Source organism: Flexivirga sp. (genome assembly GCF_035551235.1).
Taxonomy (GTDB): Bacteria; Actinomycetota; Actinomycetes; order Actinomycetales; family Dermatophilaceae; genus Flexivirga.
Map to the genome: position 1 here is coordinate 1 of NZ_DASZNO010000054.1, position 54,806 is coordinate 54,806.

58 protein-coding genes and 1 tRNA gene (1 of these 59 running past the window's edge) are annotated in these 54,806 nt (G+C 69.1%); 36 read left to right on the forward strand and 23 right to left on the reverse strand.

Features of this window, described 5'->3' with window-relative positions:
• Positions 1-35: 35 nt before the first annotated feature.
• Positions 36-2,402 (reverse strand): transglycosylase domain-containing protein, encoded by a 2,367-nt coding sequence (locus VG502_RS21065; protein WP_325552267.1) that lies wholly within the window; start codon positions 2,400-2,402, stop codon positions 36-38.
• A gap of 223 nt (positions 2,403-2,625) precedes the next feature.
• Between VG502_RS21065 and VG502_RS21070 the strand changes: the two genes are divergently transcribed.
• Positions 2,626-2,934, forward strand: a complete 309-nt coding sequence (locus VG502_RS21070; protein WP_325552268.1) for a WhiB family transcriptional regulator — start codon at positions 2,626-2,628, stop codon at positions 2,932-2,934.
• Positions 2,935-2,990: 56 nt separating this feature from the next.
• Here the strand turns inward: VG502_RS21070 and bagB are convergent, their stop codons facing one another.
• Both bagB and bagA read right to left on the reverse strand, forming a co-directional pair.
• Positions 2,991-4,157: an ArsA family ATPase gene (gene bagB, locus VG502_RS21075; protein WP_325552270.1), complete on the reverse strand. Its 1,167-nt coding sequence runs from the start codon at positions 4,155-4,157 to the stop codon at positions 2,991-2,993.
• A 67-nt stretch (positions 4,158-4,224) separates the two neighbouring features.
• A complete protein-coding gene (bagA, locus tag VG502_RS21080; protein WP_325552272.1) occupies positions 4,225-5,226 on the reverse strand; it encodes an ATPase BagA in 1,002 nt (333 codons plus the stop codon).
• Between the two features lie 113 nt (positions 5,227-5,339).
• On the opposite strand from bagA, the gene VG502_RS21085 reads away from it, so the two are divergent.
• The 6 genes from VG502_RS21085 to VG502_RS21110 all read left to right on the forward strand — a co-directional run bounded on the left by VG502_RS21085 (position 5,340) and on the right by VG502_RS21110 (position 10,413).
• Positions 5,340-6,557: a sensor histidine kinase gene (locus VG502_RS21085; protein WP_325552273.1), complete on the forward strand. Its 1,218-nt coding sequence runs from the start codon at positions 5,340-5,342 to the stop codon at positions 6,555-6,557.
• A complete protein-coding gene (locus VG502_RS21090) occupies positions 6,554-7,228 on the forward strand; it encodes a response regulator transcription factor (RefSeq protein ID WP_325552274.1) in 675 nt (224 codons plus the stop codon). Before VG502_RS21085 ends, VG502_RS21090 begins: the two co-directional genes overlap by 4 nt.
• Positions 7,229-7,302: 74 nt before the next feature.
• Positions 7,303-8,118, forward strand: a complete 816-nt coding sequence (locus VG502_RS21095; RefSeq protein WP_325552275.1) for an alpha/beta hydrolase — start codon at positions 7,303-7,305, stop codon at positions 8,116-8,118.
• Complete coding sequence (locus VG502_RS21100) at positions 8,115-8,879, forward strand: ABC transporter ATP-binding protein (RefSeq protein WP_325552277.1); 765 nt, start codon at positions 8,115-8,117, stop codon at positions 8,877-8,879. The genes VG502_RS21095 and VG502_RS21100 overlap by 4 nt, the downstream gene beginning before the upstream one ends.
• On the forward strand, positions 8,879-9,712 hold the full coding sequence (locus tag VG502_RS21105; protein ID WP_325552279.1) for an ABC transporter permease: 834 nt from the start codon (positions 8,879-8,881) through the stop codon (positions 9,710-9,712). The genes VG502_RS21100 and VG502_RS21105 overlap by 1 nt, the downstream gene beginning before the upstream one ends.
• Positions 9,709-10,413: a DedA family protein gene (locus VG502_RS21110; RefSeq protein ID WP_325552281.1), complete on the forward strand. Its 705-nt coding sequence runs from the start codon at positions 9,709-9,711 to the stop codon at positions 10,411-10,413. The genes VG502_RS21105 and VG502_RS21110 overlap by 4 nt, the downstream gene beginning before the upstream one ends.
• Here VG502_RS21110 and VG502_RS21115 read toward each other — a convergent pair.
• Together VG502_RS21115 and VG502_RS21120 are read right to left on the reverse strand one after the other, a co-directional pair.
• The gene (locus tag VG502_RS21115) at positions 10,312-11,037 is read right to left on the reverse strand and encodes an alpha/beta hydrolase family protein (RefSeq protein WP_325552283.1); all 726 of its coding nucleotides are present in this window, start codon (positions 11,035-11,037) and stop codon (positions 10,312-10,314) included. The genes VG502_RS21110 and VG502_RS21115 overlap by 102 nt on opposite strands.
• Positions 11,038-11,076: 39 nt before the next feature.
• Complete coding sequence (locus tag VG502_RS21120) at positions 11,077-11,565, reverse strand: Lrp/AsnC family transcriptional regulator (protein WP_325552285.1); 489 nt, start codon at positions 11,563-11,565, stop codon at positions 11,077-11,079.
• 140 nt (positions 11,566-11,705) lie between these two features.
• Here VG502_RS21120 and VG502_RS21125 point away from each other — a divergent pair, with 140 nt between their 5' ends.
• From VG502_RS21125 to VG502_RS21140, 4 genes are all read left to right on the forward strand, one after another.
• Positions 11,706-12,989, forward strand: coding sequence for an NAD(P)/FAD-dependent oxidoreductase (locus VG502_RS21125; protein ID WP_325552286.1), 1,284 nt, complete (start codon positions 11,706-11,708; stop codon positions 12,987-12,989).
• 179 nt (positions 12,990-13,168) lie between these two features.
• A complete protein-coding gene (locus VG502_RS21130) occupies positions 13,169-13,327 on the forward strand; it encodes a Sp36 family protein (protein ID WP_325552288.1) in 159 nt (52 codons plus the stop codon).
• A 3-nt stretch (positions 13,328-13,330) separates the two neighbouring features.
• Positions 13,331-13,792, forward strand: coding sequence for a RidA family protein (locus VG502_RS21135; RefSeq protein ID WP_325552289.1), 462 nt, complete (start codon positions 13,331-13,333; stop codon positions 13,790-13,792).
• Between the two features lie 6 nt (positions 13,793-13,798).
• Positions 13,799-14,638, forward strand: a complete 840-nt coding sequence (locus tag VG502_RS21140) for an NUDIX hydrolase (protein WP_325552290.1) — start codon at positions 13,799-13,801, stop codon at positions 14,636-14,638.
• Positions 14,639-14,747: 109 nt separating this feature from the next.
• On the opposite strand, the gene VG502_RS21145 is transcribed toward VG502_RS21140, so the two are convergent.
• Both VG502_RS21145 and VG502_RS21150 read right to left on the reverse strand, forming a co-directional pair.
• The gene (locus VG502_RS21145) at positions 14,748-15,584 is read right to left on the reverse strand and encodes a lysozyme (RefSeq protein WP_325552291.1); all 837 of its coding nucleotides are present in this window, start codon (positions 15,582-15,584) and stop codon (positions 14,748-14,750) included.
• Positions 15,585-15,870: 286 nt separating this feature from the next.
• A complete protein-coding gene (locus VG502_RS21150; protein ID WP_325552292.1) occupies positions 15,871-16,725 on the reverse strand; it encodes a lysozyme in 855 nt (284 codons plus the stop codon).
• A 243-nt stretch (positions 16,726-16,968) separates the two neighbouring features.
• On the opposite strand from VG502_RS21150, the gene VG502_RS21155 reads away from it, so the two are divergent.
• Positions 16,969-17,757 carry an MBL fold metallo-hydrolase gene (locus VG502_RS21155; RefSeq protein ID WP_325552293.1) on the forward strand — a complete coding sequence of 263 codons (789 nt, stop codon included), beginning with the start codon at positions 16,969-16,971 and terminating at the stop codon, positions 17,755-17,757.
• On the opposite strand, the gene VG502_RS21160 is transcribed toward VG502_RS21155, so the two are convergent.
• Both VG502_RS21160 and VG502_RS21165 read right to left on the reverse strand, forming a co-directional pair.
• On the reverse strand, positions 17,746-18,612 hold the full coding sequence (locus tag VG502_RS21160; RefSeq protein WP_325552295.1) for a PP2C family protein-serine/threonine phosphatase: 867 nt from the start codon (positions 18,610-18,612) through the stop codon (positions 17,746-17,748). The genes VG502_RS21155 and VG502_RS21160 overlap by 12 nt on opposite strands.
• 124 nt (positions 18,613-18,736) lie before the next feature.
• Entirely contained in the window at positions 18,737-19,414 is a 678-nt protein-coding gene (locus VG502_RS21165; protein WP_325552296.1) for a Crp/Fnr family transcriptional regulator, read from the reverse strand.
• Between the two features lie 198 nt (positions 19,415-19,612).
• Here VG502_RS21165 and nth point away from each other — a divergent pair, with 198 nt between their 5' ends.
• Both nth and VG502_RS21175 read left to right on the forward strand, forming a co-directional pair.
• Positions 19,613-20,374, forward strand: a complete 762-nt coding sequence (nth, locus tag VG502_RS21170) for an endonuclease III (RefSeq protein WP_325552298.1) — start codon at positions 19,613-19,615, stop codon at positions 20,372-20,374.
• Complete coding sequence (locus VG502_RS21175) at positions 20,371-21,024, forward strand: NUDIX hydrolase (RefSeq protein WP_325552299.1); 654 nt, start codon at positions 20,371-20,373, stop codon at positions 21,022-21,024. Before nth ends, VG502_RS21175 begins: the two co-directional genes overlap by 4 nt.
• Before the next feature lie 104 nt (positions 21,025-21,128).
• On the opposite strand, the gene VG502_RS21180 is transcribed toward VG502_RS21175, so the two are convergent.
• The 4 genes from VG502_RS21180 to VG502_RS21195 form a co-directional block, all read right to left on the reverse strand.
• Entirely contained in the window at positions 21,129-21,530 is a 402-nt protein-coding gene (locus VG502_RS21180; RefSeq protein ID WP_325552301.1) for a phage holin family protein, read from the reverse strand.
• A 118-nt stretch (positions 21,531-21,648) separates the two neighbouring features.
• The gene (gene nhaA, locus VG502_RS21185; RefSeq protein ID WP_325552302.1) at positions 21,649-22,947 is read right to left on the reverse strand and encodes a Na+/H+ antiporter NhaA; all 1,299 of its coding nucleotides are present in this window, start codon (positions 22,945-22,947) and stop codon (positions 21,649-21,651) included.
• A gap of 175 nt (positions 22,948-23,122) precedes the next feature.
• Positions 23,123-24,091 (reverse strand): hypothetical protein, encoded by a 969-nt coding sequence (locus VG502_RS21190; protein WP_325552303.1) that lies wholly within the window; start codon positions 24,089-24,091, stop codon positions 23,123-23,125.
• A gap of 219 nt (positions 24,092-24,310) precedes the next feature.
• Positions 24,311-25,000 carry a TetR/AcrR family transcriptional regulator gene (locus VG502_RS21195; protein ID WP_325552304.1) on the reverse strand — a complete coding sequence of 230 codons (690 nt, stop codon included), beginning with the start codon at positions 24,998-25,000 and terminating at the stop codon, positions 24,311-24,313.
• 127 nt (positions 25,001-25,127) lie between these two features.
• Between VG502_RS21195 and VG502_RS21200 the strand changes: the two genes are divergently transcribed.
• From VG502_RS21200 to VG502_RS21255, 12 genes are all read left to right on the forward strand, one after another.
• Complete coding sequence (locus VG502_RS21200; RefSeq protein WP_325552306.1) at positions 25,128-25,568, forward strand: nitroreductase family deazaflavin-dependent oxidoreductase; 441 nt, start codon at positions 25,128-25,130, stop codon at positions 25,566-25,568.
• 71 nt (positions 25,569-25,639) lie between these two features.
• Positions 25,640-26,239 carry a hypothetical protein gene (locus VG502_RS21205; protein ID WP_325552307.1) on the forward strand — a complete coding sequence of 200 codons (600 nt, stop codon included), beginning with the start codon at positions 25,640-25,642 and terminating at the stop codon, positions 26,237-26,239.
• Between the two features lie 32 nt (positions 26,240-26,271).
• Positions 26,272-26,589 (forward strand): ArsR/SmtB family transcription factor, encoded by a 318-nt coding sequence (locus VG502_RS21210; protein ID WP_325552308.1) that lies wholly within the window; start codon positions 26,272-26,274, stop codon positions 26,587-26,589.
• Positions 26,586-27,068: an SRPBCC family protein gene (locus VG502_RS21215; RefSeq protein ID WP_325552309.1), complete on the forward strand. Its 483-nt coding sequence runs from the start codon at positions 26,586-26,588 to the stop codon at positions 27,066-27,068. The genes VG502_RS21210 and VG502_RS21215 overlap by 4 nt, the downstream gene beginning before the upstream one ends.
• Before the next feature lie 81 nt (positions 27,069-27,149).
• Complete coding sequence (locus tag VG502_RS21220; RefSeq protein ID WP_325552310.1) at positions 27,150-27,986, forward strand: Fic family protein; 837 nt, start codon at positions 27,150-27,152, stop codon at positions 27,984-27,986.
• 773 nt (positions 27,987-28,759) lie between these two features.
• Positions 28,760-29,464: a CpaE-like family protein gene (locus VG502_RS21225; protein ID WP_325552311.1), complete on the forward strand. Its 705-nt coding sequence runs from the start codon at positions 28,760-28,762 to the stop codon at positions 29,462-29,464.
• Positions 29,461-30,657, forward strand: a complete 1,197-nt coding sequence (locus VG502_RS21230) for a TadA family conjugal transfer-associated ATPase (RefSeq protein ID WP_325552313.1) — start codon at positions 29,461-29,463, stop codon at positions 30,655-30,657. Before VG502_RS21225 ends, VG502_RS21230 begins: the two co-directional genes overlap by 4 nt.
• Positions 30,654-31,349, forward strand: a complete 696-nt coding sequence (locus VG502_RS21235; protein WP_325552314.1) for a type II secretion system F family protein — start codon at positions 30,654-30,656, stop codon at positions 31,347-31,349. Before VG502_RS21230 ends, VG502_RS21235 begins: the two co-directional genes overlap by 4 nt.
• Positions 31,346-31,912 (forward strand): type II secretion system F family protein, encoded by a 567-nt coding sequence (locus VG502_RS21240; RefSeq protein WP_325552315.1) that lies wholly within the window; start codon positions 31,346-31,348, stop codon positions 31,910-31,912. The genes VG502_RS21235 and VG502_RS21240 overlap by 4 nt, the downstream gene beginning before the upstream one ends.
• Positions 31,913-31,991: 79 nt before the next feature.
• Positions 31,992-32,219: a DUF4244 domain-containing protein gene (locus VG502_RS21245; RefSeq protein ID WP_325552316.1), complete on the forward strand. Its 228-nt coding sequence runs from the start codon at positions 31,992-31,994 to the stop codon at positions 32,217-32,219.
• Between the two features lie 68 nt (positions 32,220-32,287).
• A complete protein-coding gene (locus VG502_RS21250) occupies positions 32,288-32,626 on the forward strand; it encodes a TadE family type IV pilus minor pilin (protein ID WP_325552317.1) in 339 nt (112 codons plus the stop codon).
• Positions 32,623-33,033 carry an Rv3654c family TadE-like protein gene (locus VG502_RS21255; protein WP_325552318.1) on the forward strand — a complete coding sequence of 137 codons (411 nt, stop codon included), beginning with the start codon at positions 32,623-32,625 and terminating at the stop codon, positions 33,031-33,033. The genes VG502_RS21250 and VG502_RS21255 overlap by 4 nt, the downstream gene beginning before the upstream one ends.
• A gap of 6 nt (positions 33,034-33,039) precedes the next feature.
• Here VG502_RS21255 and VG502_RS21260 read toward each other — a convergent pair whose 3' ends face one another.
• The 3 genes from VG502_RS21260 to VG502_RS21270 all read right to left on the reverse strand — a co-directional run bounded on the left by VG502_RS21260 (position 33,040) and on the right by VG502_RS21270 (position 37,934).
• On the reverse strand, positions 33,040-34,494 hold the full coding sequence (locus VG502_RS21260) for a hypothetical protein (protein ID WP_325552319.1): 1,455 nt from the start codon (positions 34,492-34,494) through the stop codon (positions 33,040-33,042).
• Positions 34,495-34,725: 231 nt separating this feature from the next.
• Positions 34,726-35,520: a GNAT family N-acetyltransferase gene (locus VG502_RS21265; RefSeq protein WP_325552459.1), complete on the reverse strand. Its 795-nt coding sequence runs from the start codon at positions 35,518-35,520 to the stop codon at positions 34,726-34,728.
• 65 nt (positions 35,521-35,585) lie between these two features.
• Positions 35,586-37,934, reverse strand: a complete 2,349-nt coding sequence (locus VG502_RS21270; protein WP_325552320.1) for a DEAD/DEAH box helicase — start codon at positions 37,932-37,934, stop codon at positions 35,586-35,588.
• 104 nt (positions 37,935-38,038) lie between these two features.
• Between VG502_RS21270 and VG502_RS21275 the strand changes: the two genes are divergently transcribed.
• The 3 genes from VG502_RS21275 (at position 38,039) to VG502_RS21285 (ending at position 40,986) form a co-directional block, all read left to right on the forward strand.
• Entirely contained in the window at positions 38,039-38,383 is a 345-nt protein-coding gene (locus VG502_RS21275) for an STAS domain-containing protein (protein ID WP_414655767.1), read from the forward strand.
• Positions 38,384-38,519: 136 nt separating this feature from the next.
• Positions 38,520-40,022 carry a class I SAM-dependent methyltransferase gene (locus VG502_RS21280; protein ID WP_325552321.1) on the forward strand — a complete coding sequence of 501 codons (1,503 nt, stop codon included), beginning with the start codon at positions 38,520-38,522 and terminating at the stop codon, positions 40,020-40,022.
• A 19-nt stretch (positions 40,023-40,041) separates the two neighbouring features.
• Positions 40,042-40,986 (forward strand): LLM class F420-dependent oxidoreductase, encoded by a 945-nt coding sequence (locus VG502_RS21285; protein ID WP_325552322.1) that lies wholly within the window; start codon positions 40,042-40,044, stop codon positions 40,984-40,986.
• A gap of 94 nt (positions 40,987-41,080) precedes the next feature.
• Here the strand turns inward: VG502_RS21285 and VG502_RS21290 are convergent, their stop codons facing one another.
• Positions 41,081-41,872, reverse strand: a complete 792-nt coding sequence (locus VG502_RS21290; protein ID WP_325552323.1) for a dioxygenase family protein — start codon at positions 41,870-41,872, stop codon at positions 41,081-41,083.
• Positions 41,873-42,043: 171 nt separating this feature from the next.
• On the opposite strand from VG502_RS21290, the gene topA reads away from it, so the two are divergent.
• Positions 42,044-44,899, forward strand: coding sequence for a type I DNA topoisomerase (topA, locus tag VG502_RS21295; protein WP_325552324.1), 2,856 nt, complete (start codon positions 42,044-42,046; stop codon positions 44,897-44,899).
• A 125-nt stretch (positions 44,900-45,024) separates the two neighbouring features.
• The gene (locus VG502_RS21300; protein WP_325552325.1) at positions 45,025-45,744 is read left to right on the forward strand and encodes a hypothetical protein; all 720 of its coding nucleotides are present in this window, start codon (positions 45,025-45,027) and stop codon (positions 45,742-45,744) included.
• Positions 45,745-45,918: 174 nt separating this feature from the next.
• On the opposite strand, the gene VG502_RS21305 is transcribed toward VG502_RS21300, so the two are convergent.
• Entirely contained in the window at positions 45,919-47,274 is a 1,356-nt protein-coding gene (locus VG502_RS21305) for a serine hydrolase domain-containing protein (protein ID WP_325552326.1), read from the reverse strand.
• Between the two features lie 51 nt (positions 47,275-47,325).
• On the opposite strand from VG502_RS21305, the gene tmk reads away from it, so the two are divergent.
• Positions 47,326-47,955, forward strand: a complete 630-nt coding sequence (tmk, locus tag VG502_RS21310) for a dTMP kinase (RefSeq protein ID WP_325552328.1) — start codon at positions 47,326-47,328, stop codon at positions 47,953-47,955.
• The gene (locus VG502_RS21315) at positions 47,952-49,115 is read left to right on the forward strand and encodes a DNA polymerase III subunit delta' (RefSeq protein WP_325552329.1); all 1,164 of its coding nucleotides are present in this window, start codon (positions 47,952-47,954) and stop codon (positions 49,113-49,115) included. The genes tmk and VG502_RS21315 overlap by 4 nt, the downstream gene beginning before the upstream one ends.
• A 32-nt stretch (positions 49,116-49,147) precedes the next feature.
• Here the strand turns inward: VG502_RS21315 and VG502_RS21320 are convergent, their stop codons facing one another.
• A complete protein-coding gene (locus VG502_RS21320; protein WP_325552331.1) occupies positions 49,148-49,654 on the reverse strand; it encodes a GNAT family N-acetyltransferase in 507 nt (168 codons plus the stop codon).
• A 99-nt stretch (positions 49,655-49,753) separates the two neighbouring features.
• Here VG502_RS21320 and VG502_RS21325 point away from each other — a divergent pair, with 99 nt between their 5' ends.
• Positions 49,754-51,343 carry an alpha/beta hydrolase gene (locus VG502_RS21325; protein WP_325552333.1) on the forward strand — a complete coding sequence of 530 codons (1,590 nt, stop codon included), beginning with the start codon at positions 49,754-49,756 and terminating at the stop codon, positions 51,341-51,343.
• A gap of 216 nt (positions 51,344-51,559) precedes the next feature.
• Positions 51,560-51,635, forward strand: a tRNA-Thr gene (locus VG502_RS21330).
• A 74-nt stretch (positions 51,636-51,709) separates the two neighbouring features.
• Here the strand turns inward: VG502_RS21330 and VG502_RS21335 are convergent.
• Positions 51,710-52,315, reverse strand: a complete 606-nt coding sequence (locus VG502_RS21335) for a TetR/AcrR family transcriptional regulator (protein ID WP_325552462.1) — start codon at positions 52,313-52,315, stop codon at positions 51,710-51,712.
• Positions 52,316-52,392: 77 nt separating this feature from the next.
• Between VG502_RS21335 and VG502_RS21340 the strand changes: the two genes are divergently transcribed.
• Complete coding sequence (locus VG502_RS21340) at positions 52,393-53,346, forward strand: zinc-binding dehydrogenase (protein WP_325552335.1); 954 nt, start codon at positions 52,393-52,395, stop codon at positions 53,344-53,346.
• A gap of 246 nt (positions 53,347-53,592) precedes the next feature.
• Here VG502_RS21340 and VG502_RS21345 read toward each other — a convergent pair whose 3' ends face one another.
• The 3 genes from VG502_RS21345 to VG502_RS21355 all read right to left on the reverse strand — a co-directional run.
• Positions 53,593-53,940, reverse strand: coding sequence for a hypothetical protein (locus VG502_RS21345; protein WP_325552337.1), 348 nt, complete (start codon positions 53,938-53,940; stop codon positions 53,593-53,595).
• A 42-nt stretch (positions 53,941-53,982) separates the two neighbouring features.
• Complete coding sequence (locus VG502_RS21350; RefSeq protein ID WP_325552338.1) at positions 53,983-54,429, reverse strand: OsmC family protein; 447 nt, start codon at positions 54,427-54,429, stop codon at positions 53,983-53,985.
• Between the two features lie 156 nt (positions 54,430-54,585).
• On the reverse strand, positions 54,586-54,806 hold the end of the coding sequence (locus VG502_RS21355; RefSeq protein WP_325552340.1) for a GntR family transcriptional regulator. The gene runs 454 nt beyond the window's last position; only the last 221 of its 675 coding nucleotides appear in the window; its start codon lies beyond the right edge, outside the window; the stop codon is at positions 54,586-54,588.

Sequence of the window (54,806 nt, forward strand, 5' to 3'; positions counted from 1 at the left end):
GCCACATGGGCGGGGGCCTTCTTTCGCGAGGGCCGCTACTTCGTCTTCGGCGGCGGGCCGGTCTGCTTGGGCGGAGCCGTCTTGGTCGGTGGCGGCTGCGTCGTCACGGGCGGCTGTGTCGTCTTCGGCGGCTGCGTCGTCGTCGTCGTTGTGGGCGGCGGGACGTAGGCGCGCGTCGTTGCCGGCGGTGGGACGTAGGCCTGTGTTGTCGAGGTGGCCGGCGGCGGGTAGAACGTCGGCGGATTCGAGGTCGTGGTCTTGTCGCTCGTCTTGGGCGACGGCGAGTCCTTCGGCGTCGTGCCATCCGGCTTCATGAAGTGCTTGATGGGCTGGCCCTTGAGGGCCTGATCCATGATGCCCTTCCAGATCGGTGCGGCCAGGTCACCGGCGAAGACGTAGCCCTTGTAGAAGTGGCCCGCCAGCGTGATGTCCTTCATGTACTTCGGGGCCTCGTGATGACCCACCCACACCGCGGTCGCGATCTGCGGCGTGTAGCCGACGAACCAGATGTTGGCGGAGCCGTCCTCGGTACCGGTCTTGCCGGCTGCTTGCCGGTCACCCGCCAGCAGGATGTCGCCATGCGTCGTACCCTTCGGATCGGTGAGCACCGATTCGAAGATCTTGGAGGTCTCTGCAGCGACCTTCTTGCTGATGAGGCGCTTGCACTTGGTGCCGGACAGCTTGAGCTTCTTGCCGCTGCCGTCCTTGATCGCCACCACCGGATGCGGCGGGCAGTACATGCCGCCCGACGCCACGGTCGCGTAGGCATTGGCCAGGTCGACCGGCGTGACGTTCGAGGTGCCGAGTGTGATCGACGCCGGGCTGGCCGAGATGGTGCTGCCCACCCCGTCCTTGACGCCGAACTTCGTCGTCGTCTTCATGACGTTGCAGGCACCGAGCTTGCTCACCATGGTCGCGAAGATGGTGTTGACCGACTGGGCGGTGGCGTCGGTGATCGACCAGTCCTGGCCCGCCTGCGGGTAGGGCTTGTCGTTCGGGAGCACCCACTTCTCGCCGCGGCCGAGACCGCACTGGCCCGGGAAGTCTTCGTGGGTGAACGCGTGCGCCGGCGCACCCGCCTTCGACTGGGCGTTGTAGACCGGCACCTGGATCTTCTTCTCCGGGGACCAGCCGTGCTCGAGCGCGGTGATGACGGCGAAGATCTTCGCGGTCGAACCGTAGGCGTAACCGCGACCGGACACGGTGAAGTCCGAAGCGCTCTTGCCGTTGCCGCCGGCGTTGGAGTACGTGGTGTTCTGACCACTGGCGAGCACCAGGCCGGTGCCGGGCTGAACGATGACGCCCGCGGAGTCGATCCCCTCCTTGTTCCCCTGCGGCACCTTCTGACGGACCTGCTTGTCGATGATGTTCGCCATCTTGGGGCTGAAACTGGTCTGGATCGTCAGGCCACCGCTCTCCAGGGTCGCCATCCGCTCCTTCGGGTTCTTCCCGAGCGAGGGCTGGGTCTGCAGCCAGTCGATGACGTAGTAGCAGAAGTAGGCGTACTTGGAGTTGGCGCAGCTGTTGGACTGCAGCGGGTGCGGGTTGAGCTTGAGCTTGGTGTTCTGGGCCGAGATCATCTGCGCCCGGGTGATCATCTTCTGCTGGTACATCTTCGACAGCACGACGTTGCGGCGCGCGGTCGCGCCCGCCGCGTTGGTGAACGGGTCCAGGTTGCCCGGCTCGTTGACGATGCCCGCGAGCAGCGCCGACTGCGGCAGGTTCAGCTGCGAGGCGTGGACGCCGAAGTACTGCCGCGCAGCGGCCTCCACGCCATACGCCTGACCGCCGTAGTAGACGAGGTTGAGGTAGCCGTCGAGGATCTGGTCCTTGGTGTACTTCTGCTCCAGCGACACGGCGTACTTGAGTTGCTGGATCTTGCGGACGTAGCCCTCCATGCCGGTACGGCTGACGGCCTTCTGCGCCTGGGCGGTGTTGCCGCTGTTGATCGCTTCGTTCTGTATGGCGATCTTGACGTACTGCTGCGTGAGCGTCGACGCGCCCTGCGTGCCGTTGCTGAAGACGTTGGAGCCGATGGCGCGGAAGAGTCCCCTGGAGTCGAGTGCACCGTGGTGGTAGAAGCGTTCGTCCTCGATCGCGACCTGCGCGTGCTTCATGCTCTTGGAGATCTTGCTGAACGGCACGACGATGCGGTTCTGGTTGAACGGGGTCGCGAGGACCGAACCGTCGGAGGCAAGGATGCGCGACTGCTGCGCCAGCGGGTTCATCGCGAACGAGCCGGGCATGTCGTTGAAGAGCTTCACACCACCGTTCGTCGCCTGGCCGGCAGCACCGATCGCCGGCAGGAAGAGGCACGCGACGATCAGCCCCATCGCGACGGCTGTGGCGACGAAGGCGCCGAGCAGACTGAAGACAGTGCCGAGGCGGGACGCAACACGCATGGTGGGCAGCGTAACCGGCGAAACTGTCATCGGCCGCATCCGGCGGCTCGGCATGATAGACGAATCGGCAAAGTCGCACGTATAGTGCGAAAGGACTATTTGGAAATAGTTCCCCGAGGATCTGGCGGTCGACGCCAAGGGTCAATACCGTGACCCAAGACACCCGCGGGGGGCGTGCACCAAAGATTTCCAAACCGGGGCGGGGAAGGCCGAGAGCGAGAACATGACTGCTGTGATGCCTGAGAAGGCGACCTGGGATGAGAATTGGGCGGCGCGCGCCGTGTGCCGGACGGGGTCAGCTCCGGACGAGCTCTTCGCCAAGGGGGCTGCGCAGCAGTCCGCCAAGGTGATCTGCCAGCGGTGCCCGGTCGTTGCCGAGTGTTTGGCCGACGCCCTCGACAACCGCACCGAGTACGGCGTGTGGGGTGGTATGACGGAGCGCGAGCGTCGCGCCCTGTTGCGTCGCCGGCCGGACGTGCCGTCGTGGGCGCAGCTTTTCAAGCAGGCCCGCGCCGACGAAGCCAACCAGTAGGGATCGGCGGGGTTTCCAGACGCTCGTTCCTCGCTCCTCGACCACCTTGGTAGGGGTCAGTCGGCCAGCTGTTCGCCGATGGCGCGCAGTTGTTCGACGTCGTTGACGTCCTCGGCAGAGGCTGCGACGACAACCTGCGGGATCGTCGGGTGTGCCGCGGTGAAGCGGCCGATGGCTGCTTCCTGGCGCCCCGCTTGTGCAGCCCGCTCGGCGTGCAGGCGCAACAATCCCGCGGTGTCCTCCGGCTGCCAACCGGATCCCGTGCGTGTTTCCAGGCCGTCCGCTTCGTCCGCGGCCGCTTCGGCGCGGCCCTCCCGCAGCGACGGCACATGGGTCTGCTCCACCCGATTGACGACGAGACCGGCGAGCGGCATACGTTCCGACGCCAGCCGGCCGGCGAAGAACGACGCCTCGCGCAGCGCGTCCCGCTCCGGTGTCGCGACCACGACGAACGCCGTCGCCGCGTCGCTGAGCAGCGCATAGGTTTCGTCGGCACGCTCGCGGAAACCGCCGAACATCGAGTCGAGCGCCGCGACGAAGGTCTGCGCATCGCGCAGCAGCTGCCCACCCAACACCTTGGACATCACCGCGGTCATCGTGTTGACGCCGACCGACATGACCTTCAGGTAGGCGCGGCCGCCGGCCTTGGCCGGTGACATCAGCAGCCGGATGAACTTGCCGTCCAGGAACGACCCGAGCCGCTTCGGTGCGTCGAGGAAGTCCAGCGCCGAACGCGACGGCGGGGTGTCCACCACGATCAGATCCCAGCGCGCATCATCGCCGGACTGCTCGGCGTGCAGCTGACCCAGGCGCTCCATCGCCATGTATTCCTGCGTGCCCGCGAACGAGCTCGAAACCGCCTGGTAGAAGGGGTTTTCCAGGATCTGCTGCGCCTTGTCCGGCGTGGAGTGCCGCAGCACCAGCTCGTCGAAGGTGCGCTTCATGTCCAGCATCATCGCGTCCAGCGAGCCGCCCGCGGATGTGTCGATCGCCTCCACCGGCGCCGGCTCGTTGTCCAGGTGCTCCAGCCCGAGCGCCTGCGCGAGCCGCTTGGCCGGATCGATCGTCAGCACCGCGACCGTGCGCCCCTGCTCCGCAGCCCGGATGGCGATCGCCGCCGCCGTCGTGGTCTTGCCGACGCCGCCGGACCCGCAGCACACGATGGTGCGGACGGTCTCGTCCTTCAGCAGCGCGTCGATGTCGAGGGTGGGTGTCTGCGTCATGACTTTGTCGCGCCTCTTTCCCTCACTCCGGGCCTCACTTCGTTCGTGTCCTCGTTCGGGTCGGAGCTCATACCGGAGCCACCTGCTCGGTGAGCGCCGCGGTCAGCTCGAGCAGTCCGCCGGCGTCCATGCCGCCGGGCACCAGCGGCAGGTGGTAGGTCGGCAGGTCGAGGTCCTGCAGGGTATGGCGCTCGCGCTCCTGCAGGGCCAGCCGCTGGGTCAGGTCGAGGCCCGTCTGGGTCAGGCCGCGCACCATACGCGGCCCGACCCGCAGGCCGAGGGCGGTGAGGTCGGCGGACAACGGTTCGTCATCGAAGTCGTCGGCGGCGAGCAACTCGAGCGTGTGATCGCTGACAGGGGGAGCGACCTCCTGATTGATCACGACCGCACCGAGCGGCAACGACAGGGAACGCAGCTCGGCCACTGCTTCGACGGTCTCCTGCACCGGCATCTCCTCCAGTAGCGCTACAACGTGCACCGCAGTCTGCGACGACTGCAACATCGCGGTGATCGCGTCGGCCTGGTTCTTCACCGGGCCCATCTTGGCCAGCCCGGACATCGCACTGTTGACGCCCAGGAACTGGCCCACCCGGCCGGTCGGAGGAGCGTCGAGGACGACTGCGTCATACAGCTGATCGCTGCGGGTGCCGCGGCGATGTGGCCGGCGGCGGACGGCCTCGTAGACCTTGCCGATCAGCAGCACGTCCCGCAGGCCGGGCGCGACGGTCGTGGCGAAGTCGATCACGCCGAAGCGTTCGAGCATGCCGCCGGCCATGCCGAGTTTGTAGAACATCTGCAGGTATTCGAGCAGCGCGGCCTTCGGGTCGACCGACAGACCCATCACCTCGCCGCCGCCGGGGCCGGTGGCGACCTGCACCTCGTCGTCCCCCAGGCGTGGCACGTCGAAAACGCCGCTGATGCCCTGGCGGCCCTCGACCTCGACCAGCAGCACGCGCTTGCCGTCGGTCGCCAGCGCCATCGCCAGCGCGGCGGCCACGGTCGTCTTGCCGGTGCCGCCCTTGCCCGTCACCACGTGCAGCCGCACGCCCTCCCAGTCACTGCTGCTCATGCGCTCACGGTAGCGGGGCGCCTCGGGGAGGCGCGTCGTCATACCCCGGAGTGATGCCGGAGGTGATACTCCAGCGGGACGCCGGGCGACGCCTGCTCACCTACGCTGCTCGTATGTCGTTGGTCGAGCCGTGGCGCCAGGACGCCCTGCTCGCCGGGGCGTCGCGTCGGTGGGTGCGCTGGCTGCCGTGGGTCGTGGCGTTCGTTTACTGCGCCGCTTTGATGCCGGTCACGCTCGGCGTGCTGAACGCCGACTACAACCTCAACGCCGGGATCGCCGGCACGCTCGCCGTCATACAGACGGTGCCGTTGCTGTATGCCGTGATCCGCCCGCTGCAGGCCTGGTGCATCGTCTTCGCGGCCGACGTCGTGGGTGCGCTCGCGCTGCTGACCGCCGACACGGCCGGCTACGCGTGGCCGTTCCCTGCGATGGAGATCGTCGGCCTCGTCCTGCTCTGCCTGGCCGTCGGCCTGCGCGAGTCACGCCGGACGCTGGTGCTGGTCTGGGCGACGACGATCGTCGCGGGTGTCGGTCTCACCTTCCTGGCTCCGGACAGCACCAGCAACACGGCCGCGACCGTGATCGTGCTGAGTGCGGTCGCCCTGATCCTGGGCGCCGCGCTCCGCGAGCGGTATGACGCACAGCGCCGCCTCGCCGAGCAGGAGACCATCAGCGAGGCGGAGCGGAGCCGGCGCACCCTGCTGGAGGAACGCGCCCGGATCGCCCGCGAGCTGCACGATGTGGTGGCGCACCACATGTCGATGATCACCGTGCAGGCCGACACGGCCACCTACCGGCTCGAGGGGCTGTCGCCGGAGGTGCAGGAGGAGTTCACGTCCATCGCGACCACCGCCCGCGCGTCGCTGGGGGAGATGCGGCGGCTGCTCGGGGTGCTGCGCAGTGAGGACGCCGACGGCGAGCTCACGCCGCAGCCGGGCCTGGCCGACATCGGCCGGCTCGCGGAGGCCACGACCCGCGCCGGCGTCCCGGTCGACGTCACGACCTGTGAAATCGAGGTGCCGGAGACGGTGGGCCTGTCGGCATACCGGATCGTGCAGGAGGCGCTCGCCAATGTGGTGCGGCACGCACCGGGCGCCCCGACCCGGGTGACGGTGTCGGCGGGCGACGAGAAGGTGCTCGTGCTGGTGGTCAACGGGCCGTCCCCCGAGCCACCCGAGTCACCGCTCGAGGACACGGGCACCGGTCAGGGCCTGGTCGGCATGCGCGAGCGGGTGCGGCTGGTCGGTGGATCCCTCGAGACCGGACCACTGCCGGACGGCGGCTTCCGTGTGGCTGCCGAACTCCCAACGACTGCAAAGGATTTCACGTGACGACGCGCGTCATCATCGTCGACGACCAGGCGATGGTGCGCGCCGGGTTCGCCGCACTGCTCGCTGCCCAGGACGGGATCGAGGTGGTTGGCCAGGCGGCCGACGGCGAGGAGGGCGTCGCGCTGGCGATGCGAACCCACCCCGACGTCGTGCTGATGGATGTCCGGATGCCGAAGCTGGACGGACTCGAGGCGACCCGCCGGATCCTGTCGTCGCCCGCGGTCGCGGACCGGACGAAGGTGCTGATGCTGACCACCTTCGACCTCGACGACTACGTCTACGAGGCGCTGCGGGCGGGCGCCAGCGGGTTCCTGCTGAAGGACGCCCCGCCCGCCGACCTGATCGCAGCGGTCCACGTGATCGCCGCGGGCGACGCGCTGCTCGCGCCGTCGGTGACCCGCCGGCTGATCGCCGACTTCGCCCAGCGTCAGCCCCCGCTCGGTCGGGGCAAGCCCGCACTGCGGCTGAATGCGCTCACCGAGCGCGAGACAGAGGTGCTCACGCTGGTCGCCCGGGGCAGCTCCAACGCCGAGATCGCGCAGGCGCTCTTTGTCGCCGAGCAGACCGTGAAGACCCACGTCAGTCGGGTCTTCACCAAACTCGACCTGCGTGACCGCGCGCAGGCCGTGGTGTTCGCCTACGAGTCGGGACTCGTGACACCGGGCGAGTAGTACTCGGGTAGGGGTCGGCTTTTGGCTCTCCGGTGTGACGCGACGCGCGGAACCTGCTCCATAGCTTTCGGGGCATGACCACTTCACAGACGCTCCACTACCGACTCCACCACGTCGACGAACACACCCTGCTGGCCTGTGACCCGCCCGGCGGCCGGCGCGTGGTCGAGGCGTTCGGCGACGTGGCGCTCGCCGATCACATCGCCGTCATCGTGCCGGGCAACGGCCATCACCTGGGCAACTACTTCACCGACCGTGGTCCGGTCAGCCCGCGCGCACGCGGTGTGCAGGTGCTGCGCGCGATGTCTGCGGCTGCACCCGGCGAGCGGGTCGCCGTCGTGGTCTGGGTGGGCTACCGCACCCCGGCCGGTATGGCGTCAGCATTCTCCAACAGCTACGCCCGGGAGGGAGCCGACGATCTGGCCCGCCTCACCCACTACCTGCCGCGTTCGGCACACCTGACGCTGATCGGGCACAGCTACGGCAGCGCGGTCTGCGGTCTCGCGCTCCCCACGGCACGCGTCGATGACTGCGTCGCATTGGGCAGTGCCGGCATGGGTGCGCGGCGGCGCGACGAACTCGGCGGCTCCGCTCGGCTGTGGGCCGCACAGACCGAGTCCGACTGGATCCGCTTCTTCCCGCACGGCCGGATCGGGCGGCTCGGCCTGGGTCGCCCGCCGCTGCACCCCGCCATACGGGCGACGCGGTTCGGCACCGGCGACATCACCGGGCACTGCGGTTACTACACCGAGGGCAGCGAGTCGTTGCGGAACATCGCGCGCATCGCCACCGGTCGGTATGACGACGTGACTCCGGCTGGCGCGGCTCCGGTGCAGCGTTCGTGCGAAACCGACTCCACCGCAACGACTTCCATGGGGGTGGCGGCATGAGCGCCACCGTGCCCGCGATCCTGTGCGAGGCGGTACGCAAGGGCTTCCGCGGCCGCGGCTCGGCCTCCGGCCCGGCGCTGGACGGCCTCGACCTCGCGGTGGAACCCGGCACGATCCACGGGCTGCTCGGCCCGAACGGAGCGGGCAAGACGACCACCGTACGCATCCTGTCGACACTGCAGCGGCTCGACTCCGGACGCGCCGTCGTCGCCGGCCGTGACGTGACGCGCGACCCCGCCGGGGTGCGTGCCCGGATCGGGGTGGTCGGGCAGTACGCCGCCGTCGACGAGGTGCTGACCGGCCGGCAGAACCTGGTGATGTTCGGTCGCCTGCACCACCTGCGCGCTCGCGCTGCGAAGGCTCGCGCCGACGAGCTGCTCGAGCGCTTCGACCTGCTGGCCGCCGCCGACCGCCCGGTGCGGCACTATTCCGGCGGCATGCGCCGGCGGCTCGACCTGGCGGTCAGCCTGATCCGCAGTGCGCGCGTGCTGTTCCTCGACGAGCCGAGCACGGGTCTCGACCCGCGCAGTCGCGGCGAGGTCTGGGGCGCGGTGCGTGAGCTGGCCGCGTCGGGCACGACCGTGCTGCTCACCACGCAGTACCTCGAGGAGGCCGACCGGCTCTGCTCGCGGATCTCTGTGATGAACCGTGGGCAGGTTGTCGCGGAGGGTTCGCCGGGCGAGCTGAAGGCGCGCGTGGGAGGAACACTCGACGACGCCTTCCTCCACCTCACCGGCCGTGCACTCAGGAGCGTGGCGTGATGACCGCGGTCTCTGCCGAATTGCAGCCAGTGCCAACCCGATTGAGGTGGTTCGCGGCCGACACGTGGGTCGTCGCGCGCCGCCACCTGCAGCGCCTGCTGCACCGGCCGGACGAGTTGCTCGGCACGCTGCTGATCCCCGTGATGGCGGTGCTGATGTTCGGGTTCGTCTTCGGCAACGCGCTCGGTGCGGCGATGACCCTTCCGGGCGCCGAATACCGCGAGTTCCTGCTGCCCGGGCTCTTCGCCCTGACGATGGCGTTCGGGATCGGCAACACGACCATCTCGGTGGCATCCGACATACGAGGCGGCGTCCTGGACCGGATGCGGTCCCTACCGATGTCACCGGCGGCGGTGCTGGCCGGTCGCTCGCTGGCCGACTTGCTCACTGCCGCAGCCGAACTCGCCATCGTGATGGGGCTGGGGACGCTCTTCGGCTGGCAGTGGCACGGCGGGATCGGCGCGGTGCTCGCGGCCTTCGGCCTGCTGGCGTTGCTGCGACTGGCGTTCTCCTGGATCGGCATCCTGCTCGGGCTGCTGGTCAGTGGCCCGGAGGCGGCGATGAAGTACTTCGCGCTGCTCTTCCCGCTGGCGATGGTCGCCGACACCGTCATACCGACCGAGCTGATGCCGGGTTGGCTGTCCGGTGTTGCGCAGTGGAATCCGTTGTCCGCCGCCGTGATTGCGACACGAGGACTCTTCGGCAACCCGGCTGGTCCGGCGACGTCGTGGGTCGCGGAACACGCCGCGGTGCTTGCCGTCGCGTGGCCCGTGGTGATCACGGCAGCCTGTATGCCGCTCGCCCTCACCCGGCTGAGGAGGATCGCGCGATGAGCCTCGCCGTGCTGTTCCTGTTGATCGTGGCGGACGGCGTCATACCCCCTGTGCCGAGTGAGGCGGTGCTGCTCGCACACGTGCCGGCGGCCGCTGCCGGCGGCTGGCCGGCGCTGCTCGGACTGGGTGTGCTCGCTGCGGTGGCCGCCATGCTCGGTGACGCGATCACCTACCTGTTGGGCCGCCGGATCGGCACGAATCGCTTTGCGTGGCAGCGTCGTCCGTGGATCGCCCGCCTGCTCGAGCGGACCGGCGCCGCGCTCGATCGGCAAGGTGTGCCGCTCATCGTGTCGGCCCGCATGTTGCCCGGCTGGCGGGTGGCGATCACCTTCCTGGCGGGCGCGAGCAGGTTGCCGATGCGCCGCTTCCTGGTGGCGAGTGCGCTCGGCTCGACGCTGTGGGCGGCATACCTGATCGGCATCGGGGCGACGGTCGGAGCGCTGACCGGTGCCGGCCCGCTCGTCGTCGCGGCGATCTCGCTGGTGACGATGGTGGTGCTGGGTCAGGTCGTGCGGTGGGTGCGCACGCGTCTTCCGGCCGACCGTCGTCCGAAAAGTACGGGGAAGGCGGCAGATCCGGTCATTTCGGGACGACGGTTGTCAGGAAAGGAGCGCCTCGACCGCAGCCACCGTGTGCCGGAAGTACGCCGAGGCGGGGTCGATCAGCTCGTGATGACCGCAGCCGGCCAGCACCTGCAATGAGACACCCCCACCCGCGGCGGACTGGTAGCTCTCGGACACCTCCACCGGCACGCGGTCGTCGGCCGTTCCGTGCACCAGCCGGACCTCCGTCGGCGGCTGCCCGAGCATCGCGGGGTCGGCGCTGCGCCATACAGCCTCTGGGGCGGAGCCCATCAACGCCGCGGCCGCTCCGTCGCCGAGGCCCATGTCCCGCGTCAGGTGCAGGTCGACGCAACCGGCCAATGACACGACACCGGTGACGGCAACCTCCGGCTGGTAGGAGGCCCAGGTCGCGAGGTGACCGCCCGCGGAATGCCCCACCAGCACGATGTCGTCCGGCAGGTCCGGGTCCGCGGCGACGGCACCGATCGCGGCGAGCAGGTCCGCCGCCATCGTCGGCCAGTCACCCGGGACGCGACGGTATTCGATCGTGGCCACGTGAAAGCCGTGTGCTGCCAATGCATTCGACTGCTGACCGGCATGTGCCCGGTCGTATGCCGGCCGCCAGAACCCGCCATGTATGACGAGCACCGTCGCGCCCCGCGCTTCGCCGGTCGGGTCGCGCACGTCATACAGCTGATCGGGGGAGGCTCCGTAGGAGACGGTGCGGTCTGGTGGCGGCTGCTCGGCGTCGAGGATGGACATCCAGGCGAGCCTACTTGTATGGCGCCCGTGGGCACGGGCTCAGACGATCCCGGCGGACCCGACGGTGTGCTCGAAGATCAGGCTGGTCTCGGTGCTTGCGACCTCTCGCGACTTGCTCAGGCTCTCGACGAAGTTGCGCAGATCCTCGGTCGACGCGGCGGCCACGTGTACCTGAAAGTCATCGACCCCTGCGACGAAGTAGACGTTCAGGACACCCGGGAGCCGCACCAGGCCGGCCGCGTAACGAGGAATCTGCCCACGAGCCGTCGGCTGGAGTCGCACGGCGACGATCGCCTGTATGCCGTAGCCCAGCGCTTCGGGTGCGATGTCGAGCCGGAAACCGCGAATGACACCACGGTCGATCAGCCGCCGCACCCGGAAGTGACACGTCGAAGCGGCGATCCCCACCCGCTTGGCAAGGGCACTGTTCGACAGCCGGGCATCCTCGGACAGCGCTCTGAGCAGCCGACGGTCGATGTCGTCGATTGCTGTGTCGCGCGTCACCTTTCGCGGTCGCACATCCTCCATGACAGGCACGCTATCCGATCGTCGGGTTGGAGGAAATGTGCTCGTTCAGCCTAGTTCTTGAATATCTGAAGTGAGGAGCCCACCTCAGACGTGAGAAGTGCTGAAATGGCCTGCCGTCAGTTGAAAGAAAGAGGTTGGCAATGGTGCTCGAACCCCTTCGGCCTGCCAAGGGCCAGGGCACTCCGCATGTTGTGGTGATCGGTGCTGGGATGGTCGGTCTTGCGACCGCCTGGCATCTGCAGGAGCGCGGCGTGGAGGTGACAGTCGTCGAGCGGTCCGGCGTCGCGGCCGGTAGCTCGTGGGGGAACGCCGGCTGGGTGTCGCCCGGGCTGTGCGTGCCGTTGTCGGATCCGTCGGTGATCAAGTACGGCCTGAAGGCGCTGCTCGACCCCGACTCGCCGCTCTACATCCCGATGAAGCCGGATCCCAAGCTGGCGGCGTTCCTGCTCGGTTTCGCGCGGCGCTGCACACCGGGGCAGTGGAAGCGCACCATGGACAAGTTCGTGCCGGTCAACCGGCAGGCGATCGAAGCGTTCCAGTACCTCGAGGACCACGGGGTGGCGGCGAAGTCGCACGACGCGCCGATCATGGCGGCGTTCCGCCGTGCCGAGGATGCGGCCGGCCTGGAGCACGAGATCAAGCTGATCCGTGAGGCCGGTCTGGAGCTGGAGGCCACCGAGGTCGACAACGCGACCTTGCGCTCCGAGCTGCCGATCGTCAGCCCCGATGTGGAGAAGGCCATCCGGCTGGGCGGGCAGCGCTTCATCGACCCCCCGGCATACGTCAACGCACTCGCCGACGCCGTCGCGCAGCGTGGCGGTCACATGGTCATCGGGTCCAACGCACGTGCGCTGCGGCACGGTCCCGGTGGCGTCACCGTCGAAATGGTCAGCGGAGAGCCGATCTCCGGGGACGCGGTGGTGATCGCCACAGGTGCGTGGCTGCCGGAGCTGGCGAAGGTGTGCGGGGTGAAGGTCCCGGTGCGCGCCGGCCGCGGCTACAGCTTCTCGGTCGGAGTCACCGATCCGGCGAACCGTCCGGTGCCGTGTCCGGTCTACTTCCCGTTCGAGCGGATCGCGTGCACGCCGCTGGGCGACCGGCTGCGGATCGGCGGGACGATGGAGTTCGCCGGCACCGAGGAGCCGCTGCATGTGGAGCGGGTCAACGCGATCGTCAAGAACGGCAAGCCATTGCTGTCCGGTGTCGACTGGGACGACCAGCAGGACACCTGGGTCGGCGGCCGCCCGGTCTCCGTGGACGGCCTGCCGCTGGTCGGACCCACCCGGGTGCCGCGGGTGTTCTCCAACGGGGGACACGGCATGTGGGGCATCACGTTGGGTCCGCTGTCGGGTCAGTTGCTGGCCGAGCAGATGGTCACCGGCGTCACCCCGCCCGAGCTGCTGCCCTTCAGCCCGACGCGTTGAACCATGACGCCATGCCGGCCCGTCCCACGATCGAGCGGCATACAACGGCATTGAGTGGCGTAACGGATGGCCGCATTTCGGTATGCCGCTCGATACGGCAGTACGCCGGTCAATCCGCGGGCGGGCAGATCGTTCCGGCCTGCCGCCATACGCGTGCGGCCTGGGAATAGGGTGACGGCATGACTGCCTGGGAATACGCAACCGTGCCGCTGATCGTCCACGCCACCAAGCAGATCCTCGACCAGTGGGGCGAGGACGGCTGGGAGCTGGTGCAAGTGGTGCCCGGCCCCGACGGCAACAGCCTCGTTGCCTACCTGAAGCGTCCGAAGGAGCAGTGACAGATGTCCGCAGTTGAAGACCGCCTCGCCGAGCTGGGTCTCGAAGTCCCCGAGGTGGCCGCGCCCGTGGCGGCATACGTCCCGGTCGTCCAGGACGGCAACCTCGTCTACACCTCCGGCCAGCTGCCCCTCGTGGGCGGCAAGCTCACAGCCACCGGCAAGGTCGGTGCCGAGGTCACCCCTGAGGATGCCGCCCAGCTCGCCCAGACCTGTGCGCTCAACGCGATCGCCGCCGTGAAGTCGCAGGTCGGCGATCTCGACAAGGTGGTCCGCGTGGTCAAGGTCGTCGGCTTCGTCGCGAGCGACCCGTCGTTCACCGGACAACCGGCTGTCATCAACGGCGCGAGCGAACTGCTGGCCAAGGCATTCGGCGAGCGCGGTGCGCACGCCCGCTCGGCCGTCGGCGTCGCCGCGCTGCCGCTGGACGCACCCGTCGAGGTCGAGATCACCGTCTCCGTCGAGTAGGACGCGATGACCTCGACGCACGAGCTCGAGCTGCCACCCGCGCTGCACGAGCACGCGCGCGAGTGGCTGGCGACGCCCGCCCAGGACCGAACCGTCGCGCCGGCGCGACTCGCGTCAACCGTGCTGTTGGTGCGCGAATCCGGTTCCGGCGTCGAGGTGTTCATGCAGCGACGTGTCTCGTCGATGAAGTTCGCGCCGTCGATGTGGGTCTTCCCCGGCGGTGGGGTCGACGCCCGTGACGAGTCGCCCGGCGTCCCGTGGGCCGGCCCGTCGCCGGCCGAGTGGGCGAGTCTGCTCGGCATACCCGAACCGACCGCGCAGGCGATCGTCAGCGCGGCGGTTCGCGAGGTCTTCGAGGAGTGCGGTGTCCTGCTGGCCGGCACGTCGAGCGACGATGTGGTGCTCGACGTCACCGGCGACGACTGGCAGGCCGACCGGGCCGCGGTGCTCGAACGCCGGCTGCCGTTCGCGTCGCTGCTGGAGCGTCGTGGTCTGGTGCTGCGCTCGGATCTGCTTGCGTTGCAAGACCATTGGATCACCCCCGAGATGCAGCCACGGCGCTACGACACGTGGTTCTTCTCGGCCCGGCTGCCGGAGCGACAGGTCGCCGACGACCGCACCACCGAGGTGGACACTGCTGTATGGCGCCGCCCGTCCGACGTGATCGCGGAGGAGGCATCCGGCCGGGCCCGGATGTTCGCTCCCACGCTCGTGCAACTGCACCGGCTCGCCGGCTGGGCCGACCTCACGCCCGCGACGATCAACCGTGACGGCCTGCGCGCGGTCATGCCCGAGCCGGTCGAGGACGGCGACCGGGTGCTGATCCGGGCCGAGCTGAACGACTGACCCCCTCGCCGAGAGGACACGAAAGCACTGACAGGACACGATAATCGCCCCGAATCGGGGCGATTAGCGTGTCCTGTCAGTGCGGAGGGTGTCCTCTCGGCTGGCTGGGTCACCCGACGGCGAGCGCCTTCACCCGGGTGATGTCGCCGTTGAACCAGTCCTTGTCGATCGGCGACGAGGTGTACTGCCAGATCGTGTAGTAGGGCCAGCCGCCGGGCAGCGTGCCGGGCGAGGTGGCGTAGCGAGCCACCCACAGCGGGTTCGTGCTGGTGAACGCCCCGGAGTTGCCGGTGCACTGGCTCCACCAGCTGGTGCTGGTGTAGATCACGGCGTCGCGGCCGGTCTTGGCTTTGTACTCGGTCAGGAAGGACTTGATCCAGCTGACCATCCCCGAGGCGGACTTGCCGTAGCAGGTCGAACCGTAGGGGTTGTACTCCATGTCGAGCATGCCGGGCAGGGTCTTGCCGTCCTTGGACCAGCCGCCGCCGTGGCTGACGAAGTGGTCGGCCTGTGCCGCGCCCGAGGAGGCGTCGGGCAGTGCGAAGTGGTAGGCGCCGCGAATCATGCCGACGTTGTAGGAGCCCGAATACTGCTGGGAGAAATACGGATTCGTGTAGCTCGTGCCCTCCGTCGCCTTGGTGTAGGCCCACTTCACCCCGGCGCTCCACTGCGAGGCCCAGTCGACGTTGCCCTGGTGGCTCGAGACGTCGATGCCGAGCGTCTGTCCCGATGCGAGTGCCGGGGCGACCGATCGGGTCAGCGGCTGCGTGCCGGCGGTTTTCCACCCGGCATACGCCTCACCGGGTGCATGTATGTCGGCGCGGGCGGCCGCAGCCGTCGGGCTGTGGTCGGCGGCCGGCGTGGCATGTGCGGGTCCGGCCGAGGCCGCGGCGGCCAGCGCCACCGCGCCCGTCATACAGACAGCGGTGACCAGGGATTTCTTCATGGGTGTTCCTTCACTGGGGTGTGCGCGATGTCGTCCAGCGGAGGGCAGCACGACGCTCGGTAAGGAGTGCCCACGCTATTGAGTTCGCGTAAATTGGTTACCTCGCCGCGGTAAAGACTTCGCAGGTTCTGGCGAACTCCTCGCGGCGACAGGACACCGAATTGCTGACAGGACACGAAACACGGGCCGTTCGGGCCCGTGTTTTGTGTCCTGTCGATGTGTTTCGTGTCCTGTCGGCGCAGGGGCCGGTGGGTGAGCGGGTGGCGGTGAAAGGGTCGGCTGCGGCTCAGCCGTAGGCGAGCGCCTTGACCCGGCTGAGGTCGCCGTTGAAGAGGTTCTTGTCGATCGGGGACGAGGTGTACTGCCACATCGTGTAGTAGAGCCAGCCGCCCGGGAGAGTGCCCGGGGATGAGGCGTAGCGCGCGATCCACAGCGGATTCGTCTGGTTGAACGCGGTGGAGTTGCCGGTGCAGGTGCTCCACCAGCCGGCGGTCGTGTAGATGACCGCATCACGGCTCGTCAGCGCCTTGTAGCGCGCGAGCCATGTCTTGATCCAGGTCACCATCGCCGACTTGGACAGGCCGTAACAGGTCGAGCCGTAGGGGTTGTACTCGATGTCGAGCATGCCGGGCATGGTCTTGCCGTCCCGGGACCAGCCGCCGCCGTGGTTGACGAAGTAGTCCGCCTGGGCGGACGCGGAGCGGCCGGCCGGGTTCGCGAAGTGGTAGGCGCCGCGGATGATGCCGGCGTTGTAGCTGCCGTTGTACTGCTGGGCGAAGTAGGCGTTCGTGTAGTAATCGCCCTCGGTTGCCTTGGTGTAGGCCCACCGGACGCCCGAGCTGTACTGCGCGCTCCAGTCGACGTTTCCCTGGTATGCCGAGACGTCGATGCCCAGGGTCTTGGTCGCGGTCATCGCCGGAGATACGGCACGCGTCAATCCGGCGGCCATGGGTCCCGCGCTCTTGGGCTGATGCCAGCCGGCGTACGCGTCACCCATCTTGTGGATGCCGGCGTTCTGGGCGGCCCGGGTCGGTTTCTCGGGCGAGTTCGGCGTGGCCTGGGCGGGGAGGGCGGTGGCTGCGAGGGCGACAGCGGCGACCGTGGCGGTCGCGGCAGTCGCGATGGGCAGGGATTTCTTCATGGGTCGGGGTCCTTTGCACGAAGTGGTCGATCAACGGCGAAGCTGGAGCCAGGGGAAACCTCAACTTCATCACCAATCACGGTATTCACACAATGTAAACTCCGATTCAGCACTCGGTAAACTTTTGACAAGTCGGCGAGTCGGTCCGCCGCGGCTGCTGCGGATAGGTGCATTGCAGGTGATCTTGCGCACATTCGTGCCTGCCCCGGGTCCTTTCCCGTGCGCTGGCTAACGTTGCACACCGTGACGAATGATTCGGTATGGCGCGGCGGCTCGCTCGGTGACCACGCGCACGCGGTGCTGGCTCCCAATCCCGGGCCGATGACGCTCGACGGAACGAACACCTGGGTGCTGCACGCGCCCGGTGACGACGTCGCGGTCGTGGTGGACCCGGGCCCCTTGGACGAGGGCCACCTGCAGGCGGTGCTGGCGTATGTCGCCAAGCTCGACGCGCGCGTCGCGCTGACCCTGATCACGCACTGGCACCACGACCACACCGAGTCGCTCGGGCGCTGGGCGGAGCTGGTCGATGCGCCGATCCGCGGCGGTGGGCACGGCGAGATGCTCGCTGACGACGAGCCGATCACGGTGGGAACACTGCAGATTCGAGCGATATCGACACCGGGGCACACTGCGGACTCGGTGTCGTTCCACCTGCCCGACGCCGGCGTGCTCGTCACGGGTGACACCGTGCTGGGCCGTGGTACGACGGTCGTGGCGCATCCCGACGGCGCGCTCGGTCCCTACCTCGCCTCACTCGACAAGCTGCATACGATCGCCGCACGGCGCCCGACGGCACTGGCGCCCGCGCATGGGCCGACGCACCCCGATGCGGCGGGCGTGATCACGTCATACAAGAAACATCGGCTGGAGCGCCTGGAGCAGGTGCGGGCCGCGCTCGCGGCCGGTGATGCGGACGCGCCCGACGTCGCGCAGGCAGTCGTCGAGCGGGTGTATGCCGACGTGCCCCGCGAGGTGTGGCCCGCGGCCAAGCTGAGTGTGCAGGCGCAGCTGGACTACCTACGCGGGTGAGACCGGCTGCAACGCCGCCAGCACCACGCTGATGTTGTCGTGGCCACCGGAGTCGTTGGCGAATTCGACCAGCCCGGCGGCGATCTCGGTGGGTGACTCGCCGTGCGAGGAGCGGATCCGGTGCACGAGATCCCAGAGGTCGGCGGGTGCGGAGCAGTAGTTCCAGAGCCCGTCGGTGCACACGATCACCCAGCCGGCTTCCTCGGCCATCAGGTGCGCGAGGCGGGGCGTGAGATCGTCCGGCGCGGTGCGGCCGAGCCAGCGCGTGATCGCGTGGGCGTTGGGGGCGTTCTCGGCGTTGTCGCGCGGCACGCCGTGGCGGATCAGCTCGTTGGCCATCGAGTCGTCCTGGCCCAGTTGCACGGCGCGCTCGGGGGTCGCCGCCGGGATCCAGTAGACGCGACTGTCACCGACATTGCCGCCGACGATGAGGTTGTCCTCGATGACGGCGGCCGCGAGGGTGCACGACGGGGGAGTCGGGTCCTCGTCGTCCGTGCCGGTCGCCGCAGCGGCGGCACTACCGGCCTCGGCGGCCTCGGTGAAGGCCTGCGCGGCTGTCTCCAGCCAGGCTTCGGCAGGCACGCCGGCGCGCGGCATCGGCTGCGAGAGTCGCTCCATCGCCGCGATCGCGGCGGCCTGCGAGGCCAGGTGGGAGTCGGTCGAGGTGGACACGCCGTCGGACGCCACGAGCACCGCGCGGGCGCCGGGCTCGCTTGAGGCGGCGAGCGCTATGGAGTCCTCGTTGCGGTGGTGACGCCGGCCGATGTCGGACGTGCCGGCAACCCACGGATGTGGTGACAGCACAACGTGATTGCGCGGGTCTTCCGTCGCCTCCGGTGCCTCACTCGTGTCCACTCCCGCGCCTCTCCTCCGTCAGCCAACTGCCGTCGTGCCGTCATCCGTCATCCAGACGTCAGCGGCAAGTGCGTGGTTCCGCAGCGGGGACAGTATGTCGGGTCGCTGCAGGATGTGCGGGGCTTCAGCGGGCCCGGCGCTGCAACCGCTCGGAGTCCATCAGGGTCACGGCGCGTGCCTCGAGCTTGATCCAGCCACGCGAGGAGAAGTCGGCCAACGCCTTGTTGACCGTCTCGCGGGAGGCGCCGACCAGCTGGGCGAGTTCTTCCTGGGTCAGGTCATGGGCGACGAGGATGCCGTCGCCGGAGGGCTGCCCGAAGCGACGGGATAGGTCGAGGAGCGCCTTCGCGACGCGGCCCGGCACGTCCGTGAAGACCAGGTCGCCGAGCGCTTCGTTGGTGCGGCGCAGCCGGGCGGCGAGCGCGGACAGCATCGTCATCGCGATCTCGGGACGGGTGCCCAGGTAGGCGGTCATGTCCGGGTGTGACAGCCCGACCAGCTCGGTGTCGGCGATGGCGCTCGCGGTCGCGGTGCGCGGGCCGGGGTCGAAGAGGCTCAGCTCACCGAGCATCTCGCCCTCGCCCAGGATGGCGAGCAGGTTCTCCCGCCCGTCCGCCGAACGGCGACCCAGCTTCACCTTGCCGGCGGTGATCACGTAGAGCGAGTCACCTTGCTCGCCTTCGTGGAACAGCTCTTGTCCACGGGCGATCTTGGTGCGGGTCATCGTCGACAACAACGCTTCTGCGGCGTCGTCGTCCAGAGCGGCGAACAATGGCGCTTTGCGCACGGCCTCGGTATCCACGGTGTGCAGTCTGCCACGAGCAGGCCGCTCTGTTGCACAGCTCACACGCCATGGCGCCGGATTCCCGTGGTCCTACTGCCTTTCGGGGATCGGCAGCGACCGCTCGTCGCGCCGCACCGACCGCCCGTCGTAGGGGGACCGATTGCGCAGCTGCCTTCCCCGATCGGCTGTCGGCGCGCTCCCCTAAGGTCGTATGTCGTGAAGCCCATCGACGTGTCGGCGGAGTCCGACCTCGCCCGCACCCGTCGAGCCCGCAAGATGTTCCGCGCGCTGCAGGAGCAATTCCCGCATGCGCACTGCGAGCTCGACTTCACCACGCCGCTGGAGTTGCTGGTCGCCACGATCCTGTCCGCGCAGACCACCGACGTGGGGGTCAACAAGGTCACGCCGACCCTGTTCGCCCGCTACCCGGACGCCGCCGCGTATGCCGGCGCCGACCGCGAGGAGCTGGAGGAGCTGTTGCGCCCGACCGGGTTCTTCCGGGCGAAGGCGAAGTCGGTGATGACCCTCGGGCAGGCGCTGGTCGAGCGGTTCGACGGACAGGTGCCGCCCCGGCTGGAGGATCTCGTCACGCTCCCAGGTGTCGGCCGCAAGACGGCTTTCGTGGTGCTGGGTGACGCGTTCGGCCAGCCCGGGCTGACCGTCGACACCCACTTCGGCCGGGTCGTGCGCCGGGCCGGCTGGACCGACCTGGAGGACCCGGTCAAGGTCGAGCACGCCATCGGCGAGATGTTCCCTCGCAAGGAGTGGACGCAGCTCAGCCACACACTGATCTTCGAGGGCCGCCGCATCTGCCACGCCAAGCGTCCCGCCTGCGGGGTGTGTCCGATAGCGCGGTGGTGCCCGTCGTACGGCGCGGGGGAGACCGACCCCGACAAGGCACGCAAGCTGCTGAAGTTCGAGCTGGCGCCCGGTGCGACCCGGCCCGAGGGTGTGCCCGAGCCGGTCGCGGTGCTGTGACCGGGTTCGTTCCCGCGCCGGAACCGGACTGGCTGCGTGACCTGGAGCAGCGCGCCCACGAGACGCCGATGGTCACCGGCCTGCCCGAGGCGGCCGGAAGCGCGTCGGCCGTGCTGATGCTCTTCGGCCAGGACGAGCTGGGCGGCCAGGACGTCGTGCTCACCGAGCGGTCGGCGACCCTGCGCAAGCACGCCGGGCAGGTGTCGTTCCCGGGCGGTCGCGCCGACCCCGGCGACGTGTCGGCGGCGGACACCGCGCTGCGCGAGGCGCACGAGGAGATCGGCCTGGACCGCGAGGGCGTGCGTGTCGTCGGCGTGCTGCCCGCATTGCCGCTGAGTGTGACGGGTTTCCGCGTCACCCCGATCGCCGCCTGGTGGGAGCGACCCTCACCGATCGGAGTCGTCGACACCGCGGAGGTCGCGCGCGTGGAGCGGGTGCCGCTCGCCCAGCTGGTCGATCCGGCCAACCGCTTCAGCGCGGTCGTGCCGGGACGGGAGTACGTCGCCCCGGCGTTCGAGGTGAACGGTCTCTACGTGTGGGGGTTCACCGCGATTCTGCTCGACGCGACGTTGCGACTGGCCGGCATGGAGTTGCCCTGGGACCGGTCCGACCGGCGACCGGTGCCGAGCCGCTATCTGCAGGGCGGCTGAGGCCGCGCCATACCGAGCCGCCATACCGAACGCCATACCGAGGCGCCATACATGACGAAAGCCCCGGCGGACCGGGGCTTTCGGCAGCGTGTGTGGTGACGAGCTCAGACCTTCGGCGGCTTGACCGCGGCGACCGTGCGCTGGGCGTTGTCGATGGTGCGCGCCGGCTTGCCCTTGATCTTCTTCAGGGCGCTGATGCCCAGCAGTGCGAGGATCAGGGTGATCACGAGGAGTACGCCCGCGGTGATCAGCATGCCGAGCCAGACCGACAGGCCGGCGGCATGCAGCCCCCAGGCGAGGGCCATCAGCAGGAAGCCGAGCATGTAGAGCGCAAAGAGCCCGGCGCCGGCCAGCAGGCCCGCACCCTTGCCGCCCTTGGAGACGTCCGCCTTGACCTCCACCTTCGCCAGCGCGATCTCGTCCTTGACGATCGCCTTCAGGTCGGTGGAGGCATCCGCGACCAACTGGCCGAGACTGCGCTCTGTGCCTTTGGTGGTCTGGGCCATCGATTACTCCTCGTAGTGGTTGTCGGCTCGCTCTGTCTTGCCAGAATAAGCGCATCGAACTCACCGGTACCTTAGCGACTTCAGGGTTCTTCGCACCAAGCCCGGGCGACCGGCGGGCCTACGGGCTCGTCTGGGGCCCGTCATCGCGGGCGTAGCAGTCGGGCACGCCGTCGCCGTCCGCGTCGAGGGTCTCCACCAGCTGGATGCGTCGGTATGTCGCATTGCGGGACCGCAGCACCACCGTCGCGAGCAGGGCCGCGAGCAGCGAGCCGGCCAGTATGCCGAGCTTGACGTGCTCGTCGGCGATCGAGCCGTCGCCGAAGGCCAGCTCGCCGATGAGCAGCGACACGGTGAAGCCGACGCCGGCCAGCAGGCTCAGGCCGAAGAGGTCGGACCAGGCGAGGTCGTCGTCCAGTTCGGCGCGGGTCAGCCGCACGGTCAGCGCGGTGCCGCCGAAGACGCCGATCGTCTTGCCGAGCACGAGACCGATGACCACGCCCACGGTGACCGGGTCGCGCACCGCCCCGCCGAGGCCGCCGCCGACGACGGTCACACCGGCGGAGCAGAAGGCGAACGCGGGCACGCAGAACGCCGCGGACACGGGCCGCAGGCGGCTGTCGATGCGCTCGCCGGCCGAGGTGTCCTCGCCCCGTCGTGCGGTGACGGGCACCAGGAGGCCGAGTGCGACACCTGCGACGGTTGCGTGCACCCCCGAGTTGAGCACGGCCAGCCAGGTGACGAGCCCGAAAGCGATGAGCAGCAACACGTTTCGGCCTCGCCGGATGGTCACCCCGAACGCGACGAGCCCGAGGGCGGCGACGACGAGCCAGATCAGGCTGATGCTCGAGGTGTAGAAGAACGCGATGATCGTGATCGCGATCAGGTCGTCCACCACGGCGAGCGTGAGCAGGAACGACCGCAGTGCTGCCGGCAGGTGCGTGCCGATGACCGCCAGCACTGCCAGGGCGAAGGCGATGTCGGTCGCGGTCGGGATCGCCCAGCCCTTGAGCGCGCCTCCGCCATACAGCTGCCAGGCGGCATAGAGGACGGCAGGCACGGCGACACCGCAACATGCGGCGATGATCGGGACCGCTGCCTTGCCGGGGTCGCGCAGTGCGCCATGGGTGAACTCGTGCTTCAGCTCCAGTCCGGCCAGGAAGAAGAAGATCGCCAGCAGCCCGTCAGAGGTCCAGTGGGCCAGGCTCAGCTGCAGGTGCAGGACGTCGGGGCCGACCGCGAAGGCGACGAGGTCGTGATAGCCGTCGCGCCACGGGCTGTTGGCCCAGGCGAGAGCGAGCAGCGCGGCGATGAGCAGCAGTGCGCCGCCGACGGTCTCCTGTCGCAGCAACCCGGCGACACGGCGGGCCTCGGGCCAGTCGCCGCGAGTGAACACACGGGTGATGGGCCGGATCGTCATACGGGGCCTTTCGGGGCTTGGGGTCGCGTATTGCCAACGCCGACCAGACTTCCCGGCACACCAAGTGTTCCTACCCTAGCGTGCACGGGCGCCCGTCATTGACGGCCGAAACGGTCGTTGACGGCGCAGCAAGAGGGTCAATCGCGGTTTCGAGCGTCAATGGCGGTTTGAGCCGTCAGTGGAAGTTGGTATCAGTCCGGATCGGTTGCCGGACTGGGTCCCAGCGGCGCCACTGCGCCCTCGATCGCGGCATGCCGGCGGTGGTGAGGATGGCGCGCAGTTCCGTTCCGCGGTAGGCGTCCCGCCACACCCATCGGGTCGATGGTTCCCCGGCGCGGCGGGCTCGGTCCTCGCGCTGCTTCTCCTGCCACAGGACGTCGGGGTCGTCATACTTCACCTCGCCGTCGAACTCGCCGCGCTGGTGCTCCCAGCCGAAGTCGGAGTATCCGAAGAGGCCGCGACCGTCGACAAGTGGGACTTGGAGGTCCGGCTGGGCGAAGCCGAGCTCGAAGATCCGGGCCCTGCTCAACGATTCCCCGGGCGACTCGGAGCGCCCATCCGCCAGTCGTATGGCGAGCGCTGCGCGCCGCCTGCCCGACGCGCCGGCCGGAATCGCGGCGACCTCGGCGTCCAGTTCCTCCAGGGTGCACTTGTGCGCGTGCAACGCCGCGTCGGCGGTCACCAGGCCCGTCGCCAGATCGCCGCTGCGTGCGAGGTCGACGACGGTTCGAGGGACCGCCGTGGCGGGTATGCCGCGCACATCCACTGGCGCGGGGACGGCGGCGACACGGTGTCTGCGGATCAGCCGGCTGCCACCGGAGGCGTTCGAATCGGTCACGACATCAACGTGATTCGGCCAGCTCCCGAGGATCGGCAGCTCCCACAGGACTGCTGCTGCATAGAGGCAGGCAGGGGGTCTCGGTGTGCTGCGCATCGACTCGTAGGTGCAGACCACCAGCGCGCGGAAGCGGTTCTCGTCGCCCAGCTCCGCCCAGCGGGACTCCTCGACATACGACCCGCGGCGGACGCGGCGGAGCGTCGAGGTGTTGCGTCGCGCTTCGTCCCATGGGACGACACCGCGCCTCAGCAGATCCTGGGTGTGCAGCAAGTCGTCGGGGTGCAAGGTGCGTTCCGGCTTCCGCATCGCTTCATGATGTGACCTCCGCGCATGCCGAAACCGTTGTCCACGGGGGTGGAATCGCACGCCGGTGCTCCGAGATCAACGCTCATGGATGCTCACGGATGCATCATGGATGCCCATTGACGGCCGAAACGGTCGTTGACGGCGCAGCAAGAGGGTCAATCGCGGTTTCGAGCGTCAATGGCGGTCTGCGTCGTCAGCGGGCGCACCCGCGTCAAGCGGTCACTCGGGGAAGCCGATCGCCCGTGCCGCGGTGCGGAAGGTGAAGGTGCAGATCTGGTCGCCTGGCTCGAAGCTGCCGACGAACTGGCCGAAGAGCTCGAAGCTGATGACGCCGAAGACCTGCGTCCACGCGGCGGCAAAGCGCAACAGCACCGGCTCGGGCAGCTCGGTCTCGAGCGCTGCGGCCAGTTCCTTGGCCTGCCGGCGCAGGACGGGTCCGGCGGCCGGCATCGGGGCGCCCTCGGCCAGGTCGCCGGCCGACCACGCCGCAGCCACCAGTTGTATGGCGGCAGCCGGCGCGCGCGCGGCGTCCGCGATGGTGTCGGCGGGAGCGCGATAGCCGGGCACGGGCGATCCGTAGAGCAGCGCGTACTGGTGCGGGTTCTCCCGTGCCCACCCGTGGATCGCCTCACAGAGCGCGACGAACCGGCGGCCCGGTGCGGCACGTCCGGCGGCTGCGGCTTCCGCGACATCGGCGAGATCCCGGTAGCCCTCGATGATCAGTGCGGTGAGCAGGTCGTCGCGGCTGGCGACGTAGCGGTAGACCGCGGAGGACACCATCCCCAGGTCGCGCGCGACGGCTCGCAGTGACAGGGCTGCGGCTCCGTGTTCGGCCAGTTGCGTGCGACCGGACTCCAGGATCCGCTGCATGGTGTCGATGCGGGCGCGTTCGCGCGGGGTCGGGCTCATCGGGTCATGGTGGCAAGTGTGAGCGGGGAACACAAGAGAGAGCAGTGCTCTTGTTATCCGGGGGCAGCAGCGGTAATCTCATGTTCGAGAGCGGTGCTCTCGCACATCCCAGGAGAGGTAGAACGCCATGTCTGTTCAGCAACTCGACCGCGGCACTCGGGTCTTCAACGTGATCGTGAAGCGGCTGTCCCGCCTCGGGATCAGCGCCTTCGGTGCGAAGGAGCTCGTGGTGACCGGCCGCAAGTCGGGGAAGCCGCACAGCACCCCGGTCAACCCGGTGCGTGTCGATGGGCAGCTCTACCTGGTCGCGCCGCGTGGCCAGACGCAGTGGGTGCGAAACGTCCGCCACGATCCTCGAATCACGTTGCGCAGCGGGCGGTCCGAGGCGTCATACACCGCGCACGAAGTGCTGGGTGACAGTGCCGTCCCGGTGATGCGGCGCTACATGGAGCGCTGGGCCTGGGAGGTCGGCCGGTTCTTCCCCGAGGGTGTCAGTGCGAAGTCGACCGACGCCGAGCTCGCCGCGGTCACCGCGGATCACCCGGTCTTCCGGCTGGCCGAGGCCTGACGGGCGCCCCGTGGGCCCCGCTTGTCGGCGTTTGCCCGGTGGCGGTCCCTGCGATGCGGTTGACTTGAGGTATGCCGCTGACGGATGACGAGATCGATCGTCTCGACCCTGCGGCGCGTCGCGAGTTGATCCGCCGGCTGCGGCGCGTCGTCGTGATCGATGCCGCGGTGGCCGCGGCCGAGCGTCGCATGCGGCGTCGACGAGCGATCGCGCTGACGGTGTCCGCGGTCGCTGCCGGCTTGCTGGTCCCGTGGACGGCGTACCTCGCGGTGAGCCTGCCCGACCGCTACGTCGCCAGGGCGTGGGCGCTGACCTGGTCGGGGTTCGACGTACTGCTGATCGTGCTGCTCGGGCTGACGGCGTTCTTCGCCTGGAAGCGCCGGATGCTCGTGGTGCTCACGTCGTTCGCGACCGGCGTGCTGCTGCTGGCCGACGTCTGGTTCGACGTCACCACGTCCGACGCCGACGACCTGCACCTGTCGGTCGCATCCGCGATCCTGATCGAGATCCCGCTCGCGATCTTCCTGATGGGTATGGCGGTCGGCATCTCCTGGCGCGTTGCGGGCCTGCTCAATGCGGTCACCGGCCACGGAGGCGCCGGTCGTTGGCGGATGCCGATCAACGCCGAGGTCCTGGAGGACGAGGCGAAGCGGCATACCAACCCCTCTTGACACCGGCAATGGTAAGTGGCAACTTACCGTTCGTGGCGACTTACCAAGATGAGTGGAACCTGCTGGCGGATCCCCGCCGCCGGGCGATCGTCGAGTTGCTCGCGGAGCGACCACTGGCGGTGGTCGACCTCGCGGCCGGCCTGCCGATCAGCCGGCCGGCCGTCTCCCAACACCTGAAAGTGCTCAAGGATGCGGGTCTGGTCGACGAGGAGCCCTCCGGCACCCGTCGGGTCTACCGGCTGAATCCCGTTGCGGTGGAAGCATTGCGCGACCAACTCGACGCCTTCTGGGCACGCACGCTCACCAGATTCAGTGAGCAGGGAACGCACGAGAAGGACCCGAAGAAATGACGAACACAACCCCAGAAGTCCGCAGGTCGGTCAGCGTGCCGTTGCCTGTCGCCGACGCTTTCCGCGTCTTCACCGAGCAGTTCGATCTGATCAAACCCCGCGAGCACAACCTCATGTCGCGTCCGGTCGAGAGCACGGTCATGGAGGTGCGGCCGGGAGGTCGCATCTTCGATCGGGCCGACGACGGTTCGGAGTGTGTCTGGGGCGAGGTGCTGGAGGTCCAGCCGCCCAACCTGCTGCGTTTCGCGTGGCTGATCGGTAGCGACTGGCAGGTGCACGCCAAGGAGAATGCCAGCGAGGTGGAGGTGCGTTTCACCGCCGACGGGCCGGACCGCACGGACGTCGACCTGCGTCACCACCACCTGGACCGGCACGGGCCCGGATGGCCCGGGCAGCTCGCGGCGCTCGACGGCGACAACGGCTGGCCGGTCTACCTGCAGCGGTATGCCGCGCTGGCAGTCTCCGCGGCCGCACACTGACCCGGTCGCCGGATGCCCCGGCCGCGTCGCCACCTATCCTCGACGGGTCCATGACGAGCGGGCCGAGGAGAACGACACGCGATGACCGCAACGCTGAGCGGCCTGACCGCACTGCCCGGGGTCGCGGACGCCATCGACGCCGCACGCGAGGCGTGCACCCAGCTGCGCTGGCACGGTGCGCTGCGCCGCCGCGTGCCGGAGGTGGCGGCCGAGTCGCGGGTGCGTGGGGCGCGGGCGAGTGCGTTCCTGGACGGCGCGGAGTTCCCGGTCGACCTGGTGCGTGACGTCATACGCGGTGCGGCGCCGCTGGGGCATGACGGTCCCGAGGAGCGGGTGCTGCACGGGGCGATCCAGGTGACCAGTGCCACGGAGCAGCTGGCGTCGGTGGTTCTGACCGCGCCGGCCCAGGCGCTCGCCCGGCTGCACACCGCAGCGGCCGCCGACCTGGCGGATGCCGACCAGCTCGGGCGGCCCCGGAGGGCCGGCGAGTCCGCGGCGGAGTTGCGTGATCTCGGCGAGCCCCCGGACGCAGCAACCGCGGGATCCCGGCTGCGAGGAGTCATCGAGCTGATCGCGAACTCGAAGGACGAGCCGGGCATCCTGGTCGCGGCGATCGCACACGCCGAGATCGCCTCGGCGCGTCCGTTCGTGCACGGAAACGCAATGGTGGCAAGGGCTTTGGAGCGTCTGCTGCTGCAGGTGCTCGGCGTCGAACCCACCGGTGCCGTGGTGAGCGAGGCCGGCTACTCGCGCCAGGGCGCGGTCGCATACCAGGGCGCCCTTGCGGCATACACCGCGGGCAGCCCGGACGGTGTGGCGCTGTGGTTGCGGCATTACGCGGAGTCCGTCGTCGCCGGCGTCGCGGAGGCGACCTCCATCGCCGACGCCGTGCTCGCCGGTCGCCTGACCGCACCCTGAGGCGCCCCTGCCCGGGCGCGGATTGTCCGCCCCGGGCGGCGCAGATACAAGTCTTGTATGACGGCGCCGATCGGAGTAGACCTTAGGTCAACAACGACGGATGGGAATCCGACGACCACCGCTATCGAAACCGGCACCCACGCGGAGACAGTCCACGTTATGGACGGCTCGTTCGGGGCCTTGTGCCCTGGCGACAAACCTTGAGGATGCACGCCTGGTAACTGGAGGTAGACAGCGGTTGATGGCCCCGCCACTTCTCGGAGTTGGCGGGGCCATCGCCCTTTTCAGCCGGGTTTGCGGCAGACGTCCGGTCCGCCCCGGATGTAGCAGGAAAATGAACGCCCCGATTGCGCTCATGGACCGATTCTTCTCGGCGTCACCGCGGTCCCGGATCGCCGCCGATTTCCTTACTCAAACCCTGCAGTTCTGCGGAAGGTAAGGATTTCTTATGGGAACGCCCGGGGCCATTGTGTTGCGCTCGTCGCCCGCCCACACTTGAACACGAAGCGCTCCCTTCCAGGTCGAAGCGCCGCAACGGGTTCCTAACCCCCCCCGGGGACACGTTGCAACTGAAGACCCCCGCCACCCCCCCGGCGGGGGTCTTCATATGTCCGGGGGCCGGTGCTTCCCCCGCAGCGTGAGGCGCTGGAGAGGAATGCCGACCGACCGCCTTCCGGTCCCCTCATCCACACCCCGTCTGGCAGTCGGCCGGCATCCACAAGTAGCGACGTCGACACTTCGATCCTGGTTCCGGCGATCGCACCATCAGTTGCATGAACAACGTGAGAACGGTCGCGGTCCTCGGCGGTGGCACCGGCGCGGGTGCGACCAGCCTGCTGGTGGCGCTCGCAGTGCGGGCACACGCCGCGGGGCGTCGGGTGAGCGCCGTGGACGCCGATCCGTGCGGCGGCGGCCTCGATGTCGGCTTCGGCATCGAGACCGAGCCGGGCGTGCGTTGGGAGGACCTGCTCGGTTCGGACGGACCGCTGGACGGCGAGCGGCTCGCCGAACGCCTGCCGTCCGGCGATGACGGGCCGAGGGTCCTGTCGTTCGGTCGGCAGTGGTGCACCGTCGCCGACGAGCTGCTGGACCGCACGCTCAGTGGACTGCGCGCGGTGCACGACGTGCTGCTCATCGACATCGGAAGGCATCTGGCGACACCGGATTCGGTCGCCCGGTATGACGAGCTCATCCTCGTCGCCCGCGGCACCGCCGCCGGACTCGCGGCCGCCGGCGCGACGGCCCAGCGCATCGAGCGCGTCCCCCAGCTGGTGGTGCGCGGTGCAGGGCGTGCTGCGGCGCGCGAGGCCGCCGATGCTTTGGGGATGGAGCTCGCGGCGGTCCTGCCGACCGACCGCCGGCTCGCGGTGGACGCCGAGAGGGGCGTGCCCGCCGGCTCCCGCTCCCGGTCGGCGTATGTCGCCGAGTGCGACCGCCTGCTGCGCGACCTGTTGCTGCCCGGTGCAGCCGCGGCATGAGCACCCCACGCGGCGACGCGGCCGTCGGGGAGGCGATGTGGGCCCAGATCCGCGACGGCAGGTCGCCGACGAGCGAGAGCGTCGAGCAACTTGCCGAGCTCGATGCCGCTGTTCTGGGACAGCGCAGCGTGCAGACCCTGGCCGGAAGACTGCGTGCAGACGTCTTCGGTGCCGGCCCACTCGAGCCATTGCTCACCGTGCCCGGAGTGACCGATGTGCTGGTCAACGGGGTGACGGGGGTGTGGATCGACCGAGGCCTCGGCCTGGAGCGTGCGCCGGTCGAGCTCGGGGACGCGGCGGCGGTCCGCCGGCTTGCGGCCCGCCTGGCCACCCATGCCGGGCGTCGACTGGACGAGACCTCGCCATACGTGGACGGCTTGTTGCCCGGCGGCGTGCGGTTGCACGCATTGTTGCCACCGCTGGTGGAGGGCGCCGCGCACATCAGCCTGCGCGTGCCGAGGCGGGAGCCTCCGGCGCTGAGCCAGCTCGCCGAGTCCGGCACCTGTTGCCCTGAGGGCCTGGCAGTGTTGCGCCGGATCGTCGAAGCACGAGTGGCTTTCGTCATCAGCGGCGGCACCGGATCGGGCAAGACCACCTTGCTGGCTTCGATGCTCGCCGAGGTGGAGGCGGCCGAGCGCATCGTCGTGGTCGAGGACGTCCGTGAGTTGCAGATCGATCACCCGCACGTCGTCCGCCTGGAGAGCCGTGCCCCGAATGTCGAGGGCCAGGGCGAGATCACCCTGTCGACCCTGGTCCGGCAGTCGCTGCGGATGCGTCCCGACCGGCTGGTCGTCGGTGAGGTCCGCGGCGCCGAAGTGCGTGAGCTGCTGAGTGCGCTCAACACCGGGCACGAAGGTGGTTGTGGCACGGTGCACGCCAACACCAGCAGCGACGTGTTGAGCAGATTCGAAGCCCTTGGCGCGCTCGCGGCGATGTCCGGTGGCGCTGTGCGCTCGCAGCTGGCATCGGCGGTCAAGATCGTCATCCACGTCCGCCGCGACGCAGTGGCCCGGGTCGTTGCCGAGATCGGTGTCATCAGCCGGAACGGAGACCGGCTGCAGGTGGTTCCCGCGATGCGACGTCAGGGCGACCGGCTGTGCCCGGTCGAGGGCTGGAGTCAGTTGGTCGCGCTGCTCGACCGGGACGGGTCCGATCGAGCAGCGGCATCACGCGCGGCGGGTGGGTCGTCGTGACGGTGCTGGCTGCCGCGTGCGTGATGTTCGCCGTGCTGTGCTGGCCGGGCCGGCCGGGTCCCTTGCCGTCCCGCCTGGAAGGGCGGCGGTCGATCCGATGGCGACCACGTGGCCGGACAACGCAGAGCGCGGACCTGGATGCGCTGACCACGATGGTCGAGGGCATCGCGCCGGCGATCGCGGCCGGCGTGACACCGGCGACCGCGGTGGCGACGTCCGCCCTGCTGACCTCCGCCACCGTGTCGGCGCCGGCATTGCGCGAGGACCTACGGTTGCTCGCGCGGCAGTCCGCAGCAGGTGCAGAGCTGGCGCCCCTTTGGGCAGGGCTGCAGGCCCGGCACGGTGTCTCCGCGCTCGGCGAGGTCGCCCGGGCATGGGCACTGTCGGAGCAGCTGGGCTGCGCGATCGGCGACGCACTGGCCGCCGCGACCGCGATGATGCGCGAACAACTCGACCTCGAGCGCCGGATCGCCGGCGCGACCGCCGGCCCGCGGGCGACCATGCAACTGCTGACCGTGTTGCCGGTGCTCGGCATCGGCATCGCGATGGTGATCGGTGTGCCGCCCTGGCGGCTGTATGCCGGGCCGCTCGGCCTCACCGTGCTCGTCCTCGGCGGCGGCTTCGTGCTGGCGGGGAGACTGCTGACGCGGCGGATGATCCGACGGGCGAGTGCGCCCACGGTGCTGACATGACGATCCTGCTGGCTGCACTGATCGTCGCTGTCGTTCCGCTGGTGTGGCCGTCGCGCGCGGCGCCGGGCCCGCAGGTGAGAGCCGGCGCGACGCACGCACGGTCGGTTGAGCGGCTCGACCCGGAGGACGTGCTCAGCGTTGCCGGGGCACTCGATCTGATGGCGCTCGCCCTCGGCAGTGGAGTGCCGCTGGTGACGGCGGTCGAGGTGGTCGCCGAGCGCAGCGGCCCGGTCGTGGCGGCACATCTGCGTCAGGTCGTGGCCGCCTTGCGGTGGGGCGTGGCCGAGGCCCGGGCCTGGGACGGTCTGCCGAGCATCTGGCGGCCCGCCGGGCAGGCCGTCGCCCTCGCGGGAATGGCCGGTGTCCCGCCGGCCGGTCTCCTCAAGCGGGCCGCCTCGGACATGCGTCGGGCGGAGCAACGTCGCATCGAGGAGGCAACCGGGCGGCTGTCGGTGCTGGTCGTCATACCACTCGGGCTGTGCTTCCTGCCGGCATTCGCGCTGTTGACCGTCGTGCCGGTGATCGCCGCGCTCGCCGGAGACCTGTTGGCCGGGACGGGCTGAGCGACTTCATGACCCGCGCCGCTCATGGCGTGGACAACGCTCTCGCAGAGGGCGATTCATCGAGAGAAGGAGAGATCACATGTCACGAAGGACAGTCCGGCTGGGCGCGCGCCTGCACTCGCGCTGGCTTCAGCTGGCGACCACACGGGCAGAGCGCCGTGAGGCGGGGATGACCACCGCGGAGTATGCCGTCGGCACGCTCGCGGCGGTGGCGTTCGCGGTCGTGCTGATGGCGGTGGTGAAGTCGGGTGCTGTGAAGACCGCGCTGACCGGCATCATCCAATCGGCGCTCAGCGTCGCGTCCTGATGCCGGGGTGGTGGCCGCGACGGGTGCGGGCGGGAGAGGCGTCACGGGCTCGGCACACGGACAGCGGCATGGTCACCGCTGAGCTCGCGGCCACCATCCCCGCGCTCATCTTCGTGCTGCTGATAGCGGTCAACGCGGTGATGATCGGCATCAACCAGGTGCGGTGCGTCGATGCCGCCCGAGTGGCGGCGCGCGCAGCCGCGAGGGGTGACAGTGCATCTGCGGTGCAGCAGGTCGGCGCACGCGCCGGTCCGGCTGAGAGCACGGTGGCCGTCGCCACGGGCGGCACCGAAGTCACCGTGACCGTGACGGCCCCGGTGCCGGGACCGTTCGGCTGGCTGGTCGGCGGGAAGCCGCTGCAGTCGGTGATCACGACGCCGGTGGAAAGTTCCGAGCCGGTCTCATGAGGCGGCGTGCAAGCAGCGAGCGTGGTTCGGCGACGGTCCTGGTGGTGATGGCGATCGGAGTGGTGCTGCTCTGCCTGGCAGGTGCGCTGGCGTTGCTGTCCGCGGTGCAGGCGAGTCACCGGGCTCGTGCGGCGGCCGATCTGGCCGCGCTCGCCGGTGCACAGGTGCTGGTCGGAGGCGGGGTAGGCGGGGCAGGCTCGCCGTGTGACGTGGCAGCGGGCGTCGCCGCGCGCAATGGAGCGGCGCTGATCGAGTGTTCGATCGCCGGCGACGACCTCACGGTCCGGGTCGCGACCCGGGCGGGTTGGCCGGGGCTGGGTCGGGCGCAGGCTCGAGCCCGAGCCGGGCCGGAGCCGGCGCCGAGCAGGCCTCCCGACCCCGTCCCCAGCAAGGTGGCGGGGCACTGATCGGGGTCACTCCCAGATGCCGCCGCGTTTCTCACGCCACCAGGCGGCGGCGTCGCCGTCGGCCGCCTTGCTGTAGAGGTCCGGGTGGTGGGTGATGCCGGCCGCGTAGACACCGATGTAGTGGTAGTCCCGGTGCGCCAGGAAGGGCTGTAGGTCGTCCTGATCGGTGAGGATGCCGGCGTGCGCCATCGCGGTGAGGGTGTTGTTGACCAGCCCACGGCTGAGGCCCTGCTTGAGCAACAGCCGGAGCCGTTCGTCGTTGTCCGGCGTCGCGAGGCGTGAGACGAGGTAGGTCGCCAGCTGGCGGGTCAACGGCCGCTCGTCGGGTGTGCACAGGTCGGCGGCGGCGTCGCAGATCGACGCCGCGAACGGGCTGCAGTAGATCAGCGTCGTCGCGTGATGGCGAAAACCTGCGTGCTCGCTGGTGAGGGCCAGCCGGAGCAGTTCGGGCAGCACGCTGCCATGGGGATGGCTCGGCCACGTCGTGGCCATGGCCGCACGGGTGTAGGTCGTGATCTCGCGAGTGGCGTCCCGGTCGGCGCGGTGCCCGGTCAGGCGTGACAGCGGGTGGACGTTGTCGATGCGACGCAGGATCGGCTCGCCGATCGATGATGGCAGCTCGGCGGCCAGGACCGCGATCGGTTCGTACGACCCCAGCGACCAGGTCGCCAGGCGTCGCTCCAGCTCGGTCGCGATCGCCTGTGCCTGTTCCGTGCTGAAGGAGTTGCGATAGGCCGGCATGGACAAGGTGGGCGCGTAGTCCATGAGCCGGTGATCCGGCACCGACGGCAGCTCGGCGATCAGCGTGTCGATGACCTCGGGGTTGCGGATGTCGCCGACGACGCTCCAGGCATCCGGGGCTCCCGACACGCCCCGCACCGCCGTCAGCTCACGCGTGGCCACCAGTAGGTGCATGGCATACCGGTCACACTCGGCGATGGTGGACAGTGCTTCGACACGGGGGTAGTAGGCACTGTTGACCGATCGCATCGTCTCGTCCAGCAGGATTCGAATCCACTGGGCCACCAACGCATCCGGTAGGAGCGAGTTGTCGCGGTAGGTGATGGCGTCGACGAGCATCAGCCAGTCGCCGGCCGTGAAGTGATCTCCGTCCACGTACCGTACGTAGAAGTCGTCGACGATCTGCCGTCGAGCTTCCTGCGTCTTGGGCACCGACCGCAACACAGCGAGTCGGTCCGAACCGGGGGCGTGCGGTGCGAGGCGCGCAGCCGAACGCAACGGAGCGCTGAGCGTGCCCGGGGGCATCTCGAGCATCCGCTCGTATTTGCCGATCGCGGTGATGGCGATGTCGGACTCACCGTTCTCGGTGCGAGACACCTCCGTCTCCGACAGCGAGACGCCGCGCTCACGGGCAGCGGCGGCGAACGCCTTGCCCGTCATACCCCCGAAGCGCGACGCCATCCGGTGCGACCAGAGCAGCCAGCCGGTCACCGCATTCATGTCGGCGAGCGTCTGCCATGGACCTGAGACGCTAGGTCCCAGCCCCACGTGCCCCCTCCGTCTTGCAACCTCCCACATGGCCGCATCTTCCACCCTGCGCGCGGTTCAGGTGACCGAATCCCATGGATATTGCAGAAACAGCGTTCGTCGGGAGTTTCGGACCGATCACATCGGTCCACCGTCGGCGTCCGCGCGGGTTCGGGTCTCCGGAGCGACGGACCGGTTCGCCGCTCAGCGTCTCCAGATGTATGGCGTGGTGGTCGTGACCCGGCGGAAACCGGAGCGCTCCAGGATCGGCCGCGAGAATTCGGTGGAGTCGGAGTTGATCAGCGTCTTGCCGGCACGCAGTGCGGCCTGGGCCCGCTTGGCGGTGAGCGCTCGGTAGATGCCCTTTCCGCGCCACTCGGGCAGGGTGGCGCCGCCCCAGATGCCGGCGAAATCGGTGTCGGGGACGGGGTCCACGCGACCGGCGCTGACCGGGCGGCCCTCGACTTCGGCGACCCACAACTCGAGCCCAACGGCGTCCGGGTCGGTCAGCCGCTGCAGGATCGAGTCGACATGCTCCTCGATCGTCTCCGGGTCGCCGAAAACGCTGGCCTGCATGGTGACCATGGCGACGACATCCTCGCGCGACGTCACACGGCGCAGCGAAACTCCCTCGGGCACAGGGATATCCGTCGCGATCGAGGTGGCCTCGCCGACCATCACCGACTCGACCTCCCCGGCGACGAACCGGTGCTTGCGCAACAGCGCATCCAGAGCCGGCACGCCGTCGTGGCCGCGGGTCTTCCACTCGAACTCGGCTGTCCGCGGGTCGGCTTCATAGTGCGCGACCGTCTCGACGATCAGCCGCTCGAGCTCGGCGTCGGTCGGTGACCCGAGACTGCGGTAGCTGACGAACCCGCGTCCGCCGGCGAACGTCCCCCACAGGAGCGGGCCGTGTCGTTCCACGTCGAGCAACGATCGCATCTCGGCGTCGGTGCGCAGTTGTTCGTCGTATGCCGCAAGCAGGCTCGCATCGTCCATCACGACGATGACCCTGCCCGGCGGAAAGCATTGGCGGCAACCGATTTAGGCGGACTCGCGAGACCTCATCGGTGGTCGCGCAGCACGCGGTCGAGCACGACGATCGCGCCGGCCTTGTCCAGCGGGTTGTTGCCATTGCCGCACTTGGGGGATTGCACGCACGCCGGGCAGCCGTCGGTGCAGGCGCACGCGTCGATCGCGGCACGCGTGGCCATCAGCCAGGTGGCGGCCTCGCCATACGCACGCTCGGCGAAGCCGGCGCCGCCGGGATAACCGTCGTAGACCACGACGGTGGGCAGCCCGGTGTCCGGGTGCAGTGCGGTCGAAACCCCACCGACGTCCCACCGGTCCGACTGCGCGACCAGCGGCAACATCGCGATCGAGGCGTGCTCGGCGGCATGCAGTGCGCCGGGTAGCGCGGCTTCGTCCAGTCCCTCGCTCAGCAAGTCGTCCTCGTTGATCGTCCACCAGACGCCCCGGGTCACCAGCTCCTGCTCCGGCAGGTCCAGCGGGTGCTGGCCGATGACCTCACCCGATGGCAACATGCGCTGGAACGACGTCACCTGCGTGCGGACCCGGATCGTCCCGAAGTGCAAACCCACACTGCCCCAACGTGTTTCGCGCTCAACCTGCCGTATGTCGAACGCCGACACCGACTGCGCGAAGGTCGACCATCCGGGGTCGCCGACCACGACGTGCGCGGTCGTCGCCTCCAGGTCGAGCTCGGTGACCACGTGCGACGTCCCCTGGTGCAGGTAGACCGCGCCGGTGTGCACCGCGGCGTGAGCGCGGGTGGCGTCGACGGTGCCGAGCACCCGGGCGGTCCGGGTCTCGACGATCCGCACGTCGTCCTCGCCGCCACCGCGCAGCGAGAAGTGATCGGCCGGCCGGTCGTCCCGTGCCCAGAACCAGCCACGTGGGCGCTTGCGCAGAATGCCGTGGGACACCAGCGACTGCAGGATGCCGGGCATCGATGGCCCGAACAGCTCGGAGTCGGCCTCGGTCACCGGCAACTCGTGCGCTGCCGCCGCCAGGTGCGGCGCCAGTACGAAGGGGTTGGTCGGGTCGAGTGTCGTCGCCTCGACGGGTCGATCGAAGATCGCCTCGGGGTGGTGCACCAGGAAGGAGTCGAGCGGGTCGTCCCCGGCGACGAGCACGACCAGTGAGGTCCGGCCGCTGCGCCCCGCACGTCCGGCGCGTTGCCACAACGAGGCGAGCGTGCCCGGCCAGCCGGCGAGCAGGACCGCGTCGAGTCCGCTGACGTCGATGCCGAGCTCGAGCGCGGACGTCGCCGCCAACCCGCGCAGTTTCCCACTGCGCAGGTCGTTCTCCAGGGCACGACGTTCCTCCGGCAGGTAGCCCCCGCGGTATGCCGCAACCCGATCACCCGCGGCGTGGCGCACCATCTCGGCGACGATCTCGACACCGACGCGGGACCGCGCGAAGGTCAGCGTCTGCACACCCCGATCCATGAGCGTGGTCATCAGGTCCGCGGACTCGGCGACCGCGCTGCGCTGTGCGGCGTCGGGGCCGGCGCCCGGTTTCGTGCCGGGCTGCCACAGGCCGACGAGCATCGGTGCCCGGGGCGAGCCGTCCCGGGTCACCTCGTGCACCGGCAGTCCGGTGAGCTCGCTCGCATGCAGGCCCGGGGTGGCGACCGTCGCCGACGCCAGCACGAACGTCGGGTCGGCGTGATAGCGAGCGGCGATGCGTCGGAGCCGGCACAGCACTCCGGCTACGTGGGAGCCGAAAACCCCTCGGTAGACGTGACATTCGTCGATGACGACATAGCGCAGTGCCCGGAAGAACGACGCCCACCGCTCGTGTCCGGGCAGCAAGGTGTGATGCAGCAGATCGGGGTTGGTCAGCAGCAGCGCGGCGTGGTCGCGGATCCAGCGGCGTTCGTCCAGCGGGGTATCGCCGTCGAGCGTCGCCGCCCGAACACCGGGTATGGCGAAGCCCCGGATCCGTGCTTCCTGGTCCGCCGCAAGCGCTTTGGTCGGTGCGAGGTAGATCGCGGTGGCACCCCGACCGGTGGGCGCGGCCGAGCCGTCCGCGACCGCCGACAGCATGGGCAGCAGGTAGCCGAGGCTCTTGCCGGATGCGGTGCCGGTCGACAGCACCACGTGCTCACCGGACCACGCGAGATCTGCGGCCTCGCGCTGGTGCGACCAGAGGCGGTCGATCCCGGTGCCATGGACGGCGGCGCTCACCTGCGGGTTGACCCACTCCGGCCACGGCGCGTCGATCGCGGCACGACCCGGGAGCCGGCGACTGTGCAGCAACCGCCCGGTGCCCGCACCGTCGAGCGCGTCCAGCGCCGCCTGCGCATCGAAGTCACCGGGCAGTGCGAGGGCAGCGGTGGGCTCCGGCCGGGCGTGCGGCAGGCCGGTGACGGGCGCGATGTTCGTCATACGCCTTCCACGGTAGGTCCGATCCCCGACATCCGCTGCACCGCCCGACGGCGACGATGAAAGACTGGCCGCCGGCAACCGGCACCTCCGCGAAAGGCAACTTCGTGACCGATCTGGACATCAGCGGCAGCGACGAGGGCGACTTCACCGTCATTCGTCTGGTCGGTGACGTGGACGTCTCGGCCGCGGCGCGGTTGCGGGATGCGCTCGCACGGCTCATCGCCGACCCCGCGGAGAAGGTTCTCGTCGACCTGACCGACGTCCCGTTCCTGGACTCCACCGGCCTCGGCGTGCTGGTTGGTCGCCTGAAGGCCCAGCGGGTCGGCGGTGGGGACCTGGCTCTCGTCATACAGTCCGAGCGCCTGCTGCGAAACTTCCGCATCACCGGCCTGGACCGCGTCTTCAACATCCACGCCTCGGTCGCCGACGCCGTCGCCGCCGACGCCTGACCCTCGCCGACAGGACACCGTTTTTCCGAGAGGACACCAAAAGCGGGCCGTTTCGGAGCCGATTTGGGTGTCCTCTCGGTGTTTTGGTGTCCTGTCGGCGAATGGAGCGGGCCGGGCAGTGGGCGAAGATAGGCGTATGCCGAACCCCGCGCCGCTGGCCGATGACCCCGCCGCTCTCCGGCGCGCCCTGACAGCAGCCCGCTTCACCCTCGACGGGATCGGCGACTGCCTCGGCCCGATGGCCTCCCGGGCGCTGCACCGCGAGCAGCGGCTGCCGGCCGACCTCGCCACCCGGGACGACAGCTCGCCGGTCGCGACGCTGGTGCGCCTCTTCGCGCTCGGCCTGCCGGTCGGTGTGCGGCAACTCGATCGCGCCCTGCCCGGCTGGGACACCGCGCGGCTGCGGGCCGCCGGACTGGTGCGGGTCGACGGCTCGCACGTGCACGCGGCATACGACCTGCGCCCGTATGGCGACGACGACCACCAGTGGTGGGTCGTCTCGGACCTGTCCGAGGTGATGACCGGTGAGCCGTTGCCGGTCGATCACGTGCTGGGCATCGGCGGTGCGTCGACGACCCTGGCGTCGTGGACGCCGCGCCGGCCCGCGGCCCGCGCGCTCGATCTCGGCACGGGCTGCGGGGTGCAGTCGCTGCACCTGGCCGGGCACGCCGAGCAGATCGTCGCGACCGACACGTCCGCGCGTGCGCTGGAGATCGCCGCGTGGAACGCCGCGCTGAACGGCTACGAGTGGGACCTGCGGCGCGGTGATCTCTTCAAACCCGTTGCCGGAGAACGCTTCGACCTGATCGTGAGCAACCCGCCGTTCGTGATCACGCCACGCGCCGAGGGCGTGCCGACCTACGAATACCGGGACGGCGGCCGTGTCGGCGACGGCATCGTCCGCTCCTTGATCCACGAGCTGCCCCGACACCTCAACCCCGGGGGCGTCGCGCAGCTGCTGGCCAACTGGGAGGTCCCGGAGGGCAAGGACTGGCGCGACGTGGTCGGCGAGTGGTTCGACCGCACCGGCCTCGACGCCTGGGTCGTGCAACGCGACACCCAGGATCCGGCGGAGTATGCCGAGCTCTGGTCCGGCGACGGCGGATTACGTGCTGGCGCAACCGGATTCGAGCAGTTGTATGGCGCGTGGCTGCACGACTTCGAGGCTCGCGGGATCGCCGAGGTGGGCTTCGGCGTGATCACCGTCCAACTGCCGGAGACGCGACGCCGTCCCTGGAAGGAAATCGTCGAGGTGACCGGGCCGGTGCAGTCCCCGATGGGACCGGCGATCGATGCCGGGTTGCGGGCACGGACCTGGCTGGCCGAGGCGGGGGAGCAGGGCCTGCTCGACGCGCACCTGACCGTCGCCGCCGATGTCACCGAGGAACGGCACGGTCGTCCCGGCGCCGAGGACCCGTCGGTCATCGTCATCCGGCAGGGCGGCGGGCTGGGTCGCGCCGTGCGGGTCGACACCGCGGTCGCGGCGTTCGTGTCGGTCTGCGACGGCGAGCTGTCGACCGGTCGGGCGCTCGGTGCGATCGCGTCGCTGCTCGACGTGCCGACCGATGAGCTGGTGCGCGGATCGCTGCCCGCCATACGGGAATTGGTGGCCGACGGCCTCCTCCTGGCCGGTGACTGAGCACTCGTAGGCTCGCCCCATGGAGCTGCGCATCTTCACCGAACCCCAGCAGGGCGCGTCGTATGACGACCTCGTGACCATCGCCAAGCATGCCGAGACACTCGGTTTCGGGGCGTTCTTCCGATCCGACCATTACCTGGCCATGGGTGACGGCCCGGGGCTGCCCGGACCGAGCGACGCGTGGATCACGCTGGCCGGCATCGCCCGGGAGACCTCCACGATCCGGCTCGGCACGTTGGTGACCAGCGCGACCTTCCGGCTGCCCGGCGTGCTGGCGATCGAGGTCGCGAACGTCGATGCCATGTCCGGCGGCCGCGTCGACCTCGGACTCGGGGCCGGTTGGTTCGAGCAGGAGCACGCCGCCTACGGCATACCGTTCCCGCCGACCGGGGAGCGTTTCGACCGGCTCGAGGAGCAGCTCGAGGTGATCACCGGGCTGTGGTCGGCAGGCGGCACTTACGCCTTTGACGGCAAGCACTACCAGCTGACCGACAGCCCGGCGTTGCCGAAACCGGTGCAGCGCAACGGTATTGGTGGTGGTGCGCCGATCGTGATCGGCGGCCACGGCAAGAAGCGCACGCCCGCGCTCGCTGCTCGGTATGCCGACGAGTTCAACATGCCGTTCTCCTCGATCGAGGACACCCGCGTGCAGTTCGGCCGAGTGCGTGCTGCGGTCGAGTCGGCCGGTCGTGCCGCGGACTCGATGACCCACTCCGCGGCACAGGTGGTCTGCGTCGGCAGCACCGAGGCGGAGCTGGACCGGCGGGCCGCGGCGATCGGCCGCGACAAGGCGGAGCTGCGGGCGAGCGGTGTCGCCGGCACCCCGGCCGAAGCGATCGACCGGCTCGGTGCGCTCGCGCACGCCGGTGCCGAGCGGGTCTACCTGCAGGTGCTCGACATACAGGACCTGGAGCACCTGGACCTGATAGCAGCGGAGGTCATGCCGCACCTTTCCCGCGAGTGACGGCTTCTTCGCCGAGTGACGGTCCTGTAGCGCCGTCACTCGGCGAAGAAGCCGTCATTCGGCAAAGAAGCTGGACGGTGGGGCGGGCGGGCGGTCAGGCAGCAGTCGGATCCAGCTGCCAGGAGCGCTTGGACAGGCCGTGCCAGAAACCGTCGATGACGGAATGCGAGTCGGAGCCGTCGGCGGAGGCGGCGCCCAGCGCGACATACAGCGGCGCCCAGTGCTCGGTGCGCGGGTGTGCCTGCTGCGCAGCGGGCGCGGTGTGGCCGAAGTCCATCAGGGCATCGAGGTCGCCGGCGGCCATCGTCTCGGCGGCCCAGTGGTCGAACTCGGACATCACCGACGGCGGCGCCGAGTCGGCGCTGGGCTGCATGCAGCTGAGGTTGTGGGTCGTGAAGCCCGACCCGACGATCAGCGTGCCGTCCTCGCGCAGCGGAGCGAGCCTGCGGCCGAGTTCGTAGAGCTGCTGCGGATCGAGCGTCGGCATCGACAGCTGCAGCACCGGTATGTCGGCCTCGGGGAACATCTCGTTCAGTGGCACGTAGGCGCCGTGGTCGAGGCCGCGGCTCTCATCGCGCACCAGCGACTGCCCGGGCGTCGAGATCAGCTTGGCGACGTAGTCGGCCAGGTCGGGGGCGACCGGCGCGTCATACCGGACGTCGTAGTACTTCTGCGGAAAGCCCCAGAAGTCATAGAGCAGCGGGGCGCCCGTCGTGGAGCTGACCGCGATCGGGGCCGACTCCCAGTGCGCGGACACCATCAGGATCCGCTTCGGGCGCGGGAGGCTCTTGCCCCATGCGCCGAGCTCGGCGGTCCATCGAGCATCGTCGGCGAGCGGCGGGGCGCCGTGGCTGAGGAAGAGGACGGGCTGACGATCTGTGCTCATGGACTCCATGGTGCCAGAAACAAATTTAATATTCAACTAGTTTGTGTGATGGGCGCCGCACTTGGCGACCGTGGTGGGTGCTTTCCGGCGGACGTGCTTAGACTCAGCCCCGTTCGCACGTCGAAGCAGTGACGAATCCACTGCACGTCGGACGGGAAGCGAGAAGAGCGAGTGGCGCGGAAGCTTGTCATCGTCGAGTCGCCGGCAAAGGCGAAGAAGATCGGCGGTTATCTGGGGGACGACTACGTCGTCGACGCGAGTGTGGGGCACATCCGGGATCTGCCCAACCCGTCGGAGCTGCCGGCGGAGATGAAGAAGGGCCCGTACGGCAAGTTCGCCGTCAATGTCGATGAGGGGTTCGATCCCTACTATGTCGTCGCCTCGGCCAAGAAGAAGAAGGTCGCCGAGCTCAAGCGCCTGCTGAAGGACAGCGACGAGCTCTACCTCGCAACCGATGAGGACCGCGAGGGCGAGGCCATCGCCTGGCACCTGCTCGAGGTGCTCAAGCCCAAGGTGCCGGTCAAGCGGATGGTCTTCCACGAGATCACCCGCGAGGCGATCCAGCACGCGGCCAACACGACTCGTGACCTGGACGATCACCTCGTCGACGCGCAGGAGACCCGCCGCGTCCTCGACCGGCTCTACGGTTACGAGGTCAGCCCGGTCCTGTGGCGCAAGATCCGCCGCGGCCTGTCCGCCGGCCGCGTGCAGTCGGTCACCACGCGCATGGTCGTCGAGCGCGAACGTGAGCGTATGGCGTTCCGCTCCGCCTCCTACTGGGACGTCGAGGGCGAGTTCGCGCCGGGCAGCAGCACGGCCCAGGCATTCACCGCGAAGCTGACGGCACTCGACGGTGCGCGTGTTGCCACGGGCCGTGATTTCGACGACCGTGGAAACCTCAAGAGCGACAAGGTGTTCCACCTCGACGCAACGCAGGCCAACGCCATCGCCGAGCACGTCGCCGCGGGCGTCGCGACGGTCAGCTCGGTGCAGGAGAAGCCCTACACGCGCCGTCCGAGCGCACCCTTCACGACCAGCACGCTGCAGCAGGAGGCCGGTCGCAAGCTGCGGATGAGCAGCAAGGCGGCGATGAGCGTCGCGCAGCGGCTGTACGAAAACGGCTACATCACCTACATGCGTACCGACTCGATCACCTTGTCCGAGTCGGCGATTCGCGCTGCCCGCGGCCAGGCTCGCGATCTGTATGGCGCCGACTACGTGCCCGACCAGCCGCGCCGCTACCAGGGCAAGGTCAAGAACGCCCAGGAGGCGCACGAGGCGATCCGACCCGCGGGTGACACCTTCCGCACACCGGCCCAGGTCGCCGGTGAGCTGCGCGGCGAGGAGTTCGCGCTCTACGAGCTGATCTGGAAGCGCACGGTCGCCTCCCAGATGGCCGACGCCCGTGGCAGCACCGCGACCGTGAAGCTCACTGTGCCGATTGAGGATTCGGGCGTCGCGAAGCAGTCCGAGTTCACCGCGTCCGGCACGGTCATCACGTTCCGCGGGTTCCTGGCGGCATACGAAGAAGGCCGCGATGTCGAGCGCAACGCCAAGGGTGACGACACCGGCACGCGCCTGCCGAAGCTCAGCGAGGGCGTCTCCCTCGACGTGCTCCGCGCCGAGGCCGAGGGTCACCAGACCAGCCCGCCGCCGCGCTACACCGAGGCCACGCTGGTCAAGGCGATGGAGGAGATGGGCATCGGTCGCCCGTCGACATACGCCTCGATCGTCGGCACCATCCAGGACCGCGGCTACGTCAACAAGCGCGGCACCGCACTGATCCCGACCTGGACCGCGTTCGCCGTGATCCGGTTGCTCGAGGTGCATTTCCCGTCGTTGGTCGACTACGACTTCACCGCTTCGATGGAGGAGGGCCTGGACCGCATCGCGGCCGGCGACGTCGGCCGGGTCGACTGGCTGACCCGCTTCTACTTCGGCGACGGCAACGACCGCGCGCCGGGCCTGCCCGCCGGTGGCCCGGACGGCAACGAGGGCCTGCAGGAGATGGTCGAGCACCTGCCGGAGATCGACGCCCGCGGCATCTCCACCATCGAGATCGGTGACGGCGTCGTCGTCCGCGTCGGACGCTACGGCCCGTATGTCGAAGAGGTCGTGCCCGAGGGCGTCGACGCGAAAACCGGTGAGGTGACATCGGATTCGGCAGAGGCGCCCAAGCCGCGACGCGCCACCATCAACGACGACATCGCTCCGGATGAGATGACCCCGGAGCGGGCACGCGAGTTGCTCGTCTCCGCGGACGACGACGGTCGGGTGCTCGGACAGGACCCTGCCACGGGCCACGACATCATCGCCAGGGCCGGACGGTACGGCCCCTACGTCACCGAGGTGCTGCCTGCCCCGCCGGAGCCGCCCGCGCCCGCGGAGGGCGCCAAGCCCAAGCGCGCCAAGAAGGTGGCCGGCCCGAAACCCAGGACTGCCAGTCTTTTCAAGGACATGGACCTGGCAACGATCGATCTGGACACCGCACTGAAGCTGCTCAGCCTGCCGCGAGTCCTCGGCACGGTCACCGAGGGCGAGGGCGACGAGGCCAAGCAGGTCGAGATCACTGCGCAGAACGGCCGTTACGGGCCCTACCTGAAGAAGGGCACCGACTCGCGGTCGCTCAACACCGAGCAGCAACTCTTCGACATCACGTTGGAAGAAGCGCTGGCGATCTACGCCGAGCCCAAGCGCCGCGGACGGGCCGCCCAGCCGCCGCTGAAGGAGCTCGGCAACGACCCGGTCTCCGCAAAACCGGTCGTGGTCAAGGACGGCCGGTTCGGTCCCTACGTCACCGACGGTGAGACCAACGCGACACTGCGCCGCGGTGATGAGCCTGAGTCCATCACTCCTGAGCGCGGTTTCGAGTTGCTCGCCGAGAAGCGTGCCAAGGGTCCGACCACCCGCAAGCGGGCCGCGAAGAAGACCACGAAGAAGGCCACCGCGAAGAAGACGGCTACCAAGAAGACGGCTGCCAAGAAGTCCACCGCGAAGAAGGCTTCGGCCGCGAAATCGACCGACTGACGCGATTCCGCCATACGACTGTCCGGTTCTAGCTCGCTGCGAGAACCTATACGATTCTGCGGAACCAATCGAGCCGTTCACCCGTCACAGGCTCGATCTTCAGAACGGACACACGGAGGAAAGTCATGTCCAGCAACATGTTTCGCCGCACCATGGTCGGTGCCGTTGCCATCGCAGGTGCCCTGGGACTCGCGGCATGCAACAACGACACCGCGAGTGTGACCACGCCGACCGGTTCGGCGCCGACAGCGGCCACCTCGACCACGGAGGCCGCCCCGTCGACGTCTTCGGAGGCGCCGACCACCGAGGCGTCGACGGCCAGCGAGCCGACGACCAGCGAGGCGACGAGCGAATCCTCCACCGGTGAGTCGTCCAAGCCCGCTGCCGGCGGATCCAAGGACAACACCAAGGTGACGCCGACCGGCACCAAGCTGAAGTTCGGCCAGGTTGCGGTCATCGACGACGAGTCGGACGGCAAGTACAAGCTGAAGGTCAAGTCGATCACGGCCGCGCCGGAGTCGGCATACGCAACGGCCAACCTCAACAAGTCCAACGGCAAGATGTACTACGTCAACTTCGACGTGACGAACCTCGGCGGTGCGAAGTACGGCTTCGAGGCAACTGCGCCCAACCAGTTCTTCCTGAAGCCGGTCTTCGAATCATCGGAGAAGGGTCGCGCCGGCGGCTCTCCCTACCAGGACCTGCCGGGCTGCAAGAAGGCCTCGTATGACGACATTCCCGTCGGTGGCAGTGGCTCCGCCTGCTACTACTACCAGGTGACCGGTCCGGCTCCCACGAAGGTCATGTGGGACACCTACGACGTGGAGATCGTCTGGTCCAAGTAACACCGAGTCGGCGCTCGCCGGCTCTCCGCGCTCACTGGAAGCGGTCACCTCCTCCTGGGAGGTGACCGCTTTCCGTTCATCACCCGAAGTACGACGCGCCGGTGACTGTTCTTCCCCCGCGAGATCGGCAGGACCGTCCAGAACGCCGGGACACCCTTCTCGGCCTGGCGGACCTCAGGGCGTCGGCTGGCCGAAACCGAGCGGTTCGCGGGTGAATCGGTAGGTCGCCCAGTTGAATTGGCGCACCGACCCGTCGTCACGCCGGTGTATGACGAGCCGCTCGCCGCGCTCACGACCGCTCACCGTGCGATAGACATCGGTGCCCTCGGGTTCGAAGATCGACGGCGGGGTGCCGGCCGGCGCGGCGGCGAGCCGTGCGGTCAGCTTGCCCTCGCTGATCGCGAAGGTGAACTCGGCGCCCTCCGAGAACCACTGGCCGACAAGCGGTTTCAGCTCCTCGGGCTCGACCGTGCCGGGCGTCCACGGCTCCGGCAGCTCCGGGTCGTTCACGACGACATACTCACCGAGCTTGATCGCGGTGCCGGCCGGGTCCTTGGAGATCGAGTTGTTCATCAGCACGGCGCCGGTGGTGCCGGACTCGGGCTCGGAGAAGAAGCCGGTGATGCCGCCCGGCATACCGCCGGTGTGGCCGAACCAGATGCGCCCGTCGCGGCGCTCGAGCTCCAGGCCGAGGCCCCATGCGGTGTTCCAGCCCGGGTCGGCTGCGATCTGCGGCTGGCGCATCTCCTCGACCGTGTCGGGGGAGAGGATCTCCTCGTCCGGGTCGAGCAGGAAGCCGTGCCAGCGGATCATGTCGGACAGCGTGCTGGCCAGCGCCCCCGCGGACGCGGTGGTGTTCTTGGCCAGGACCGGCTCCTCCACCGGGACGTCCGTGAACGGCGGGACGTAGTAGAGCCCGACGTATGGCGCCACCCGGCTCAGCGTGGTGCGGCGCAACTCGAGTGGGTCGAGCAGCCGTCGTTGCAACGACTCCTCCCAGCTGCCGCCGTCCAGGCGCGCGACGACCTCGCCGAGCAGCGCGTAGCAGAGGTTGGAGTAGTGCCACCGGTTGTGCGGCCGCAGCACGCGTTCGGCCTCGTTCCAGCCGGAGATCAGGCCCTCGCGGTCGGGGAACTCGAGGGTGTCCCACACGTCGCCGACGGGTTCGCGCTGCATGCCGCTGACATGGGCGAGCATCTCGCGGATCGTCACCCGGGCGTGGGTCGTCTCCGGCACGATCGTGTCGACGGTGTCGTCCAGCGACAGCTTGCCCTCGTCGCGCAACTGCATGATCAGCACGGCGGTGAAGGTCTTGGTGTTGGACGCGACCAGGAACTGCGTGTCGGGCCCGAGCGGCACGCTCGGGTCGGCGAGGTCTGCCTGCCCCACCGCCTCGGACCAGAGCAGCGCGCCGTGCCTGCCGACGCCGGCCACCAGTGCGGGGGTACGGCTGTCGCGCTGTGCCCGGATCGCCTTGGCGGTCAGCACCCGGGCCGTCGAATCGCTGAGGAGGGAAGGGTTTTGCGTCATACACCCAACCTACGGGGGTGGGAGCCGCGTCACGTCGCGAACCGGCTCACGATGGTGCTGTCATCCGGGTCGCCTACGCTTCGGGTTGTGTTCATAGCGTTCGAGGGCGGCGACGGCGCGGGCAAGACGACCCAGATCGAGTTGTTGCGTGCGCGACTGGTCGAGGACGGCCAGGACGTGGTCGTCACCCGCGAGCCGGGTGGCACCGACCTCGGCGCGAGCATCCGGCAGGTGCTGCTGCACGGCGATGCCATCGCCCCGCGTGCGGAGGCGCTGCTCTTCGCCGCCGATCGGGCGCACCATGTGGCAACGGTCGTGCGCCCGGCGCTGCGCCGCGACGCGGCGGTGCTGCAGGACCGTTACATCGACTCGTCGGTGGCCTACCAGGGCGCTGGACGCGAGCTGGATCCTGCTGAGATCAAAAGACTTTCGTTGTGGGCGACCGAGGATCTACTGCCCGATCTCACGGTGCTGCTCGACGTGACGCCGCAGGACGGCCGCTCCCGGCGGGGCGCCGTGCACGACCGGCTGGAGTCCGAGCAGGATGATTTCCACGCCCGGGTGCGCGAGCACTACCTGCAGCTGGCCGCGCAGGATCCGGGCCGTTACCTCGTGGTCGACGCGAGCCTGCCGCGCGAGGAGATCGCGGCGATCGTGGCAGAGCGGGTGGATCGCCTGTGACCGACTATCCAGGTGTATGGCGTGACGTCATCGGCCAGGACCAGGCAGTCGCCACGTTGCGAGCTGCCGTCGCCGACCCGGCCCGTATGACGCATGCCTGGCTGCTGACCGGGCCCCCGGGCTCCGGGCGATCGACTGCCGCGCGTGCCTTCGCGGCCGCTCTGGAATGCCCGCAGGGCGGGTGCGGCGAATGCCACGAGTGCCGCACGGTGCTGGACCGCAGCCACGCCGACGTGACGGTGATGGCGACCGAGGGCCTGTCGATCCAGGTCAAGGACGCCCGCGAGCTCGCAGGTCTCGCACAGCGCCGCCCGAGCATCGGCCGCTGGCGGGTGATCGTCATCGAGGACGCCGACCGCCTCACCGAACGTGCGGCCGACGCGCTGCTCAAGGCGCTCGAGGAGCCGGTGGAGCGCACCGTCTGGCTGTTGTGTGCACCGTCCCTGGAGGACGTCATCATCACCATCCGGTCCAGGTCGCGCCACGTCCGGTTGCGCACGCCACCGGTGGAGGCCGTCGCCAAGCTGCTGACCGAACGGGACGGGATCGACCCCCAGGTCGCGACCTACGCGGCACGGGCAGCCCAGTCACACGTGGGCCTTGCCAAGCGGCTCGCCACGGACCAGTCGGCGCGCGAACGCCGCCGCAAGACCTTGTTGCTCGCCGGACACATCGCCAACCTGGGCGACGCGATGACCGCGGCAGCCGACCTCGCGGCGATCGCCGGTGAGGAGTCCTCCGCGTCGTCCGCCGAGCGCGATGGCGCCGAGAAGGAACGCCTGATGGCGCAGCTCGGTGCCGATCCGTCGGCGCGCACCCAGCCGCCGCATGTGCGCTCGCAGCTGGCCGCGCTGGAGAAGGAGCAGAAGACCCGCGCCACCCGCTTCAGCCGGGACGTCATCGACCGGTCGCTGGTCGACCTGTTGTCGATCTACCGGGATGCTCTGGTGCTGCAGGCCGGTGGAACGGTCGAGTTGATCAACGCCGATCTCGCCGATCAGGTGCAGCACCTGGCCGCGGGCCGGACCAGCGAGCAGCTGCTGCTCGCCATGGACACCATCGGCACCGCGCGGGAGCGGATCGAGGCCAACGTGCCGCCGCTGCTGGCACTGGAAGCCATGACCATCGGGTTGCAGGCGCCGGCGAGCATCCCCGGCTGACGGCTGACGGCTGACGGCTGACGGCTGACGGCTCACAGGTCGCGGCGGCAGCCGAGGAATGACTTCGGAGATCCGGCCGGTGGATCGGTCGGCCCGACCAGCGCGAAGCCGCAATGCTCCAGGACTCGTCGCGATGCCGGGTTCGTCGTGGCGACCTTCGCATGCACGCGACGCACACCACGGCCGACCGCCAGGTCGAGCGCACAGGTGACGCCCCAGGTCGCGATGCCTCGGCCCTGCGCGCGCTCGGCCACGCGGTAGCCGAGCTCGGTCTGCTCCGGCTGGTCGATGTCGAGCAGGTTGACGCGCGCGACGATCTCGCCGGACGCGTCGGTGACGACGCAGAGCAGCGATCGGCCGGAGGTGTTCTCGGCCACGCGCTCGGCGAGGTGCACATCGAAGCGGGTGAAGAAGTCGTCGCCGCGGTCGCCGATGTGCCGGGCGAAGAACTCACGGTTGACGCGCTCGAAAACCTCCAGCGCGCGACGATGCCGGAGGGACAGCAGCTCGAGCCGCAAGCCCCCGGTCGGTTCCGTCATACAGCGAGGGTGCGCGATCCCGTGTGGGCGGGCAACCGATTTCCGGCGCACGAGCAAGTCCACACCGCCAGCCAAGGCGTATGACGTAACGTGCAGCGCATGGTGGTGCGACGGTCCATGGCCGGCCTTGCAAGTGTGACCGTCCTGGGACTGGCCCTGGCCGGGTGCAGTGGTGGATCCGGCGGCGGTGATTCGGCGACGCGATCCTCGGGCGGTGGGCAATCCAGCACGGCCTCGTCCGCCGGGGCATCGGGTGACGCCGCGTCCGGCAGCGCACCTGCCGCGCCGGCCGGTCTCGCGAAGTTCTACGACCAGCAGCTGAAGTGGACCGACTGCGGCGAGGCGAAGTGCGCCGACCTCACCGTCCCGGTCGACTACGCGAAGCCAGGTGGGCCGACCATCAAGCTGGCGATCGACAAGGTGCCGGCGACGGGTCATAAGAAGGGCTCCCTGGTCGTCAATCCGGGCGGGCCGGGAGGCTCCGGCGTCGACTACGCAGCCGCTGCGGCCTCGGGGTATGTCGTGAGCAAGGACGTCCGATCGTCATACGACGTAGTGGGTTTCGACCCTCGCGGGGTGCAGCGTTCGGCGCCGATCACGTGCTACGGCGACGCCCAGATGGACAAGTACCTGGCTGCGGACCCGACCCCGGACGACGCCACGGAGCAGCAGGAAGCGGCGGCCGAGAGCCGCGCCTTCGGCAAGGCCTGTGTCGACAAGACCGGCGACCTGATCAAGCACGTGTCGACCGTCGAGGTCGCCAAGGACATGGACGTGCTGCGTGCCGCCCTCGGCGACGGCAAGCTCAACTACCTCGGTAAGTCCTACGGCACCTTCATCGGCTCGACCTATGCCGATCTCTTCCCGAAGCGCGTCGGTCGCTTCGTGCTGGACGGCGTCGTGCCGCCGGACATCACCGGCACCCAGATGGGGCTTGGCCAGGCCAAGGGATTCGAGCAGGCGACCCGTTCCTACGTGCGTGACTGCGTGGCCCAGAACAACTGCCCGCTCGGCGACAACCTCGACGCCGGTATGACGCGAATCCGCAAGTTCCTCAAGCAAGTTGACGCCAAGCCCCTCAAGGTCACCGGCCAGGGCGACGTCACGAGGCTGACCGAGGGCTGGGCGACGATGGGCATCGCCGAGGCGATGTACGACAAGGGCTCGTGGCCGACACTGACCGATGCGTTCCAGGCGGCCTTCAACGGCAGCGGGGACAAGCTGATGGCGATGGCCGATCAGTATGCCGAGCGCGACAGCGACGGCAGCTACAGCGGCAACATCATGCAGGTGCTCAATGCGGTGAATTGCCTTGACCGCGGCGGCTCCTCGAACCTGGCGACCTACCGCAAGGATGCCAAGACCTTCGCGAAGGTCGCGCCGACCTGGGGGCCGATGCTGGCGTGGGGCGGTCTCGCGTGCGGCGAGTGGCCGGTGAAGGCGACGGGCAAGCCGGAGCGGGTCACGGCCAAGGGCTCCGGGCCGATCCTGGTGGTCGGCACGACCCGCGACCCGGCCACGCCATACGAATGGGCCCAGCGGCTGGCCAAGGAGCTCGACAACGGTCACCTGCTGACGTATGACGGCGACGGGCACACGGCATACAAGCTCGGCTCGTCCTGTGTGGACGGCGTCGTCGACGACTACCTGATCGACGGGAAGGTCCCCGCGAAGGGCAAGACCTGCTGAGTTTGGCCGCGGAGGCGTTCCGCAGCTTCCGCCATGCCGATCGCGCTCTATGGCGCACGTCTGGCACGGCGCTGACAACGGACGCGCTCGCCGCCATGCCGATCGCGTCGTATGGCGCGCTCCTGGCATGGCGCGGGCCGCTCCCGGCGGCCGATTCGGTGTCTTGGCCGACTGCTGCGTATACTCGTCGCGGCCTCCGGCGCACGCCGGGGTCATGCCGCCTTAGCTCAGTCGGTAGAGCGATTCACTCGTAATGAATAGGTCAACGGTTCGATTCCGTTAGGCGGCTCCACCAATGCCCTCGACGTATGTCGGGGGCATTTTCCTTTGCCGGTGCGGTGCCCAGTGCCGGCTCCCGGCGGACGCCTACGACGCACTCGGTGAGCCCGGCCGCTCACCCGTCGTCCCGCCGGCAAGCGCGTCGAGTGCCAGCGTCGCGTAGCGCTCGGCTGCGCGGGCCCGCCGACCTTCCGGCAAGGAGGCGATGGAGCGACCGGCAGCCAGGAGCATGATCAGGTCGTCCATGGTGAAGTCGCTCCGCAGCCGTCCGGTGCGTTGGGCGCGCCGGGCGACCTCAGCGATCATCCGGAGCAGTTGGCGACGATGTGCCGCGATGACGTCGCCCATCGACTCGGTTGCGGTGAGCGCGTCGACCAGGCCCCGGTTGCGGGAGTTGAGCGCGATCAGTCGCCGGACGATGGACGCGAAGGCATTCCAGGCATCTTCGACGGCACGTCCCTCCTCCACGACTCGGCGACAGGTGAGCAGCTCGCCGGCGAAGACCTCGTCGACGAGATCCCTCTTGGTGGGGAATCTCCGGTAGAGCGTGGCCGGCCCGACACCGGCACGTCGGGCGACGTCCCGCATCCCGACCTCGAGACCGTCCCGCGAGAAGAGCTCGCGAGCCGCCTCGACGATCCGGTCCCGATTGTCCTGCGCGTCGGCCCGTAAGGGAGACGATTGCGCGCACATCACTCTCACTCCCTCCAGGCGGACGCCTGCGTCCGTTAACGTGCGACGGTACCGCACATGACGAGGAGCTGAGACGAATGCAGGCAGTGGTCATCCGCGACTTCGGGGATCCCGACGGGATGATCGTGGAGGAGGTGCCCGCACCGCGGCCCGGCCCGGGCCAGGTCGAGGTCGCGGTCGAGGCGATCGGTGTCGGCGGGGTCGACGCGGTCATCCGCCGCGGCACCATCGGCGGCTTCTCCCCGGGTTTCGTTCCCGGCAGCGAGGTGGCGGGCGAGGTCGTCTCGGCCGGCGCGGGCGTCGACCCGGTGTGGATCGGGCGACGCGTCTGGGCGTTCGTCGGCACCAGCGGCGGGTACGCCGAGCGAGCCGTTGCGTATGTCGACGACCTGACCGAGCTTCGGGACGGACTGTCGCCGGTGGACGCCGTCGCTCTCGGCAGCGCGGGCACCGTCGCGCATTTCGCCCTCGCGCATGCGCATTTCGCCGCGGGTGAGCGGGTGCTCGTGCGCGGAGCGGCGGGCAGCATCGGTATCGCTGCCGTCGAACTCGCGACACGAGGTGGTGCGGGCGCCGTCGCGGTGACGACATCGTCGTCGGAGCGTGGTCGCCGCCTGCGGGAGCTGGGCGCGAGTCACGTGCTGGACCGAGCCGGCGTCGGGGAGTCCGCGCCGGAGGACTACGACGTGATCGTGGACATCGTGGGTGGTGCCGACGTGCCGCGTTTCCTGGACAAGCTCGCCCCGAACGGGCGGCTGGTTCTCGTAGGTGCGGTCGCCGGTCTCCCACCGGCAGATTTCGGCATGCGCCTCATCGAGACCTTCCAGGCATCCCGGATGTTTTCGACCTTCAGCCTGAACACCGTGCCGGTGGCCGACCGCAACGCCGTCCGGTCCGATCTACTCGCAGCCGCGACGCGTGGCGAACTGACGCCGGTCGTGCACGACATCTTGACGCTCGCGGAGGCGCCGAAGGCACATCGGGCGATGGATGCCGGCACCGTCTTCGGCCGGATCGTCCTGGTCGGTTGACCTTCGCCATACGGCCGTTGGGGGCGCAGGCGTGGACGGCGCGGTCGTCACATGTCCTTCAGGAGTTTGGTGGTCGTGGTCTTGGCGCGCTTCTCGGCGCGCTTCTCCTTGATGCTCTTGGAGGACTTCTTGGACATCGTGCTTCGTGGCGACTTGTCGCTCATGGTCACTCCCATTGTCGGAAGCCTTGATGGCTCCGTCCTTCCACCGTACGCCGCGCCCGTGTCCGCTGATACCACTCGCCCGTCAGGCTCGGAAAGGCCTCGGCATACCGGGCTTGCCGAGAACGGCGTATGCCGCGTCGACGTCGTCGACGAGCAGCACCTTGTGGTTGTCGTGGTCGCTGTACTGGCCGTGCAGCGTCACGCCGGCGTCGACCAGCGTCGTCATCATCCGCGCCAGAGCACCCGGCGCGTCGGCGTCGAGGTCGACGACCGCGACCGGTGTCACGGTCACATCACGGAAACCGTTGTCGCGCAACGCTTTTGCAGCAAGCTCGCCGTCGGCCACGAGGTAGTGAGCAACACCTGACCACATCCCGCCGCCCTCCATGCCGATCCCGGCGGCGCCCAGCGCGCGTCCGATGTCGTGCAACGACGCGGCGCCGTCCGGCGCGGGAAGTTCGATGTCGAACAGTCAGACCACCTCGACGGTCGGCTCGAGCCGGATCTCGGTGGTCAGCGAGTTGGCGATGTAGCACTGCTCGTGCGCCGTGTGCAGCAACTCATGCACGCGCTCAGCGTCGCCGCCTCGCACGCGGATGTGCGGATGCAGCACGATGCGTGAAATGCGCACTGGTTGCTGATCGTCGGGCATCTCGCCCTCGGCGTCGTCCTCGTAGCTGACCACGTCGAGCTTCGCGCGCGCAGCGACTGCCAGGAAGCTGAGCAACTGGCAGGAGCTCGCGGCCGCGACCAGCAACGCCTCCGGATTCAGTTTCGTGGGATCACCGCGAAATGCCTTGTCCGCGCTCAGTTTCAGGGCACTGTCGTTCGCGGTCACCTCGTGTTCACGGGGATATGAGCGGTAGTCGCTGGTGGACCCGGTCCAGGTCAGGGCGGCGTCATACAGGTGGGTCGTCATACCTGCACCGTATGGCGCAAAGACTTCGGCCCTCGCCGAATGATCATTCGTGCGAGGCGTTTTCGGCCGGATACGTCGGCCTCATCGAGGCGATCGAGGACAAGTGCTCCTTCGGCATTCCGAGGGTGGAGCGGTGTGACGCTCCAATCTGGTCGCTCAGCCGGACTGATCGGCGTTCGCTTGTCGTTGCAGTGCGGTGGCGGTGAGGCTGTGGTCGATGTGGGAGAGGGCCAGCGCTCTTGCGTCTTCCGCCGCGCCGTCGATGACGTGCTGAACGATCTCGTGGTGCTCGTTGAAGTCCCGGATGCGAGGCTCTGCTCCATCCGGTAGTTCAAGGCCCATGCGACGGTAACGGTCGGACTTGTCCCAGAGGTCGC

Excerpts from the sequence above, each read along its gene's own strand:
- VG502_RS21110 (WP_325552281.1), top strand. The coding sequence starts at position 9,709 with ATGAGCCTCGCCGTGCTGTTCCTGTTGATCGTGGCGGACGGCGTCATA.
- VG502_RS21285 (WP_325552322.1), top strand. The coding sequence starts at position 40,042 with ATGGAGCTGCGCATCTTCACCGAACCCCAGCAGGGCGCGTCGTATGAC.
- VG502_RS21325 (WP_325552333.1), top strand. The coding sequence starts at position 49,754 with ATGGTGGTGCGACGGTCCATGGCCGGCCTTGCAAGTGTGACCGTCCTG.
- VG502_RS21190 (WP_325552303.1), bottom strand. The coding sequence starts at position 24,091 with ATGCGGAAGCCGGAACGCACCTTGCACCCCGACGACTTGCTGCACACC.
- VG502_RS21205 (WP_325552307.1), top strand. The coding sequence starts at position 25,640 with ATGCCGCTGACGGATGACGAGATCGATCGTCTCGACCCTGCGGCGCGT.
- VG502_RS21350 (WP_325552338.1), bottom strand. The coding sequence starts at position 54,429 with ATGACGACCCACCTGTATGACGCCGCCCTGACCTGGACCGGGTCCACC.
- VG502_RS21240 (WP_325552315.1), top strand. The coding sequence starts at position 31,346 with ATGACGATCCTGCTGGCTGCACTGATCGTCGCTGTCGTTCCGCTGGTG.
- VG502_RS21115 (WP_325552283.1), bottom strand. The coding sequence starts at position 11,037 with ATGTCCATCCTCGACGCCGAGCAGCCGCCACCAGACCGCACCGTCTCC.
- VG502_RS21085 (WP_325552273.1), top strand. The coding sequence starts at position 5,340 with ATGTCGTTGGTCGAGCCGTGGCGCCAGGACGCCCTGCTCGCCGGGGCG.
- VG502_RS21100 (WP_325552277.1), top strand. The coding sequence starts at position 8,115 with ATGAGCGCCACCGTGCCCGCGATCCTGTGCGAGGCGGTACGCAAGGGC.
- VG502_RS21305 (WP_325552326.1), bottom strand. The coding sequence starts at position 47,274 with ATGACGCAAAACCCTTCCCTCCTCAGCGATTCGACGGCCCGGGTGCTG.
- VG502_RS21120 (WP_325552285.1), bottom strand. The coding sequence starts at position 11,565 with ATGGAGGATGTGCGACCGCGAAAGGTGACGCGCGACACAGCAATCGAC.
- VG502_RS21215 (WP_325552309.1), top strand. The coding sequence starts at position 26,586 with ATGACGAACACAACCCCAGAAGTCCGCAGGTCGGTCAGCGTGCCGTTG.
- VG502_RS21280 (WP_325552321.1), top strand. The coding sequence starts at position 38,520 with ATGCCGAACCCCGCGCCGCTGGCCGATGACCCCGCCGCTCTCCGGCGC.
- VG502_RS21225 (WP_325552311.1), top strand. The coding sequence starts at position 28,760 with ATGAACAACGTGAGAACGGTCGCGGTCCTCGGCGGTGGCACCGGCGCG.
- VG502_RS21290 (WP_325552323.1), bottom strand. The coding sequence starts at position 41,872 with ATGAGCACAGATCGTCAGCCCGTCCTCTTCCTCAGCCACGGCGCCCCG.
- VG502_RS21070 (WP_325552268.1), top strand. The coding sequence starts at position 2,626 with ATGACTGCTGTGATGCCTGAGAAGGCGACCTGGGATGAGAATTGGGCG.
- VG502_RS21125 (WP_325552286.1), top strand. The coding sequence starts at position 11,706 with ATGGTGCTCGAACCCCTTCGGCCTGCCAAGGGCCAGGGCACTCCGCAT.
- VG502_RS21260 (WP_325552319.1), bottom strand. The coding sequence starts at position 34,494 with ATGAATGCGGTGACCGGCTGGCTGCTCTGGTCGCACCGGATGGCGTCG.
- tmk (WP_325552328.1), top strand. The coding sequence starts at position 47,326 with ATGGTGCTGTCATCCGGGTCGCCTACGCTTCGGGTTGTGTTCATAGCG.
- VG502_RS21250 (WP_325552317.1), top strand. The coding sequence starts at position 32,288 with ATGGTCACCGCTGAGCTCGCGGCCACCATCCCCGCGCTCATCTTCGTG.
- VG502_RS21270 (WP_325552320.1), bottom strand. The coding sequence starts at position 37,934 with ATGACGAACATCGCGCCCGTCACCGGCCTGCCGCACGCCCGGCCGGAG.
- VG502_RS21195 (WP_325552304.1), bottom strand. The coding sequence starts at position 25,000 with ATGAGCCCGACCCCGCGCGAACGCGCCCGCATCGACACCATGCAGCGG.
- VG502_RS21130 (WP_325552288.1), top strand. The coding sequence starts at position 13,169 with ATGACTGCCTGGGAATACGCAACCGTGCCGCTGATCGTCCACGCCACC.
- VG502_RS21255 (WP_325552318.1), top strand. The coding sequence starts at position 32,623 with ATGAGGCGGCGTGCAAGCAGCGAGCGTGGTTCGGCGACGGTCCTGGTG.
- VG502_RS21065 (WP_325552267.1), bottom strand. The coding sequence starts at position 2,402 with ATGCGTGTTGCGTCCCGCCTCGGCACTGTCTTCAGTCTGCTCGGCGCC.
- VG502_RS21220 (WP_325552310.1), top strand. The coding sequence starts at position 27,150 with ATGACCGCAACGCTGAGCGGCCTGACCGCACTGCCCGGGGTCGCGGAC.
- VG502_RS21335 (WP_325552462.1), bottom strand. The coding sequence starts at position 52,315 with ATGTGCGCGCAATCGTCTCCCTTACGGGCCGACGCGCAGGACAATCGG.
- VG502_RS21200 (WP_325552306.1), top strand. The coding sequence starts at position 25,128 with ATGTCTGTTCAGCAACTCGACCGCGGCACTCGGGTCTTCAACGTGATC.
- VG502_RS21105 (WP_325552279.1), top strand. The coding sequence starts at position 8,879 with ATGACCGCGGTCTCTGCCGAATTGCAGCCAGTGCCAACCCGATTGAGG.
- VG502_RS21320 (WP_325552331.1), bottom strand. The coding sequence starts at position 49,654 with ATGACGGAACCGACCGGGGGCTTGCGGCTCGAGCTGCTGTCCCTCCGG.
- VG502_RS21340 (WP_325552335.1), top strand. The coding sequence starts at position 52,393 with ATGCAGGCAGTGGTCATCCGCGACTTCGGGGATCCCGACGGGATGATC.
- VG502_RS21095 (WP_325552275.1), top strand. The coding sequence starts at position 7,303 with ATGACCACTTCACAGACGCTCCACTACCGACTCCACCACGTCGACGAA.
- VG502_RS21300 (WP_325552325.1), top strand. The coding sequence starts at position 45,025 with ATGTCCAGCAACATGTTTCGCCGCACCATGGTCGGTGCCGTTGCCATC.
- bagA (WP_325552272.1), bottom strand. The coding sequence starts at position 5,226 with ATGAGCAGCAGTGACTGGGAGGGCGTGCGGCTGCACGTGGTGACGGGC.
- VG502_RS21145 (WP_325552291.1), bottom strand. The coding sequence starts at position 15,584 with ATGAAGAAATCCCTGGTCACCGCTGTCTGTATGACGGGCGCGGTGGCG.
- VG502_RS21265 (WP_325552459.1), bottom strand. The coding sequence starts at position 35,520 with ATGGACGATGCGAGCCTGCTTGCGGCATACGACGAACAACTGCGCACC.
- VG502_RS21230 (WP_325552313.1), top strand. The coding sequence starts at position 29,461 with ATGAGCACCCCACGCGGCGACGCGGCCGTCGGGGAGGCGATGTGGGCC.
- VG502_RS21245 (WP_325552316.1), top strand. The coding sequence starts at position 31,992 with ATGTCACGAAGGACAGTCCGGCTGGGCGCGCGCCTGCACTCGCGCTGG.
- VG502_RS21140 (WP_325552290.1), top strand. The coding sequence starts at position 13,799 with ATGACCTCGACGCACGAGCTCGAGCTGCCACCCGCGCTGCACGAGCAC.
- VG502_RS21135 (WP_325552289.1), top strand. The coding sequence starts at position 13,331 with ATGTCCGCAGTTGAAGACCGCCTCGCCGAGCTGGGTCTCGAAGTCCCC.
- bagB (WP_325552270.1), bottom strand. The coding sequence starts at position 4,157 with ATGACGCAGACACCCACCCTCGACATCGACGCGCTGCTGAAGGACGAG.
- VG502_RS21180 (WP_325552301.1), bottom strand. The coding sequence starts at position 21,530 with ATGGCCCAGACCACCAAAGGCACAGAGCGCAGTCTCGGCCAGTTGGTC.
- nhaA (WP_325552302.1), bottom strand. The coding sequence starts at position 22,947 with ATGACGATCCGGCCCATCACCCGTGTGTTCACTCGCGGCGACTGGCCC.
- VG502_RS21150 (WP_325552292.1), bottom strand. The coding sequence starts at position 16,725 with ATGAAGAAATCCCTGCCCATCGCGACTGCCGCGACCGCCACGGTCGCC.